The 45,633-nt window shown below is 49.4% G+C and carries 37 protein-coding genes and 2 tRNA genes; 29 read left to right on the top strand and 10 right to left on the bottom strand.

Annotation, left to right across the window (positions count from 1 at the left end; genetic code table 11):
* The first annotated feature begins 858 nt into the window (after positions 1 to 858).
* Positions 859 to 2,265, top strand: coding sequence for a prepilin-type N-terminal cleavage/methylation domain-containing protein (locus BUB22_RS14410; RefSeq protein WP_073116237.1), 1,407 nt, complete (start codon positions 859 to 861; stop codon positions 2,263 to 2,265).
* Positions 2,266 to 2,275: 10 nt separating this feature from the next.
* Entirely contained in the window at positions 2,276 to 10,105 is a 7,830-nt protein-coding gene (locus tag BUB22_RS14405; protein ID WP_073116232.1) for a pilus assembly PilX family protein, read from the top strand.
* Positions 10,106 to 10,332: 227 nt separating this feature from the next.
* On the opposite strand, the gene BUB22_RS14400 is transcribed toward BUB22_RS14405, so the two are convergent.
* From BUB22_RS14400 to BUB22_RS14385, 4 genes are all read right to left on the bottom strand, one after another.
* Positions 10,333 to 11,289, bottom strand: coding sequence for an Rpn family recombination-promoting nuclease/putative transposase (locus BUB22_RS14400; protein ID WP_073116230.1), 957 nt, complete (start codon positions 11,287 to 11,289; stop codon positions 10,333 to 10,335).
* 282 nt (positions 11,290 to 11,571) lie between these two features.
* Positions 11,572 to 12,465, bottom strand: coding sequence for an Abi family protein (locus tag BUB22_RS14395; RefSeq protein ID WP_073116228.1), 894 nt, complete (start codon positions 12,463 to 12,465; stop codon positions 11,572 to 11,574).
* Between the two features lie 237 nt (positions 12,466 to 12,702).
* Positions 12,703 to 13,692, bottom strand: a complete 990-nt coding sequence (locus tag BUB22_RS14390; RefSeq protein ID WP_073116226.1) for a hypothetical protein — start codon at positions 13,690 to 13,692, stop codon at positions 12,703 to 12,705.
* A gap of 278 nt (positions 13,693 to 13,970) precedes the next feature.
* Positions 13,971 to 17,363, bottom strand: coding sequence for an MFS transporter (locus BUB22_RS14385; protein ID WP_073116224.1), 3,393 nt, complete (start codon positions 17,361 to 17,363; stop codon positions 13,971 to 13,973).
* Positions 17,364 to 17,543: 180 nt separating this feature from the next.
* Here BUB22_RS14385 and BUB22_RS14380 point away from each other — a divergent pair, with 180 nt between their 5' ends.
* From BUB22_RS14380 to BUB22_RS14330, 11 genes are all read left to right on the top strand, one after another.
* Complete coding sequence (locus BUB22_RS14380; protein WP_073116222.1) at positions 17,544 to 19,118, top strand: bifunctional indole-3-glycerol phosphate synthase/phosphoribosylanthranilate isomerase; 1,575 nt, start codon at positions 17,544 to 17,546, stop codon at positions 19,116 to 19,118.
* A gap of 483 nt (positions 19,119 to 19,601) precedes the next feature.
* Complete coding sequence (gene trpB, locus BUB22_RS14375) at positions 19,602 to 20,870, top strand: tryptophan synthase subunit beta (RefSeq protein ID WP_073116220.1); 1,269 nt, start codon at positions 19,602 to 19,604, stop codon at positions 20,868 to 20,870.
* Positions 20,871 to 20,916: 46 nt separating this feature from the next.
* Positions 20,917 to 21,669, top strand: coding sequence for a tryptophan synthase subunit alpha (gene trpA, locus BUB22_RS14370; RefSeq protein WP_073116218.1), 753 nt, complete (start codon positions 20,917 to 20,919; stop codon positions 21,667 to 21,669).
* Positions 21,670 to 21,701: 32 nt separating this feature from the next.
* Complete coding sequence (locus BUB22_RS14365; protein ID WP_073116216.1) at positions 21,702 to 23,150, top strand: anthranilate synthase component I family protein; 1,449 nt, start codon at positions 21,702 to 21,704, stop codon at positions 23,148 to 23,150.
* Between the two features lie 127 nt (positions 23,151 to 23,277).
* Complete coding sequence (locus tag BUB22_RS14360; RefSeq protein WP_073116215.1) at positions 23,278 to 24,873, top strand: bifunctional anthranilate synthase component II/anthranilate phosphoribosyltransferase; 1,596 nt, start codon at positions 23,278 to 23,280, stop codon at positions 24,871 to 24,873.
* Positions 24,874 to 24,983: 110 nt separating this feature from the next.
* Complete coding sequence (locus tag BUB22_RS14355; RefSeq protein WP_073116213.1) at positions 24,984 to 26,249, top strand: cytosine permease; 1,266 nt, start codon at positions 24,984 to 24,986, stop codon at positions 26,247 to 26,249.
* A 66-nt stretch (positions 26,250 to 26,315) separates the two neighbouring features.
* Positions 26,316 to 27,146, top strand: a complete 831-nt coding sequence (locus BUB22_RS14350; RefSeq protein ID WP_073116211.1) for a pyridoxamine kinase — start codon at positions 26,316 to 26,318, stop codon at positions 27,144 to 27,146.
* On the top strand, positions 27,146 to 27,805 hold the full coding sequence (locus tag BUB22_RS14345; protein ID WP_073116210.1) for a TatD family nuclease-associated radical SAM protein: 660 nt from the start codon (positions 27,146 to 27,148) through the stop codon (positions 27,803 to 27,805). Before BUB22_RS14350 ends, BUB22_RS14345 begins: the two co-directional genes overlap by 1 nt.
* 3 nt (positions 27,806 to 27,808) lie before the next feature.
* Positions 27,809 to 28,003, top strand: coding sequence for a sulfur carrier protein ThiS (gene thiS / locus BUB22_RS14340; RefSeq protein WP_073116208.1), 195 nt, complete (start codon positions 27,809 to 27,811; stop codon positions 28,001 to 28,003).
* Position 28,004: 1 nt separating this feature from the next.
* Entirely contained in the window at positions 28,005 to 28,652 is a 648-nt protein-coding gene (gene thiF, locus BUB22_RS14335) for a thiamine biosynthesis protein ThiF (RefSeq protein WP_073116235.1), read from the top strand.
* 109 nt (positions 28,653 to 28,761) lie between these two features.
* A complete protein-coding gene (locus tag BUB22_RS14330; RefSeq protein WP_072812788.1) occupies positions 28,762 to 29,688 on the top strand; it encodes a LysR family transcriptional regulator in 927 nt (308 codons plus the stop codon).
* A gap of 92 nt (positions 29,689 to 29,780) precedes the next feature.
* On the opposite strand, the gene BUB22_RS14325 is transcribed toward BUB22_RS14330, so the two are convergent.
* Positions 29,781 to 29,853, bottom strand: a tRNA-Cys gene (locus BUB22_RS14325).
* Positions 29,854 to 29,926: 73 nt separating this feature from the next.
* Here BUB22_RS14325 and BUB22_RS14320 point away from each other — a divergent pair.
* On the top strand, positions 29,927 to 30,472 hold the full coding sequence (locus BUB22_RS14320; RefSeq protein ID WP_254794758.1) for a lysophospholipid acyltransferase family protein: 546 nt from the start codon (positions 29,927 to 29,929) through the stop codon (positions 30,470 to 30,472).
* Entirely contained in the window at positions 30,469 to 31,116 is a 648-nt protein-coding gene (locus BUB22_RS14315) for a 3'-5' exonuclease (protein WP_072812790.1), read from the top strand. Before BUB22_RS14320 ends, BUB22_RS14315 begins: the two co-directional genes overlap by 4 nt.
* A gap of 114 nt (positions 31,117 to 31,230) precedes the next feature.
* On the opposite strand, the gene rpmB is transcribed toward BUB22_RS14315, so the two are convergent.
* The 5 genes from rpmB to BUB22_RS14290 form a co-directional block, all read right to left on the bottom strand.
* Positions 31,231 to 31,452: a 50S ribosomal protein L28 gene (gene rpmB / locus BUB22_RS14310; RefSeq protein WP_072812793.1), complete on the bottom strand. Its 222-nt coding sequence runs from the start codon at positions 31,450 to 31,452 to the stop codon at positions 31,231 to 31,233.
* Positions 31,453 to 31,517: 65 nt separating this feature from the next.
* Complete coding sequence (ispH, locus tag BUB22_RS14305; RefSeq protein WP_073116206.1) at positions 31,518 to 32,450, bottom strand: 4-hydroxy-3-methylbut-2-enyl diphosphate reductase; 933 nt, start codon at positions 32,448 to 32,450, stop codon at positions 31,518 to 31,520.
* Positions 32,451 to 33,641 carry a glycosyltransferase N-terminal domain-containing protein gene (locus tag BUB22_RS14300; protein ID WP_073116204.1) on the bottom strand — a complete coding sequence of 397 codons (1,191 nt, stop codon included), beginning with the start codon at positions 33,639 to 33,641 and terminating at the stop codon, positions 32,451 to 32,453.
* A 7-nt stretch (positions 33,642 to 33,648) separates the two neighbouring features.
* Entirely contained in the window at positions 33,649 to 34,281 is a 633-nt protein-coding gene (locus BUB22_RS14295; protein ID WP_073116203.1) for a methyltransferase family protein, read from the bottom strand.
* Positions 34,268 to 35,980, bottom strand: a complete 1,713-nt coding sequence (locus BUB22_RS14290) for an ATP-binding cassette domain-containing protein (RefSeq protein WP_073116201.1) — start codon at positions 35,978 to 35,980, stop codon at positions 34,268 to 34,270. Before BUB22_RS14290 ends, BUB22_RS14295 begins: the two co-directional genes overlap by 14 nt.
* Positions 35,981 to 36,112: 132 nt before the next feature.
* Between BUB22_RS14290 and BUB22_RS14285 the strand changes: the two genes are divergently transcribed.
* The 14 genes from BUB22_RS14285 to BUB22_RS14215 all read left to right on the top strand — a co-directional run bounded on the left by BUB22_RS14285 (position 36,113) and on the right by BUB22_RS14215 (position 45,548).
* A tRNA-Glu gene (locus BUB22_RS14285) sits at positions 36,113 to 36,185 on the top strand.
* Positions 36,186 to 36,625: 440 nt separating this feature from the next.
* Positions 36,626 to 37,291, top strand: a complete 666-nt coding sequence (locus BUB22_RS14275; protein WP_139259024.1) for a hypothetical protein — start codon at positions 36,626 to 36,628, stop codon at positions 37,289 to 37,291.
* 70 nt (positions 37,292 to 37,361) lie between these two features.
* Entirely contained in the window at positions 37,362 to 37,832 is a 471-nt protein-coding gene (locus tag BUB22_RS14270) for a DUF4304 domain-containing protein (RefSeq protein WP_083535561.1), read from the top strand.
* Between the two features lie 29 nt (positions 37,833 to 37,861).
* Positions 37,862 to 38,371, top strand: a complete 510-nt coding sequence (locus tag BUB22_RS14265) for a hypothetical protein (protein ID WP_073116196.1) — start codon at positions 37,862 to 37,864, stop codon at positions 38,369 to 38,371.
* A gap of 14 nt (positions 38,372 to 38,385) precedes the next feature.
* Positions 38,386 to 39,087: a hypothetical protein gene (locus BUB22_RS14260; protein ID WP_073116194.1), complete on the top strand. Its 702-nt coding sequence runs from the start codon at positions 38,386 to 38,388 to the stop codon at positions 39,085 to 39,087.
* Positions 39,071 to 39,532, top strand: a complete 462-nt coding sequence (locus tag BUB22_RS14255) for a hypothetical protein (RefSeq protein WP_073116192.1) — start codon at positions 39,071 to 39,073, stop codon at positions 39,530 to 39,532. The genes BUB22_RS14260 and BUB22_RS14255 overlap by 17 nt, the downstream gene beginning before the upstream one ends.
* A 46-nt stretch (positions 39,533 to 39,578) precedes the next feature.
* A complete protein-coding gene (locus BUB22_RS14250) occupies positions 39,579 to 40,580 on the top strand; it encodes a hypothetical protein (RefSeq protein ID WP_073116190.1) in 1,002 nt (333 codons plus the stop codon).
* A gap of 103 nt (positions 40,581 to 40,683) precedes the next feature.
* Complete coding sequence (locus BUB22_RS14245; protein ID WP_073116189.1) at positions 40,684 to 40,899, top strand: hypothetical protein; 216 nt, start codon at positions 40,684 to 40,686, stop codon at positions 40,897 to 40,899.
* Positions 40,900 to 41,313 (top strand): type II toxin-antitoxin system VapC family toxin, encoded by a 414-nt coding sequence (locus BUB22_RS14240; protein ID WP_073116187.1) that lies wholly within the window; start codon positions 40,900 to 40,902, stop codon positions 41,311 to 41,313.
* A 3-nt stretch (positions 41,314 to 41,316) separates the two neighbouring features.
* Complete coding sequence (locus BUB22_RS14235) at positions 41,317 to 41,520, top strand: hypothetical protein (RefSeq protein ID WP_139259023.1); 204 nt, start codon at positions 41,317 to 41,319, stop codon at positions 41,518 to 41,520.
* 118 nt (positions 41,521 to 41,638) lie between these two features.
* Positions 41,639 to 42,307, top strand: a complete 669-nt coding sequence (locus BUB22_RS14230) for a hypothetical protein (protein WP_073116183.1) — start codon at positions 41,639 to 41,641, stop codon at positions 42,305 to 42,307.
* 227 nt (positions 42,308 to 42,534) lie between these two features.
* The gene (locus BUB22_RS14225) at positions 42,535 to 43,812 is read left to right on the top strand and encodes a hypothetical protein (protein WP_073116181.1); all 1,278 of its coding nucleotides are present in this window, start codon (positions 42,535 to 42,537) and stop codon (positions 43,810 to 43,812) included.
* 156 nt (positions 43,813 to 43,968) lie between these two features.
* Positions 43,969 to 44,868 (top strand): hypothetical protein, encoded by a 900-nt coding sequence (locus BUB22_RS14220; RefSeq protein ID WP_073116178.1) that lies wholly within the window; start codon positions 43,969 to 43,971, stop codon positions 44,866 to 44,868.
* An 11-nt stretch (positions 44,869 to 44,879) separates the two neighbouring features.
* Positions 44,880 to 45,548, top strand: a complete 669-nt coding sequence (locus tag BUB22_RS14215) for a hypothetical protein (RefSeq protein ID WP_073116175.1) — start codon at positions 44,880 to 44,882, stop codon at positions 45,546 to 45,548.
* Positions 45,549 to 45,633: the final 85 nt, after the last annotated feature.

The raw sequence follows: 45,633 nt of genomic DNA, 5'->3' as shown, positions 1-45,633 counted from the left end.
TGTAGTTGACTTTTGCCATTGTTTTACCTTTTTGGGGTTGCGCAATGAATATAGTAGCTTATGCTACCCTCTTATTAAACTCCTGCATGGTCCAGGGCACAAGATGGGGGAATGCTAATGCGGGGCACAAGATGCCCGCGGGGTCGCTGACGCGCCCCCGCGAAATATTTTTCAAAAAATGCAGCGGGGGTATTGACAACCGTCCTGCGTTTGTGTATATTTGATAGTGAACAAATGTGTAGTAGTTGAGCGAAATGCCAGAAACTCGCCTTGGCTGTTGAAAATTGGCTTGCGCTTTTGTTCGGATTAATGTATTGAAGGCCCCTGTTTCTGTCAGCCGAGTCAAGGCCGATGTTCTAAGCGGAGTTTACAGTTTGAGAAAACTCGCTCTCCTTAGAAAGAAACATGGCTTCTAAATCTTATTTTGTCGTAAACATCATGGAGTATCTTTGTGATGCTCCCATGGAAGCTTGAGACCAACGAGTTGGAAGAAATTTCAGTATGTGCAAAATTTGCACATGCTGCCGCCGACGGCAAGACCTACGATATCTAGGCACATCAAGGGGGCTGGAAAGTGGCGAGTTGGACGCGGATTCAGTTGTTGCATTTTTTGCAACAGTTCGGGGTTTCAAAATTCTCTATTCTACGCATAATTTGCGTTAAATGAGTCCGCCAGGCGGATAGCCCCCGCAAAAACCCCTTTTTTTAGTGAAAAATCCCACTTTTGGCCGTTTTGTAAAGATTTTTTGAGCCTTCGCTCCCGAAAAAAGTTATTTTAAGCAGGACGGGACTCGTGTGGGCCCCGCGTCGCGGCGTGTGCCGCGGGTTTTTGTGTACACTGAACGGACTGTGGACGGTATGGGAAAGATTACTACAGACAAGCGCGCAGGCTTTACCCTCATGGAACTGATGGTCTATATCGCCATCGTGGGTATCGTCGTTATTGTCGCGGGCCAGGCGTTCAGCAATTCGACCAAGATGCGCGTCCGCACGCAGAGCATGCTCAAGGCCTCCGAGGTCGCCGAGAACGTGGCTGCGGTGTTCAAGCAGGACGTCGCGCAGACCGGCGCGAAGAGCTCGATGGAGGCGGGGACTACGGATGATGGCAATAACTTTGGTTCCGTTCACACGAGTGTCTATATGGATCCGGTGCCGGGTTCTTGTAGCAGCGCAGATTATTCTTCTTTCAGGGTTTCGGCAAGTAGCAACCAGAGTGATTTAACTATACGTCGCCTGCGTTACGATGCTAACGGATACTACGAGGCTACTGAGGAAGTTCGTTGGTATGTGGAAGACGCAAAGCTGAAACGCTCGTGCAAACTTGTTGAAAAGAGAACGGGTTTGACTCTTGCCGATGATGAACCTTGCGCGGATGTCGGTGGAACTCCTGAAGGTGTTGAAATGGCCGATGGTGTTGCGACTTTCGCTGTTGAAGCCGCTGAACCTGGTGTGTTGGAAGCGAATGAACAAGTGTTCCCGGCAGCGGATGCTGGTGGAGCGTTCAATTTCTTTCCGCGGACTGGCGATATGAAATATGTGGCTGTTACGACAGTCAATTCTCTGGGGGAGTTGGGAAAAGGCGGTACAAGTGTTACGATATCTGATTTTTTCACAAATTTCAAATCAGACGATGACTCTCCGGGTATTCTTGATGAGGGCAGTCGGAGGTTAAATCAGATTTTTGCAATGAAAAATAATACATTGGAAGGAACTCAAACATGGGCGACGGCATGTGAAAAGATAACTCTTGAAGCTAATCAGGAGTATGAGATTTCGTTCAATGTCGATTCTCCAAACGCTTATTCGGGAGATGCGAAAAATAGAAGCCTTTCATTCGTTCCGGGGGTGGATCATTTGTCGGTTGGGTTTAGAAGTGTGAGTACTGGGGATATCCCGAGGAAAGATGGCGTAAAATTGCTAGAGGATTTTCTTTTCTTTCCTCCTCTTGATGCTGATAAAGGCGGGGGAAAGCGCACAATGCGATTCTCTGTTCCGCAAAAAATTGAGAATGCCTGCATGGCGTTCACGTTTGCTTGTTATTCACCCTTGATTCATCAGGGAAAAATCACAATAAGTAACTTGAATTTGAAGAAAGTTGTCGGCACAAACTATGTGTTTAACGATGGCGGTTACGCTACCGAAACGCACAAAGCGGAAAAGAAGAACATAAAAGCTCTTCGGTTGAAACTGAAAATTTCACGGAACGGTGAAGGCGGCAGCGTAGATGTTGTTGTTCCTATGCCGAGCAACGGCCCCAGTGATTAGGAGGCGGAATATGAAGTTTGGAATTAGTAGCAAGAAAGCTGGTGTATCTCTTGTCACCGTGCTTCTCTTTATGCTTGTTGCGACTATTGCGGCGACTGCGACCTACAAGTGGCTTACCTCGGAAGGCCGTTCGTCGGGCTCGCGTATGCAAAAACAGATGGCGTATCAGAGTGCGGTGGCTGGTATTGAAAATGCCCGTGCTTGGATGACGTTCCATGCAAATGATGTAGGAGCACTTGTCAAACAGTACATGGATGGCAATTACGTTCCAATTAATCTTGATGCGAATCTCCGCTCGCTGCAGCGCCCGGGCCAGAACCATCATGTTTGGTTGGTTGGCGTGAATACTTCTGGGTCTACATACAAATTGAAGGTCCTTTCGTCGGGTGAAGCTAATGGTGGGGCAAAACATAGCGAAATAGCCATTTTTAACGTGAGCGGCTTGTACCAGGTTTCGCTTCCTGTACCTCAAACCACAAAGAAAAAAATCCCATTTGACTATGCGTATTTTGGTGGCAGTTATGATGGTGCTGGTTCCTTGACGATGACTTCTGCCATCGTGAATGGTAACTGGTATGGTAACCCGCAGGGGATTGAAAAGAAATTCGTTGTGACGGGAAATGCAGAACTAACCGGTAATAATGTTTCGATAGGCGAACTCGCTTGTGTTGGCGGAAATATGAGCCCCGAAAACAACGGTTTGATGGGCAAGGACCTTTATGTGGGGAAGAATTTTACGGGTAACATAAATGCGTCTGGGAATGCTTATTTTGAAGGAAATGTTAGCCCCAGTTCGGCGGGCCCGTTTGAAATTGGGGGACATGTCACGTTGAACGGTGACCTCCAGACTGTCCAGAGCGCAAAGCCTATGACCATTAAAGGAGATCTTTGCCTCGCCGAGGATGCCCATATTATATCGAGGGGGACGAATTATGTATTTAAAAGTGAAGGCAATGTGTGGATGCCGGGAACGCAAAATCTTTGGTATGGCTCTGTAAAGTACAGCGGCTGCTCCTGCGAAAGAGTGTGGTGTAACTGGATGGGCTGTCAGCCGAAGACTGTTGTTTCGTGTACGGGAAGTTCAAAAAAACAAGAGCCTAACGGCTGGTATGGATGGGGCGAGGCTACGTATACTTTGCTGAATTGTGCTGATACAAACTTGGTTTCTGATGGTGACCATTATGATAAGTATGAAACGATTATTTTAGGTGGGGCCGGTAAGACGGTCTACATGAAATCGGGATATCCCTGGAGTTCGTACAATTCCTTGGTTGAAAACAAGTTTACGGAAACTACAGATGAGATAATCAAGTGCAACGTCAAGCCCGGCGTTATGGCTCCGGATATGAATCATGCGTACTGTGACAATAACCATGAAGGTAAGGTTGGCCCGGCGGAACGTTGGAATGGTGCGCAATATTCTCCGTATCCGGAGAAAGCATCTAAGGAAAAACTGTATTATTCGTATTATCTTGAACCTGGCCATGATGATGTGACTCTTACATCCATTACTGACCCTTATTGGATATGGTGTAATAAATGGGAACACAATGCTTTTGGGTGGCAGTACTGTTCGGATGCCACAGAAGGTGTCGAAATGCTTGCGTATCATGTGGATGGTCAGCGCTTCTGGGATGGCTTTGAAAACCACGATCGCAAACGCCTTAATTACAAGGATGGGAAACCAACGGGGTCTCCCTACTGCACAAACCAGAATGGTGGCCCGGGACATGAACGAGACAAGTTCCGCCCGATTTGTGGCGTGACCCCCTGGTTTATGTCTAATGGAACCGTTACTAGGGATGAACCTTCTACCAAATTGGAATGTGCTAAGGCGGTAAAGGATAGTTGTAATGAAATCTGGGAAAAGAAACCTGGTTGCGATGGTTCTTCCTACAAAGTTGATGATGTACTGGTTACTGCCAAGACCATGTTTGAACCCTACGCGAACAAGGGTTGCGCAGCAAACATTACAAGATACAGCAATGATCTTGTAACAAAACTGAACGCGTGCTATCAGGAAAATACCACCGATGCAACCAAGAGAGAAAAGAATCTTTATAATGGCTACCTTGTGGTCAAAGTTTCTGGAGGAACAAACAGTACGAACCCCTCGGGAACTTTGGAAGGCAAGTTCATTATTATTGCGAAAGACGCTCTCTATACAAAGCTCCCTCAAACATCTGGCGATACAAGAGTCCTTCTTTACCTGGAGAAGGGCGCAAATACACTCAACGACGTGACTGTATCGAACTACTTTATTTATACCGAAGGGGATATTGGTTCGGGAAACCAGTTTAACCTGACTGGAACCATTTATGCGACTGCGGAATCCTGCGCGGGGCTTGGCAAGTTGCAGTCTTCTTCCATTACGTATAACCAGGAATTGGTTAACGCCTTGTCCGAGGCAGGCGTTATTTGCCCGAATGATGGTTCTGTTTGCGGTGGTACGGGCGGAACCGGCAGTGGCGGAGGCGATCCCTCGGGTTCCGGTTCTGGCGAAAGCACTGAAGAATCGACTGCAACAAATGGTACGGATGCTTACTATATCTCAATGGCACCTCAATTAGGCGTGACACTAGAATCGCAGTACGAAAATAACGAGACTCTTCCGTCTGGTAACAATCAGGCAAATCTCAATCCGTCGTTTATCGTGTTGCCTCGTGTCATTTATTTGCCGGGCGACCCGTTTGGTGAGCTGAATGATTACTACAATGTTGTTCCCCTGAATGGATCGACGTTGAAAAAGGCTGATGTTAGCGTGGGTTCTTGCGTTGGAGGTTCCGGAAGTCTTTCAACAACAGGGAAACTGTATTCGGGTGTGGCGCTTGCCAAGGGTATCTATACCTGTAATGCAAAGGCTAATGGCTATAGCGATGTGCCGTTCTGGGTAGTTGTTGGTGATAATCATCGTGGGTCGCTGCCGATAACTTTTGTCGATCCTGATCAGAAAATTTCTGCGGGTATGACAAAGGATGTCAATGTCGTGATTCCTCCGAATACTCCCGCGACAACATTGTACACAACCTGCCCGAGTGCTGACGAACATTGGAGCTATACGCTTGGTGCTTCTGGTACTAGGTCGGATGAATCATCAACCTGTTCGTTCCCGATACAGGGCGATCCTTCGACAAGTAAGATTGTAACCTTGTTCTCGGTAACGACCGACGCCTCTGCAACTCACGGTTCTATTACGTTCCAGTTGCTTTCTGGAGACGGATACCATATTGGCAGCCCTTACACCGCCACTGTTTATATGGCGAGTAGCGCGACCTTGAAGCGTGTTGATGTGACGGATAATGATATTGCTAAATATTGTGAATCGCATTCTAGCGTCTGTCCGCCCGAAGGTCAACGAGGTGATGCATCTTGGCCTTCTTGCAGTGTAGATGAAACCTGGGTGGAACCTTCCGGTATTACCTTCGGTACCGAAGAAAGAAATAATCGTTGGAATATTGTCGTTGGCGGTTCAGGGACGTTGCAGCTTGCTGGCAGGAACGTTGAAAACTGCGTCGTGATTATTCCCACGGAAGGCAATTCCTACGATATATCGGAAATCGCTGTGGATTCTGAAAAGGAATTGCGGGCGAGTATTAAGGCTCTCAAGAAGACTATTCGCTTGACGTTTGTTGGAGAAATATCCGGATATGATCCTGTGATATCAATTAATGTTGGTAACACAAGTTCCGAATGTAAGTATAGTACATCCGGTGATGATAAATCTTGTTATGTATCAGCCTTCAGTGGACAAACTGTATCGTTAACGGTTAGTCGTACATCGTATCCTAAATTCAATTATTGGAGTTGCTCGGGCGTTAGCTGCCCGGTAACCGAGGCTATTTCTAGTGAGACTTATCGCGAATTTACTATCAAAGATGACAATTCGGTTATCTACGCGCATTTTAATGAAAGCGATAAGCATTGCTTCTTTGAAGAATTTAAGTCTGGCGATGTGCGCTGCACCTCTGTTGATATGGAGTATTGCATAGATAAGTGTGGTGATGCAGATGATGCAACATGCGTTGGGGCAATTGATGCTACGGGCAAATATACCAAATCTAAATGGCACTTGATTTCGGGCGAGATGAGCAACATTGATGAGGTTGCTGGTAGCGTTTCCTTGCGCCGCCAGGGACGTGCTACGGTTCAACCTGTTACGGTGATGAGTACGGTGAATGCTGGTACGTATGGAACAATGAAGGCTTTGTTCCAGTTGCCAAAGGAAACTGCAAGCCATAACCGCAATACGCAAGAAATTTCAAAGTCTGGCTTCTTGCTGCATTCTAATGTATCGGGCGGAGAATACTTGATGTTGAACGTTTTTGCCGGACAAACAGGATACCTGACAGCGCAGTTGTGCTCCAATAGCGGTAAATGCTTGAATGGAGTCCTGGTTGATGACAACGACAATCCGGCGCTAGTTTATGCATCGAGCATGGTAATGATGTCTGCGACAATCAGTGTGGACGGGAAACTCTCATTGGCCGCGTTTACGGGGAATTATTATGGAACTCCGACGGAATATGGTTTTGTATTTGATTTGAACGACATTGGAACAAGCTATATGGATGTCGCCCACGAGTTTGTTGGATTCAGCTTGGCGGACCCGAACTTTAAACTGTATGGCATTGGCTGGAAGAGTGATACCTATTCGGCGGAATGTCATGATACGCCCCCGATAGTCAAGTGCTCGTTTGCTGCAGTCGCGACGAACGGAGCGATTCCTATTGAAAAGAAAGTGAAGCCATGGGTTGGTCATTCGGGTTGGTTTGATAGCCAAAGCTGCACTGATGCATATTACTATTATAATGGAAATGACCTTCGCAATTGTTCCAGTAATACCGATGCAGGGACTGAATGTGGCAGTGATAGCCTCATTTTTGATGAACCTGGTCTCGGTAACCATAATCATGGTTATACTGATAATGATAGTAAGAAGGAAATGAGAACGGTCAAAGCATCACTTACGTGTACTCCTAGTTCAACGGAGAAAGCGGCTTGGGCTTCTACTGTGGAACGTGCACATTGTGGCCCCTTTTGGACAGGAAAAATCAATAAGTGTGCAGATCATGTCGCTATTGACGATGCCAAGGACAAACCGCTGTCCGCTGGACAAGAAACGACTGTGACTTTGACAAGTCCAGCGAACCTTCGTGAAACAAGCCTTTCTATTGAGCTGGCTGAAGCGAATGGTGATCCTGCATCTGGTGTAGATGTTGAAATTTGGCTAATGAGCGAAAATGCCCTATGGGGTGCCCAGGGTTATGCGAGTAAATCGGTTGTCATGACTACCGGAAAAGCAAGTTTCAGTGTTGACGATGCAATGACGGTCGGTGCGGAGGGCTTTGACCCCGAACATGTAAAGCAGATTATCTTTAAAAATCGTGGAAGCTCTGCTCTCTTAGTCAAGAGTGTTGTCGCATCTTGTAAAAATGCCGTTGACATTTCGGAATGTACTGCTAACTATGCTGATGGAAAATGGACTGTACTGGTAGGTGTTCAGAATAAAGATAATATTGCATCGTATGGCGTGGAAGCGAAAGTTGATAACGCGACTGTATTTGATATTTCCAGGTTGCCTGCGGATGTGACGTGGAATGATCAGAAGGCTCAAATAGAGCAGGCTGACAATCCTTATGCAGAGTATCAGGGCAAGTCTTACAAGTTCTTTGCTTCTATTGTGAACAATACTGGTTCTACAGCTTCGAAGGAATGTTCTGTAACACCTTCGACGATAGGCTCAATTAACCGCTCTTGTGGTGTTACGGGCTCGCCGAAAAAACAGGGCGAAGGCATGCCGCAGTTTAATATAAACCTTGATGGCTGTCCCACGGGAGGTTGCCAGTACGAAGTGTATATTGGTGATGCCATGTTAGATGGATACCCGAAGAATGGCAGCGGGTCTATCAATGTGACTCCAAATGGCAACGGCAAGAATGGTGATGGAAGTGCTCCGACAAGTGCATCGTCTGCTGCCGCGGATTATGTTGTGGGGACTTACAAATATAAGGTAAAGAGCCCGGAGGGTGCATCGTATCCGTTTAATGAGTGTGAAGCAAGTTTTGAGATTACGGAAAAGAGCAGCGGCAATGAAAACGATGTCAGAACGGAATGTCGATTTGCCAATGCTTCTGTCAGTCAGCCTGGTGCAAATGCAAACTTCCGCGCATATATAAATAGTCACGGGTATAGTTTGTGTGATCGCCGATATAGGTTGATGAAGGGGGCGGATAGCATTGCTGTTGGCTCAACGGGATGTCAGGATGAATTATCCTTTGATATCTCAGGAGTGAATACAGCCAAGTCGGGTTCCTATACGTTGATGATAAAGGGCAAGGATGGCGACTATAAAACATCTTGTACGGTGGATTTGACGGTTGCATCGCCAAATATTACTTGCTCTTCAATAACGGAAGGAGGAGATGAAAAATTCAAGATTTCCGTTGGGCAGGCGTGTGCCAATAATGCTTGTCCTTGGAAACTTGTGAAAGACGATGATATGGAAAATCCAATTAGTAGTTCAAGCAATCTCAGTAATTCTGAATACAAGATTACGTATCCAAAGACAGGTTCTCACCCCACTCCAGGTGTGTACAAGTTATATCTTAATGGCGAAGCGGTATCCGATCAGTGTACAATAACCAAGGAAGCGCCTCGTCCAGATGTTACGTGCCCAAGTACAAAGAGAACATATTCGGTTAATAAGACGGAGACATTTTATGCTTCGTCCCTTGCCAATTGCGATAATGGCTGTGATTACGTGTTGCGACCTACTTCAGGAACGGCGTATGCTTCAACCCAGAATGGAACAGGAACCTACTCTTCCGCGACAACAGGTATTAGTTTCCCTACTCCCGCTTCTCCAGATGATGATGTGGAATACATATTCACTGTTTATGACAAGAGTAATCATGACATTTGGGACTCTTGCCATGGGTTGATGCAGTTTGTTGAAGGATCCACATGTAAGGCTGTTACATGGACTATAAACGGAGACAATTCGAACGATGCTAATTATCCTCCAACTCCGAATCTTCCATGGAAAAATACCAGTTGTGCGACTATTACAACCAATCGTATTTGTACGGGGCAAGTACAAATAAAGGCTCCACTTGCATGCGAAAATCATACGGGAAAATGGAATGGAGTGCCTTTCCAGTTACAAGGGAACGGTCCTCCTACTAAAGATTTCTCTACCAATCCTGCGCCAGCGTTTGTTAATAACTTAGAAATAGATGATTGTAATGAAATATCATTTGTTTATATGACGGGCTGTAAAACTGTAAGTGCCGCAACATCAGTGCCTTCGATTACTGGGTGCCCCTCTTCGTCTATTGTCTCAAAGCCAGGGAGGGATGTGTCCTTGCCGATGACAATATCGAATTGCGAGGTAGTTGGTGGATGTTCTTATACAATATCTGCTAGTGGCTATTCAGGAGCAAGTGGAACTATCTATGGAAGTAGTTTGCCGATTTTAAGTGGAGCATCGGTTGATAAAACAACTGTTACATATACTTTGTCGGTAAGCAATTCACAAGGTGATGCAACTACATGCACTTCCTTTAACGTGTACTATGATAGTGATGCTAGAGAAGTTGCTGATGCATCAGGTAATCAAGTGTTTGGTCCTGGAAAATACAAATTGTATTGTGCTGGACAATCGGGAACCAAGAATATGCAACCGCAGGACTGTAATGGAGGAACTGCTGGGAAGGCTTGGTTTAATCCAGCAATTACCTTCTACCATGATTATGGAGGATGCAATGGCCAAGCAACCGTTACATTCCCCATAGATTTGGATGTTCCGTCAGGAGGCTCTGTAAAATTGCATTGTTGGTAATTCTAAGGTATTAAACAATTAAGGCCCCCCGGACTCTCCGTCCGGGGCTTTTTGTTGATAAGGGGAGGGTAGGATATGCTAGGAGATCCTCGCCTGCGCGAGGATGACGATGGAGGGGACTTGGATGACGATGGTAAGGCGGGGAAGGCGAATGCAAAGATGCCCGCCTGCGCGGGCATGACAGCGGGAGGGGTGAGGATGACGAGGAAGGAGGATGGCGATGGTGGTTACTTATTCGCGAGTTCAGCCAGCATCGCCTTCGCCTCGGCAATCTTCTCCGGAGAAACGCCCAGTTTCTCGAAGACACTGATGGCGTTGGACTCTCCTTTTGCCTCGCCTGCATTGAAGAAATGCTCACCGAAGGTTTCGTAACCCTTGTTTGCAATGGCTTCCGGACTATCCATCTTGATTACCTCGCTCTTGTAGGGCCACTTCCAAAAGAAATACGAAAGCGACTGCTTGATAAAATCCTTCCCCTCATCGGTATTCTGCATCTTGAGCAGGTACTTCGCCGCCTCACGAAAGGACACGGAGAACTTCTCCATGTCCCAAATATACTTCATTGCGGTGAGCGCGACAAGGGTAATGGGCGAAAGAGCCTTCAATTCAGCATCGTCGATGGCGTGTCCCACATCCAAGAATTCCACCTTGAAAGGAAATCCGATGTCGTGATAATATTTGGGATAGTTCGGAAACCGAGTTTCGCTGAGTGGATCCCAGCCGTCCTCTCCGTTATAGACGATGAACGCCACCACAGGCACGTCCTTTCCGCGCTCCAGGAACAGGTGGTGATAATACTCCGAAATCTGGAGAAACACATTGTCCCTGTTGGTGGACTTGTGCTCGGCGATGATTCCCACGTAGAGTCCGGTGACGCCGCCATCCTTGAGATTCGCCTCGAAAACGAGGTCCGCGGAGCCTGCATGCTTGTCACTGGAAAGGTTTTCGCTCGATCCTCGCAAGCTTGCAAGGTCGATGGTGTCTAGGAATGCCTTGAGCGAGGGATTGTGACGCGAAAACAGCGTCAGGAGTTCCACCATGCGGGAGGGCTTCGCAAAGGCGAACCTAAAGTATCTGTCGTGAACGAAATTGCTCTTGTCATCTTTCACGGAGTCCACAATCACGTTGAATTCGTGAGCGATATCGCGAATATCCGACTTTACAAAGTTTTCATTTTTTGTCATTTTATTCTGTTTTATAGCGGGAACGCCCCCGCAAAGGCGGATAGAGTGACCCTATCTATACTATAAAACGATTTTGCGGCCAAAATGAGCCAAATAAATTTTGTTTACGTGCATTTTTTACATTGCGGAAACAAAAAGATCCCCGACCGAGTCGGGGATGACAATGGTGGTGGGGGGAGGATGACGATGGTAAGGCGGGGATGACGAGTGAAAGGATCCTCGCCTTGCTTCGGCAAAGCTCAGCACAAGTCGCGAGGATGACAATGGGTGGGGGCGGGGATGTTATCGCCACAAATCCTGTTTTTGCCAATCCTCTGGGAAACCCTTCGCCTTCAGCCGCCCCCTCGGCAAAATAGCAAGCAATGCTAGCAAACGTTCCTTAACAGAGGAATTTACAGATATACTTTGTTCAAGGTAAAGAATTGTCGAAAGTAGTGCATATAGTTTTATAGGCAAAGTTTTTGAAGAATCAATCCAATCAAGCGGTAGTTCTCTAGGTAACTGCGGTTTCCACGGAAAGCGTCTGTTCCAGATACGCGCATGGTGTGCGCAACAGTTTCGCAAAACGGTAATGCTGCGAATCCAACTTTCGAGATATTTGTATTGCGGCAGCCCGAAGCTTTTGGAGACAGACTTTTTTACAGACGTGTCAGCCATGTTGCAATACAATTTGGAGAGTGTCCCAAAGGAAGCTACTTCTAGAGTTTTCCATACTGGGGGCATTGGTGGCGAATCATATTTCTTGAAGTGCTCCAAAAGAAAATCCTCCTTAGAACGTTCCACTTCGTTCTGTAAGCTAGATAAGCACCTCTGAAATATTTTGATGTCGCTAAAGAGCGCGTCATTCATAAACCAAAAAGCACCATGAGCCATTGAAAAATGGTGGATTATCCGCGTCCTTAGGGCTATTTCTATATCTTGTATTGCTGCGAAAATCACGCCTCGCAGTTCTCGATCAAACGCATACAAAGATAGGACATCGTGCAGAGAGGTTCCTGTAACCAGTTCATGCGAAGTGGAATCTATTTCAAATGTTTTCCAATAACTGGCTAGGCGAAAATAACTGATGCTTGAAAAATGCAGCAAGGCCGTGGTGGCATCCCCAATAACAAGGCCACGATTTTTCAAGATGGATATCTGTTCGGGGATGTCTATAGGCATTTTCGTGTATTCCATACACTCCCTCCATGCCTAAAAAACGAAGTCCCACCGTGGTACGCATTGTTAGGAGGCGCGGTGGGAATTGTTATTGTATAATATAGTAACATTTGTATCCTTTTGTCAATAGTCCATAGAAACATCCGAAAACGGGATGCCTCTACCTATAAAACGATTTCGCGGACAAAATGAGCCAAATGGGGTGTGAAATTTTTCTTTACACAGAAAATTCCCGATTAAGTCGGGGATGACGGGCTACGCGCCCGTCGGTTCATCATCTTTTGCTCTGTCGGTTTCTAAAATTTTTTGCAATTTTTCCACTTCATTTTGGGGCAGATCGGTGTAAATTGCAGTATAAAAGGGATCAACTCCCTCGTCTAGCATAAAAAGTGCGATGACTTGGCGTTTTTGGGAAGGTAAATCTTCTTTTGACGTAGATTCGGGTAAGCCAAGTGCAACAAGAGCGGTTTTGTAACATGAATCGGCTCTGCCTCTGTCTCTTGCATTTTTCATTTGGCACAAAAATTCCATTTGTATGTCGCTCTCGGCGTCTTGCTGCATGGCTAGTTTCAGCGAGACCTCGGAAGACATGATTCGTTTTAGGGCGCTGTCGAATACGGGAATTCCCAGGAAAAATGCTTTGTCTGCCTGTGGAGTGGTTCTCAATAGGAAAATCCAGCGGTCTTCGTCCGTTTCCAAATATTCAAGTTCCTTTGTAAAAAGAGGTATCTCGTAGCAAATGTAGCACGTTGAAGTCGTTTTCCGGTAGGTTTGACCCCAGCTTTTGCTTATTTGTTCGAATTCCTTGTCGGTTCGGTCGGTCCGATATTTTTCTGTTGTAAAGGCTAGCCAAATGACATAATCATAATGCTCCGAGTGTGCAGAAAACAACTCTCCTGGCTCACATGTTATTTTGTATGGTGAAAAATGGCGGAAGCTTTTGTTGCCTAAAATTTGATGGTCAATGGACGAATAGATGGATTTCTTGTGTACAGCGATGCGCAATTTACTTTGGTCGCTTAGCATGGCATTTATTGAGAAGAAAAATTCAATCGGGGTGCCTTGTAGCATTTTATCTCGGCCGCATTTTTCGTAAGTTAGCGAGACAATTTTTAGTTCATTCGGCAAGGAAATCGCCGCGTTGCAAAAATTGACTAGCGCATCTTCGCTGTCAAAGAAGGCTCCGAAAGCTGGATTAATTTCAACAGACTGGTAAGTTGGATACGCAAGGTGCATAAATGGCATATTTTTACTCCTTATGTTGCATGTCTGCTTAATATATTCTCCCTGGTTTGATGATGCAATAGACCGGAGTTTCCCAGCGCATCTTCGGTGCGAAACGGACAAATTGCCCAAAATGAGCCAAATAAATTTTTTTTTACGTGCATTTTTTACACTGCGGAAACAAAAAAGATCCTCGCCTACGCGAGGATGACAATGGGTGGGGCGAGGATGACGAAGGTAAGGCGGGGAAGGCGAATGAAAGGATCCTCGCCTCCGCGAGGATGACGATGGGGTTGAGCCTACTTGCCTTCGACGAGCTCAGTGGCGAGTTTCTTCATGCCCGGGAAATCCCACTTGCCGCTACCCAGCTTCGGGATGTTCTCGACGCTGAATACGCTCCCGGGCTGCATCAGGGGCGGCATGCCGGACTTGCGCAACTTGCGGGCGATATCTTCCGGGTCTTCCGCTTCCTTCACGAGCAGCACGATGCGTTCGCCCTTCGAGGAATCGGGAACAGCCGTGACGGCGAATTCCTTGCCGTCAAGAATCTTTGTTTCGCCAATGCGGAGTTCGACTGCGGTAAGCGAGATCATTTCTCCTCCGAGTTTCGCGAAGCGGCTGTATCGCCCAAGAATCTTCACGAATCCTTCTTCGGTAATGATGCACTTATCGCCGGTCTTGTACCAGCGCCTGCCTTCGGTAATAAAGACAACGTTGTTTGTCTTTTCCTCGTCCTTCAGGTAGCCCTTCATCACCTGCGGGCCGGTAACGGCGAGCATGCCTTCGGCGCCTTGCGGCAGGAACTCGTTTGTCTCGGGGTCAATGATGGCGGCTACGGTACCGGGAGGTGGCATGCCGATGGTATCGGGGTCGCTGCACTTTTCCATGGTGAGGAAGTCATCGAGCAGCACGTTGGGCGCGTTTATCGTCGCGAGCGGGGTAAGTTCCGTGCAGCCGTAGCCTTCGTAGATATCCTTGCCGAACTTGAGCTTGAACGCCTCGCGCATTTCGGGGCGCAGTTTTTCGGCACCCGCGATAATATAGCGGAGCGTATCGAGACACATCGGGTGTACCCAGCGGTTTATCGCAATCGCGCGCAGGAACGTGGGGGTGCCCATGAGGATGGTCGTCTTGTACTGGGCGCACACGCGGGCGAGCGTCTTGATGTCGGTCGGGTCGGGGCAGAGCACCATGGGCACGCCGTCAAGGAGGGGCAGGATAAACGTGAGCGTGAACCCGAACGAATGGAAAAGCGGGAGCAGTGCCGTCATCACGTCGGTACGGCAGAGCTTGATGACGTTGTCGCCCTGGAGTGCGTTCGAGATTACGTTCTTGTGCGTGAGTTCTACGCCCTTGGGCGTGCCTTCGGAACCGGAACTGAAGAGGATTACCGCATCGTCAGAGAGCTTTGCGGAAGTGAACCAGAGCGGCCTCAAAATACTCTTGGGGCAGGTGCGGATGATGAATGCCGAGACGAGTTTCCCGAGCGTCGTGAGTTTCTTTTCTTCGTCGTCCAGATAAATTATCTTGCACTTTTCTGCAATGTGGACAAATTCACCATTCTTGTTGCAGAGCTTGTCGAGGAAGGCGTGCGTCGTGACGACGGTAGAAACTTCTGCCTTTTCGATACAGCCGAGGATGGTGTCGACGGGGGAGGAGTAGTTCAGGTTGACGCTCGTCTTGCCGGTGCCGAAAATCGAGATAATCCCGAGTGCGGCGTCGCGGCTTGTCGGGAGCATGAACCCGATGTTCTTCTCGTTTCTCGCAATTGACCTGATTGCCTTGCCGAAGTGATGGCAAAGGCGAATCATGTCGTAGCCGTTCACGTGGTTGCCCGCGGGGTCTATGAGTATCGGGCGGCTACGGCGCTTGCGCATCGCCTTGAACCAGAGCGGAACGATGGATTCGGAGCGTTCCATCGCGAGGTTCCATATGTCGCTTCCGAGGTACTGCAGGTCTTTACGAATTTCCTTTTCGGATGCGCTTGTGGGGAGCGGCTTGGAGAACCCGACGCTTATCACGCGGTTGAACGCCTGCGGGCGCATCACGCATTCGGATGCCTGGCTGTAGCGGCTGCCCCAGAGCCCCTGGATGTAGAACGGGATTATCTGCGCGCCCGTGTTCTCGATTGCCTTGCTGTAGTCGAGCGAGAACTTGGATACGAACGGGGTCTTGGAAACTTCACCTTCGGGGAAGATTACCACCGCCTCGCCGTTCAGGAGCGCCTTGCGGATTTGTTCCATGGCGGGGGCGGGGTCGCGGCGGTTAATGTCTATCACGTATTTCCCGTGCATGAACCAGCGCTGGTACCAGTCGGCAAACGTGTTGCGGTTGCTTGCGAGGCGTAGCGGGCGCGGCGATGCCATCTGGAGTACGGCCCAGTCGATAAAGCTGAAGTGCGGGCCTACGAGGAGCACGGGGCCTGTTTCGGGAATGTTCTCGACTCCCTTCACGATAAAGCGGTAGCGGAACACGAAGGCGAACGCGAAGCGGAGCGATGCGCGCAGGAGCGTCATGGGGGTCTGCTTCAGGTTCATGATAAAGCACAGCGCGAGGATTACCGCAAGAATCATGAAGCAGTAATCGAGCGTAATTGGCGTGAATATCAGGAGCAGCGTCTGCCCGCCCATGATGAGCACGAGGAACGCCATCTGAATCATGTTCGCGACGGCGTGTATGCGGCCTGCGGTATCGGGGCGCGTGAAACTCTGGAGAACCGTCCGCAGTATCACGAAGCCTGCGCCGGTGCTGAACCCGATGATGCCGTAGAGAACTGCCTGCAGCCAGTCGTTGTGCACGAACGGGATGGCGAACATCGTGATGGCGGAAGCGGCCGCGGCAAACGGGATGAGCCCGGTTTCGACGAAGCCCTTGGAAGCCCAGCTGGCGGAAAGTGCACCGACAAAGTAACCCGCGGCAACGATGAACATCGATATGGGAATGACCGCCGTGTTGAGCATGTCGTTCATGCTCTGGATGAGTATGAGGAATATCTGCGTTACGCCCCAGAAGGCGGTGAGCCCGAGGATGGCGAGCCGCACGATTGGGTGGCTCCAGGTGGCGGAAAAATTGCGCATGGGGGAGCGCATCTTGAGCTCGTTGTGCGATACGCCCGCGCGAATGAAGAAGGCGGCAAGGGTCGAAAGTGCGCTGAGCCCGAGATAAATCCAGAGCGTAAGGTCGATGCTTACCGGGGAATCGGGGCGGCCCGAAAGCCCCATCGCGAAAAACGCCGCACCCGCGGTGCCGAGCACGGAGAGCGCCATGTACCACGAGTTTATTTTCACGAGGTCTTCGTTCTTGACGATTTCCTTCATTATCCCGAGTTTTGCCGGGGTGAGGACCGCGAGGAACACGCCGTATAGGCCCAGCAGGCCATAGGCCACCCATTCCGCACCCGCGACGTAGCACACGACAATCGCGATGACGGAGGCGAGCATGCCCACGGACGACCACGCCATCACGCGGCCCTTGTGGTAGTGGCCCGCGAAGTAGCTTGCCGCTGGCATCATGAAGATGCTCGGGGCAAAGATGGCGACCTGCAAAAGCATGCTGCGCCACCAGAAGGCGGAACCTTCGAACGAGAAGGAGAGCCAACGTTGGAAATGGACGAACAGGCCCATCTGAACGAAAATGCTGCAAAAGACAAACAGCAAAAACAACGGGGCACTCGGATACTTGCTCAGTTTCATAAATCCTCTAGAGTTACCCAAAGTTAGTATTATGGGTATGTTTATCCACGAGTCTGTAGTTTACATTAAACTTACTTTTTAGTGACGGGACGCCCGATTCGTTTATTGTTGGCAAGTGTTTCCATATAAACGCAAAATTTTTTAAATTTTCTTACCCGAAACCCGGATTGAAGGTAACCGATGAGCGAAGATATTTTGTCAAAAATCGTACGCATGCGCCGCGAGGATATCGAGCGGCTGGGCCTGAATTTCGGAATAGAGATTCCGGAGAAGCGACGCCGCGGGCACATCGAGTTCCTCGGAACGCCGGGTGCCATTCTCGAAGTCAAGCGTGCATCGCCATCGAAGGGCGACATCGCTCCGGACCTTGACCCGGTTGGGCTTGCCGGCACGTATGCAGATGCACATGCGCAGGCGGTTTCGGTGCTGACCGAAGGCAATTTTTTCAAGGGAACGCTCCGCGATCTGATTGCGGTCGCCGATTCGATGGAAGAACGTGCGAAGAAGGGACTGCACGCCTGCGCCGTCCTCCGCAAGGATTTTCTTTTGTTCGAAGACGAAATCGATATCGCGTACCGTTGCGGTGCTGATGCGGTGCTTCTGATTGCAAGAATCCTGGATGACGGACAACTTATTAAAATGGCGAAGCGTGCCCAGGGCCTCGGGATACAGGCGTTTGTCGAGGTCCGCGAGAAGGACGACTTCCGGAAGTTGGATGTTGTTCTGGAGGCGCTCGGGGCAGATGCCGCGAAGACGATTGTCGCAGGCGTGAATTCGCGCGATCTCGCTACATTCCACACCGACCCGCTGGTTCCTGCTGCGGTGCGCGGTAAGTTGCCGGCGAAGGCGGTTTTTGAATCGGGCATACTGACCCCGGGCGATGCCGCGTATGCACGCAACCTCGGGTTCACGGGAATCTTGGTGGGGGAGGCCGTTGCCAAAAATCCGCCGCTCGCGAAAGAAGTTGTGGCTGCGTTCGAAAGCGGGTGCGAAAATGCCCGCGGCAAGTTCTGGAAAAAGTTCGCGGAACGCAGGGATGCCAAAAGGTTTTCCGCAAAGTTCCCTGAGCTTGCCGAAGGGAGCGTGCGGCCTCATCCGCTTGTTAAAATCTGCGGCATTACCCGCGAAGAAGACGGCATGCTCGCTGCCGAACTCGGTGCCGACATGCTCGGGTTTGTTTTCAGCACCACCAAGCGCTTGACAACTGAAGAATTCGTGCGCGGTTTCGCTGCGAAAATTCGCTTGTGTCATCCTGAGCGTAGTGTTAACGGAGTCGAAGAATCTCCGCTCCTCGTCGGCGTCATCACTGACCCGGATTCTCCCGAAGGGCAAACCGCCATCAGGCTCGCCCGCGAGGGTGTTCTCGACGCAGTCCAGTTCCACGGAGTTAATCCGCCGAAGGTCGGTGAGCTTGCCGAACCGTTCGCGCATTACTGCGCTGCCCGCGTTGGTGCTCCCGAGGATTTCGAGTACGTTGCCACCCTCCGCAGCCACGGTGAACCCCGCGTCTTGCTTGATGCGAAGGTGGAGGGGATCCCCGGCGGTACCGGAAAGACCATCCCCGAATCGCTGCTCCTGGAGAAGGCGGGCGACCTGCCGCTCTGGCTTGCGGGCGGTATAAATCTCGAAAACGTGGGCGAAATCGTGGCCAAATTCCGCCCCGAACTGATCGATGTCTCCAGCGGCGTCGAAGACGCACCGGGAATCAAAAATGCGGAAAAAATGCGCAAACTGTTCGAAATTTTGCAAAAATAGGCGTTTTTGACTAAATTTTAATTTACAAAAATTTGCTTGTAACCTATTGACAGACAAGGAATTAGTATATATATTGAATTCCATAAGGATGAAACGGGCAATCCGCTCTGGCCGCTAGCGGCAGGGTTCTCGGGAAAAGGGATTCAGGACTTGCCTTTTCATCTAGTGTTTCAGAAGGCTCCTCCGGGGGCCTTCAATTTTTTTTCAAAAATTTTGGGGCGACCCCTTGCCACCAAAAAGATACATTCCTAATTTTGGCAACATGAAGATGAATTCTGCAATCCGTTTCAACCGTTGGTGGTGGGGCTCTAGAACATAGAGTCCGGTTTTGCTGATTTCATCAAGTGCTTAAAATCAAGAATTGAAAAAGGCTTTCGGACTCCCGAAGGCCTTTAATTTTTTACCCCGAGAACCTTTAACCCTTAATCAATAAGACAAAACTTTAAACAAGATCGCTCCACTCAGGATGACACAACAATGACTATGATTAATTCGAATAACGGTTTCTTTGACAAGTTCGGTGGCAAGTACGTTGCCGAAATCATCCGTCGCCCGCTCGACGATCTCGAAGCGGCGTTCAACAAGTACATCCACGATCCGGAATTCCTCGAGGAGTTGCGCGTTATCCAGCGCGACTACATTGGCCGCGAGACTCCGCTGTACTTTGCCCCGACGGCGACCGAACTCTTGGGCGGTGCGCAGATTTACATCAAGCTCGAAGGCCTTGCCAACACGGGCGCACACAAGATCAACAACGCCATCGGTCAGTGCTTGCTCGCAAAGAAGATGGGCAAGACCCGCATCATCGCGGAGACGGGTGCCGGCCAGCACGGGCTCGCCACTGCCGCCGCTTGCGCCAAACTCGGGCTCGAATGTGTGGTGTACATGGGCGAGGTTGACGTGCGCCGTCAGCAGCCGAACGTGGCGACCATGGAAATGTACGGCGCGAAGGTCGTGCCGGTCACGAGCGGTAGCCGCACTTTGAAGGATGCCGTGAACGAGGCCATGCGCGACTGGGCCACGAATTTCAAGAACACTCACTACGTGCTGGGTTCCGCCCTCGGCCCTGCGCCGTTCCCGGATATTGTCCGTACGTTCCAGTCCATCATCGGCGAAGAAGTCAAGCGCCAGGCCGCAGAACGCAACATCGATATCGCTGCGGTTGTCGCATGCGTGGGTGGCGGAAGCAATTCCATCGGCGTGTTCACCCCGTTTATCGAAGACGAGAACGTGCGCCTGATTGGTGCGGAAGCGGGTGGCATCGGCCCGAACGTGGGCGAGAACGCATCCCGCATGACAGGTAACGCGAGCCGCGAAGGTATTGTGCAGGGCTACAAGAGCCGCTTCCTCATCGATGAAGACGGCCAGTCTATGCCGACCCGCTCCATTTCGGCAGGCCTCGACTATATGGGAATCGGCCCGCAGCTCGCTGCTCTCGGCGAATCTGGCCGCGTGGAATTCACGGCAATCCTCGACAAGGAAGCTCTTGAAGCGGTGAAGTTCTTTGCAAGGAATGAAGGCATTCTCTTTGCTCTCGAAAGCGCTCACGCAGGTGCCGCCGCCATGAAGATTGCGAAGGAACTTCCGAAGGACAAGGCGCTCGTCATCAATATGAGTGGCCGCGGCGACAAGGACATCTTTATCACGAGCCCGGTGTTCCGCCCCGAAAAGTGGAAGGAATTCCTGAAGGCCGAACTCAAGCGCCTCGACAACAACGAAGACATCCACGACGCGGAGATAATGAACAAATAAAAGGAGATGCCCGCCTTCGCGGGCATGACAAAACGGGATTATAACTATGAACTTAATGTCTCATCTTATTGCGGGTTTTCCTGACGCTGAAACTTCTATCGCTATCGCCGACGCACTTGTGAAGGGTGGCGCAAAAATCCTTGAAATCCAGCTTGCCTTTAGCGATCCGAGCGCTGACGGTCCCGCCATTCAGACCGCATCGACCATCGCTCTCGACAAGGGCTATTCTACCAAGCAGGGTCTTGAAATCGTGAAAAAAATTCACGAACGTCACCCAGAAACGCCGATCTACATCATGATTTATGGTTCGCTCGCCTTTACGCCGGGCATCGAAAACTTTGTCAAGATGTGCAAGGACGCTGGTGTTTCTGCTTGCATCATTCCGGACTTGCCGTTCGACGGAGACGAAGGTCTGACTGAAGCTTGCAAGAAGCATGGTCTTGAAAATATCCCGGTGGCTGCTCCGAGCATGACCAAGGAACGCCTCGAAGCGATGGCCTCCAAGGGCTTCAAGTACATCTATGCCGCTCTCCGCGCAGGTACCACCGGCAGCGAAACCACCATTGACCAGGCGACGCTCGACTTTATCGACACCGTCGGTAAGGGTGGCGCCAAGGTTCTGGGCGGCTTCGGCATCCGTAACGGCGAACAGTCCAGGGTGCTCAGCAAGCACGTGTATGCCGTAGTCGCGGGCTCCGTGTTCGTGAATATTGTGCTCGGTAACGAAGATTCTGCCGAAGGCCGCAAGAAGGCGATTGCCGAAATCGAGGCGAAGGCCAAGGAACTCACCCAATTCTAGGGAATCAGGAATTTTAAAACAAGAGGATCATCATGACCAACAAGATCAAGCATATCACAGAACAACCGGGTTACGAACCGCGTACCGATAGCATCTACGTGGCGCTCCCGGGCGAACGTTACACCCCGTTTTCGCTCGGCAAGAAGCTCGGTGCGAAGGCCATCTTTGAATCCGCGAGTTTCTCGCACGGCCGTAGCCGTTACTCCACCTTGATGGTGGATGAGGGCTTCCGTCTGCGCCAGAACGAGAAGGACGTGAGCATCGTTATCGACGGCAAGGAAAGTACCTTCCTCAAGGAAGGCGAAGGTGACATTCTCGACGCCCTCACGCTGATCTCTGCCGAAAACACGGTGCCGCCCAACCAGATTCCCATTCCCTCCTCGGGCGTGGGCTACCTGGGCTACGAATTCTGCGCCCGCTGCGATACCATCCGCCTTGCCCCGCAGGTGGACGAGCTCAACATTCCCGAAGCGGAATTCCTGGTGGGCCACATCTACATCGTGTTTGACCACTTTACCGAAAAGCTTCACTTGTTCGCCCTGAACTATGAAGAGCACCAGATTGACCTGAAGGCGGCCATCGAGAACGTGAAGGCCCGCCTCGCTGACCTGGACTTCAGCTACCTCGCTCCCGAACCGCAGTACGGCAAGGGCATTACGATGACCGACCTGGAACAGTCCCGCAAGGAATACGTGGAAAAGGTCGAAGCCCTGCAGAAACATATTGTCGCTGGCAACATCGTGCAGGCCGTGCCTTCCCGCCGCATCCAGTTTGCAAGCGACATCGCGGCGCTGGATATTTACCGCAGGCTCCGCACGGTGAACCCGTCTCCGTACATGTTCTTCCTGGATTACGGCACGCACCAGTTTATCGGTGCCTCGCCTGAGAGCCTCGTGCGTGTGCGTGAAGGCATTGCGACGATTCACCCGATTGCAGGTACCCGCCGCCGCGGCAAGGATGATGCCGAAGATGAAGCATTGATGAAGAACCTGAAGGGTGACCCGAAGGAACGAGCCGAACACCTGATGCTCGTGGATTTGGCCCGTAACGACCTCGGCCGCGTCTGCGAAGCCGGTACGGTGGAAACCACCAAGTACATGGAATGCGAAAAGTTCAGCCACGTAATTCACCTGGTCTCTGACGTGCAGGGCAAGGTTTCCAAGACCAAGAAGGCGATTGAAGTGCTGCGCTCCAGTTTCCCGGCAGGTACGGTGAGCGGCGCTCCGAAAATCAGCGCTATCGAAATCCTTTCTGGCCTCGAAAAGGTCAAGCGTCGCTTCTATGCGGGTGCGGTTGGCTACATGGAATCCGACGGCGACTTGGATTTCTGTATCGCCATCCGTTGCTGCCTCAAGCAGGGCAAGACTATCAGCTTGCAGGCCGGTGGTGGCATTGTCGCGGCCAGCAACGCCGACCGCGAATTTGAAGAAACGAACGAAAAGCTCGGAGCGATCAGAGCTGTACTGGAGGGGGAGAACTAAAAGGAAGACTAGCATCTGTCACTCTGGAGCCGAAGGCGATAGAGTCCATGGATCCTATCGAGTCCTACGGACTCTCCAGGATGACACATCCCCGAACCATAAACCTTTTAAAATTCGGATTAGAAAAATGATTATTATCATCGATAACTACGACTCTTTTACTTACAACGTCTACCAGGCGCTGGCAAAAATCACTAACGAAGAAATCCGCGTGCTCCGTAGCCGCGAATGCACCGTCGCCGACATCGAAAAGCTGAACCCGAGCCGCCTCATCGTGAGCCCGGGTCCGGGCCGCCCCGAAGACGCGGGCGTCTCCGTGGAAGCCATCAAGCACTTTGCGGGCAAGCTCCCGATTCTCGGTGTGTGCCTCGGCCACCAGGCTATCGGTTATGCCTTCGGCGCAAAGATTGTGCAGGCCAAGTTTATCAAGCACGGCATCGCCGAAGAAATCGACCTGGACGGCAAGGGACTCTTCCGCACCATCGGCAAGAAGAACATCTTCACGCGTTACCACAGCCTGGTCGTTGACGAAGCGACGCTCTCTCCGGATTTCGAAGTGACCGCGCGTGCTACCGACGGCGACATCATGGGCATTCGCCACAAGACGCTCCCCATTGAAGGCGTGCAGTTCCACCCGGAATCTATCGCCAGCGGCCGCGCCGATGAATTCTTCAAGGCGTTCCTCAATTACCGTCGCGAACCTCTCGATGTGCGCGGCATCTTGAACACGCTTACCGAAGGCAAGGACTTGAGCCGCGAAACCGCCGAAATGTTCATGGAAGACTTGACCGACGGCATCATGGACGAACGCCAGATGGCTGCAATCCTTACCGCACTTTCCAGCAAGGGCCCTGTTGCCGACGAAATCGCCGGCTGCGCGAAGGTTTTGAGCAGCAAGAAGCGCAAGTTCCCCTACAGCGGTGACGAACTCACCGACATCGTGGGTACCGGTGGCGACGGCAAGGGAAGCTTCAACGTGAGCTCGCTCTCCGGCCTGATTGCTGCCAGCTGTGGCGCAAAGATTGCTAAGCACGGCAACCGCGCGGTTTCCAGTAAGTCCGGCGCCGCCGACTTCTATACGGCCGCAGGCTTCAAGCTGGACATGGTTCCCGAAAAGGCAGCCTCCGTCATCGACAAGACGAACTTCGTGTTCCTCATGGCGCCTGTTTACCACAGTGCCATGCGCTTTGCGGGCCCGGTTCGCGGCGTTCTCGGCGTGAAGACCATCATGAACCTGCTCGGCCCCCTCACGAACCCGGCCGAAGCCAAGTACCTGATGCTCGGTGTCTATAGCACGACCGTGCTGGAACCGTTCACCAAGGCGGCGAAGGCCCTCGGCGCGAAGCGCGTGATGGTCGCCATCAGTGACGACGGCTACGACGAAATTTCGCCCTGCGTGCCGACGACCATCGCCGAAATCCTGGAAGATGGCGAGTACAAGACTTACCGCATCGACCCCAAGGACTTCGGCATCCCCTCCGTGGATCCCGAAGACCTCGCCGGCGGTACGGGAGTCGACAACTTCAACCTCGCTCTCGACGTGCTGAACGGCAAGGGCCGCCCGGGCATCAAGTACGCCTGCGCCCTGAACGCCGGTGCCGCCCTCTACATCAGCAAGAAGGCAGCCAGCATCAAGGAAGGCTTCGACAAGGCCATGAAGGCGATGGAAGACGGCTCCGTGCTGAAGAAGATCGAGGAAGTCAAGGCTGCAACGAATTCGTAAAGGAGATGGGTTATAGGAAAAACCTATAACCTACGCCATATAAAAAGTATTGGACGCTCGGAAACGGGCGTTCTATATTTGCGTTCGAAAAAAAACAAGGCAGGTGTAGAATGGAAAAACGTACAGGCTTGTTTACGAATGCCGTCATTTGGTTCGGCGTCGCAGTTTCCGTTTCCGAAATTGAGGCGGGTATAGAAATCGGTGCCGAGGCTGCTCCGGGTTCCCTGTGGTTGCCTCTGGTTCTCGGGCACATCGTCGGCGGAATTTTCCTGTTCTTCGTGGGGCTTATCGGCGCCCGCATCCGGGTGAACGCGATGGAAACAACAGCCTCTGTCTACGGAACATACGGCTCCAAGTTCTTTGCGTCGCTGAACCTTTTCCAGCTGGTGGCGTGGATTGCGGTTTTGAACGCGCAGGGCGCCTCCGTGCTCGCGGGCCTGGACCTTCCGATTTCGTTCCCGTTGACCTGCGTGCTGCTTGCGGTGCTTATCGCACTCTGGGTTTTCGTGGGTCTGCGTCGCTTCGCGAAGGTCACTACCGTCGTGATGGCGGTGCTCGCCGTCTTGCTTGCTGCCTTGACGGTTAAGTTGTTCGGAACGGGCTCGATTTCTGCCGGGGCATCCTCTTCGGGTGCGGATTCCGCGGGCCACGCCCTCGGTTTCTGGAACATCTTTGAAATATCTATGGCCCTGCCTCTCTCGTGGTTGCCCGTGATTTCGGACTACACGAAGGATGTGGAAAAGCCGGTGCGCGCTACGGCGGTTTCTGCCATCGCTTACTCCATCGCCAGTTTCTGGATGTATTTCATCGGGCTTGAAATCGCAAACGCCGGTGTGGGCAACGACATTGCGAAGGCGATTCTCCTTGCGGGTCTCGGAATCCCGGGCATCGTTATCGTAGTGCTCTCTACCGTCACGACGAACTTCCTTGCGGCAAATTCCGCGGGCGAATCGGCGAAGGCGATTGTGCACAGGCTGAACCCGAAAATCACGGGCGTCGTGGTGAGCGCCATCAGTGCACTCCTCGCGATTTCGGGAATCATGGATCACTACATCAGCTTCCTCTACCTCATCGCTTCGGTCTTTGCACCGATGGCCGCCGTTCTTCTGGTGTCGTTCTACTTCGGGAAGGCCGGCGCAGTTCATACCGGCGCAGTTCATATCGGCGAAGAAACTTCTCGCGAAGATGCTGCTCGCGAAGAAACTGCCCGCGTATCCGGCAAGGCGTTCTGGATTTGGAACCTTTTCGCGTGGCTTGCCGGCTTTGCCGTGTACCAGGTCGCCGTGCGCTTGGATTCCGTGCCGCTCGGTCCCACGCTTCTCGCTGTCATCGTATCGGCGGCTCTTGCCTACGCTCGCGTGCTTGTGAAGCGGTAGATTCTATCATTCCACTGCGTTCCGCTCCAGAATGACTTCGCTTTAATTTCTAAATTATAGCCCGCTATGCCACAGAAAAAGATTGCGTTGATCAATGACATCACTGGTTTCGGTCGCTGTTCTGTTGCCGTCATGGCGCCAGTCGTTTCGGCCATGAAAGTTCAGGCCGTTGCCGTGCCGACTGCAATCCTTTCGACGCATACGCAGTTCCCCAAGTATTTTTTCGACGATTACACTTCCAAGATGCGCGACTATATCCAGACCTATAAGGATTTGGACATGTCGTTCGATGCAATCGCTACGGGATTCCTGGGTTCTGAAGAACAGGTCGATATTGTTGTCGATTTTATAAAGACCTTCAAGAAGCAGGGCGTGTTTACGCTGGTCGACCCGGTGATGGGCGACTACGGCAGGCTTTACACCACCTACACTCCGGAACTTTGCGAAAAGATGCGCGCGCTGGTGCATTTCGCCGACATCCTCACGCCGAACCTCACGGAACTTTGCTCCCTGATGGGCGTTGATTATCGCGATGGAAAATTCAGCGCCGATGAACTGGAAGGCTTGTGCCGGAAGTTGAGCGAACGTGGCCCCGAACATATCGTGGTGACGGGAATCCATTACAGCGATAAGCAGATCATGAACTACGTGTACAGCCGCGGCAGTGCGCCCCGCACTATCATGGTGGACCGCATCGGCCGTGACCGGAGCGGGACCGGCGACGTGATAAGCGCCGTGATTGCGGGTATGTACCTGAATGGGCATGGATTCTATGAATCGGTACTGCGCGCTACGGAATTTGCGTCCAAGTGCATCGAGTATTGCGAACAAAATAACGTTCCCGATCACTGGGGCCTGAGCGTCGAGATGTATCTCCGTGACTTGATGGAGGACTGATGGTTATTTATACGGTTACAGGAAAAGTCGGCCAGGCCGGCTATTTGGATATCGCGAACAGCGGCGATATTGCGGGCAAGAACATCTACGTGAACATGACGAACCGCTGCCCGTGCAGTTGCGTGTTTTGCCTGCGCCAGACCAAGAAGATGATGGAAGGCAATTCGCTCTGGCTCAAGGAAGGTGAACCGAGTGTAGATAAAGTAATGGACCTGTTCGCGCCCTACGACCTTTCCGTTATCAACGACCTGGTTTTTTGCGGGTTCGGCGAACCGCTTGAACGCCTGCACGACGTGTGCGAGGTGATTGACCGGCTCAAGGCGAAGTGCCCGAAGCTCAAGGTGCGCGTGAATACGAACGGCCTTGCAAATTTGATTCACGGCAAGGATATCACGCCCGAACTCGAAGGTCGCTTCGACACGGTATCCATTTCGCTGAACGCCCCCAATGCCGAGGAATTCTTGGCACTCACGCGTTCCAAGTTCGGAATCCAGTCGTTTGATGCCATCAAGGAATTTGCGGTGCTCGCGAAGGCTCACGTGAAGAACGTGGTCATGACGGTGGTCGAGAAGGTAATGCCCGAAGAAAAGATTGAAGCCTGCCGCAAGATTTGCGAAGAGCTGGGCGTCACGCTTCGCGTGCGTCCGTTCGAGGAATAGTCTATGCTTAAAATCAACGGTGAAAATGTAGATGCAACCGGAAAGACGCTTGCCCAGTACCTTGCCGAGGCGGGTTACAACCAGGTGCGCATCGCTGTCGAGCGGAACGGGGAAATCGTTCCCAAGGCCAAGTACGGCGAGACGGTGCTTGCGGAAGGCGACTGCGTCGAGGTCGTGAACTTTGTAGGTGGCGGGTAACATGGACTGCCGTCCGGTTCCATCGCGCGAAGAAATCCTTGCCGCCCTCGAGAAGAAGCAGGGGAGCGTTGCTACTGCAAAACTGCAGGCGGCGACGGTCGCTATTTGCGGGCTCGGCGGGCTCGGCTCGAATATCGCTATCTCGCTCGCGCGTTCCGGAATCGGGAAACTCATCCTGATCGATTTCGATACGGTCGATATCACGAACCTGCACCGCCAGCAGTACAAGGCCTCCCAGGTGGGGCTCCCGAAGGCGGAGGCGCTTCTTGCGAACCTGAAGGAAGTTGCGCCCTATGTCCGGTACGAGGTTCACAACGAGAAGGTGACTGCCGAAAATGCGGTGCGCCTGCTTGAAGATGCCGACATCGTGTGTGAGGCGTTCGACAGGGCTGACGCGAAGGCGATGCTTGTGGATGTTGTCCTGGAACGGTTCCCGCAGAAGACGCTTGTCGCTGCGAGTGGCATGGCGGGTTTTGGCAGCGGGAACACGATTCGCACCCGCAAGGTGACGGGGCGCCTCTACCTCTGCGGCGACGGCAAGAGCGACGTGGACCAGGATATCGGACTCACCGCCCCCCGCGTGATGCTCTGCGCCGCACACCAGGCCCTGACTGTCATCCGGCTCATTCTTGGCAAAAAAGACGTTTAAATAACAAAATTAAAAGTTATAGCCCCTTGTCAAAGTGATAGGTTTATTCTATGTTTATTCCTATCGTTTTAATAGGAAATGAAAACATAAGCAAGCGAGGTCCATTTTTATGACGCTGCAACAACTCCGTTACGCCATCGGCATCGCAGAAACCGGCTCCTTCAACAAGGCTGCCGAGAAACTCTACATTTCGCAACCTTCGCTCACGGCCGCCATCCGCGACCTGGAAGACGAACTGAATATCCTCATATTCAACCGCACGAGCCGCGGCGTCAAGCTCACGAGTGAGGGCGAGGATTTCATCTCGTATGCGCGGGAACTCTACCACCATTATGAAACCGTGCTCGAGAAGTACGGCAAGATTGGCAAGCGCAAGAAGAAGTTCGGCGTGTCTACGCAGCATTACTCCTTCGCTGTCAAGAGCTTCGTTGAGACTGTTAAGTTGTTTGATACCGAGAAATACGAGTTCGCCATCCGCGAGACCCGCACCAAGGAAGTCATCGAGGACGTGGCCTCGTTCAAGAGCGATATCGGAATCCTGTACCTGAGCGACTTCAACCGCAAGATTATCACGAACCTGCTGAACGCCCGCGACCTCGCGTTCCACAAGCTTATCGACTGCAAGGCGTATGTTTATCTGTGGAAGGGGCACCCGCTTGCGAAAAACAAGTTCATTACGCTCGACGAACTTGCGGAATACCCGTGCCTCTCCTTTGAACAGGGCGACAACAGTTCGTTCTACTTTGCCGAAGAGATTTTAAGTACAAACGAATACAAGCGCACCATCAAGGCGAACGACCGCGCCACCATGCTGAACCTGATGATCGGTCTCAACGGGTACACGCTCTGCTCCGGCATCATCTGCGAGGAACTGAACGGTTCCGACTACCTGGCGGTACCCTTCAAGGACAAGAGCGAGGAATCGCGCCGAGTCATGGAAATCGGCTACATTGCGAAGCGCAACATGTTGCTTGGCCTGGTGGGCGAGCGCTACGTCGAGGAACTGCAGCGCTACCTCGCGACTTGCTCGTCGTAAGTGTTCTGTTCTTCGTAGCAACTAAAATCTTGAAAAGGAAAGCTCGTTTTAAAAAAAAAGAAAGCCCCGCTCGTGTGAGCGGGGTTTTCAAGAGGCAACGATCAGACTCGAACTGATGAATAAGGCTTTTGCAGAGCCGCCCCTTACCAACTTGGGTACGTCGCCGATGTGAGCGCTAATATAGATAATGATTGCACTTTTGCCAAGAGCAAATGGGCAAAAAAACTAATTTTTGGGCATGTTCGGTGCGTTTGGCGTTGATTTTGCAGCATTTGTGTGCAGGCTCTGGATAAAAAGCCTGCGGGTCCGCGTCCATGCGCCGGAAGGCTACGGGCCGGGTATTCTCGGGGTCTGGCACCGCGACCTGCTCGCCTGCGGGGCGGCTTTTCGCGGAATGGGGGTGCACGCGCTTGTCTCGGAATCGCATGACGGGGAATTCCTTGCCCGCACGCTCACGCGCCTCGGGTACACCGTCACCCGCGGGTCCGATACGCGCGGTTCGCTGAACGTGCGCCACCTGCTAAAAACGCTCCGTTCGGGCGGATTTGTGGGCATGGCGCTCGATGGCCCCCGCGGTCCGGCACTCGAAGTCAAACCCGGTTCCCCATGGCTCTCGAAGGCTTCGGGCAGGCCTCTCTGGCAGGTCGACGCCCGCTACGGGGCGCATTTTACGCTCCATACCTGGGATAATTTTGTAGTTCCGCTCCCGATGTCATCTATTGACATCGAAATTAAGTATTTTTGCATTGAAAATTCAGAAAATAGAAAGGAGGTTCAGCCGTGATTACATTGCCGCCAAAATTTGTCGCATTTGACCTGGAAACGACTGGATTGGTAAATACAAAGGACGAAATCATCGAAATCGGTGCGGTCAAGTTCACCGTCGCCGTCGAGGGAAACAAGGTGGTGCCGAAGTTGCTCTCGGAATTCAACATGCTCGTGAATCCCAACATGCTGATTCCCGAGGAGGCCTCCAAGGTGAACCACATTACCGACGACATGGTGAGGGATGCCCCTCCCGTGGGCGAGTGCCTCAAGAAGTTTACAGCCTTCTGCGGCCAGGGCACTATCCTGCTGGCCCACAACGCGAACTTCGACGCGAGCTTTTTGCGCGTGGCGTATGCCAAGAACCCGCAGCTCGTGCCCGTGAACCCCGTGGTCGACAGCCTCGTGATGGCGCGTACCATCTTGCCCGAACTCAGCAACCACAAGCTGGGCTTTATGGCGGGCCTGTTCATGAAGCGCGGGGAGTTCACCATGAAGATCGACCCCGCCAAGATGCACCGTGCCGTCTACGACTGCGAGATGCTCATGGAAGTGTTCGTCGCCCTGCTCCGCCGCCGCTTCAAGGAGAAGGACTGGGAAATGGCGAACATCATGGCTAGCCTCGCCAAGTACAAGGGCGTGCCGCAGTTTATCAATAAGTAGTCATTGGTCAATAGTCATTGGTCAATAAAAAAGGCGCCAAAGGCGCCTTGCTAAACACACAAAACACCGCCAAAGGGTCACCTTGGCGGTTAAATTCTGTAGCCGGAGCGGGAATTAGATTCCGAGTTCCTGGGCGACGGCCTGAATGCCGACCTTGTTGATGGTGCGGAGACCGGCGGCGCTCACGCGGAGGGTCACCCAGCGGTCTTCTTCAGGAATGTAGAAGCGCTTCTTCTGGAGGTTGGGAAGCTGCTTCATCAACTTCTTGCGGTTGGAGTGGGAAACCATGTTGCCCACGAGGCCGGCCTTACCGGTAACTTCACAAATGCGGCTCATAATAAACTCCGTTGTTTTTCGGACACCAATTTTAGATAAAAATCACTGAATTGTCAAGGCTAAAGTTAATCCTGCAGCTCTTTGGGCAGGTTAAACTTGGTCGATTCCAGCAATTTTATGAAATTTTCGGTATTTAGGGGGCTAAAACGGGCTTTTAGCCAGTCCACCACCTCCTGGACCAGGATCTCGGGTGCGCTCGCCCCGCTCGAAATGCCCACGGACTCGATGCCTTCGAACCAGGAGGGGTCGAGGTCGTTCACGCCGGCGATTAGGTGGCTCTTGATGCCCTGCTCCAGGCCCAGTTCCATGAGTCGGGTGGAATTCGAGGAGTTTTTCGCCCCCACCACGAGGAGCATGTCGACCTGCTTGCAGAGGTCGAGAACCGCCGCCTGCCGGTTGCCTGTCGCATAGCACAGGTCGCCCGCATTCGGGCCGACGATGTTCGGGAATTTCGCCTTGAGGGCGTCGATAATCTTGCGGGTTTCGGCCACGGAGAGCGTCGTCTGGGTAATGTAGGCGAGTTCCTTGCCCTCGGGTACGGCGACCTTCGCGACGTCAGCCTCGTTCTGGATGAGCGTGATGGCGCCTTCGGGGAGTTGCCCCAGCGTGCCTTCCACTTCGGCGTGCCCCGCATGCCCGATAAGGATGATGTGGCGGCCCGCGGCGTAGTGCCTCTTGGCGCTGTAGTGCACCTTGAGCACCAGCGGGCAGCTTGCGTCGAGCACCTTGAGCCCGCGCTTTTCGGCATCGGCATAGATGTGTTCTGCGACCCCGTGTGCGGAGAATATCACGACCGAGCCTTCCGGAACCTCGTCGACCTCGTCGACGAACACGACGCCCTTCTCCTTGAGGGTGTCCACCACGAACTTGTTGTGCACTATCTCGTGGCGCACGTAAATGGGGGTGCCGAACTTTTCGATGGCTTTTTCGACCACGTGGATGGCACGGTCGACGCCGGCACAGAACCCACGCGGGGTGGCAAGTACGAGTTTTTTCATTTAGACCGCTCCCTGCGGAATTATACTGCGGATGTATTCGACAAACTGGCGGTAGGAATCCTGGATTTTCGCCTTCTCGTGGGTGAGGAACGTGCTCACGAGTTTCGGGTCGGGAAGGTTCCGCCTCGCGTACCCGGCGGTGGACATGAGCTGTGTCAGCACGCCTTCGCGTACGAGTGCCGCGACGTTTTCCTTTTGCCCGGTAGCGAACGGCCCGATGCAGGTGGCGACGCCCATCTGCAGGGGTTCCCAGAAGTCGTGCACGCCTATCCCGCGGCTGAACGAGCCGCCCACGATTGCGGTGCGGGCCTTGCTGAACACGTCCTTGGTGAGCCCGAATTGAGTCACTATCGAGACCGTTCCCTTCTGCACGAGCGGCCAGTCCACGACCAGGAGTTCCTGCTCGATGAGCGCCTTGCGGAATGCCTCGACCTCGGTGAGCCTGCGCGGGATGAGCACTACGGATTCCTGCCGCTTGATGGAAGAGACTATCATGCGGCTCAGGCTTGCCCATTCGGCCATGTGCATCGAGACGAACACGGTATCGATGGTCGGGTTCTCGTTGCGCGCGATATCCTTGCCCGCCCTAACCCAGGGGAGAATCTTCCAGTCGCCGCCTATCATGGTGTTCGCGATGTTGGCCTTGGAGGCGACGTTCATGAACCGCGAGAGGTCGCCGCCGGTCTGCATGCTGGCAAACCCGACGGGCGAAAAGTCTATGCCCGGGAACGAACTGCGGTAGCGGCCCGAGACTATGGCGACGGAGGGCTTGATGCCGAGCGTGCGCATTGTCGAGATGTAGCCCGGCCAGAGCTCGTTTTCGGCGAGCACGAGCGCGACGGGCTTGACCTTCTTCACGAAGGCCTTCATGGCGGTCTGCGTGTCGGCGGGGGCGATGGCCGCCTCGATTTGCCCGCCCGATTCCTGTAGGAACTCGACCACCTCCACCTTCTGCGTGGTGATGAGGATCCTGGGCAGGTTCGCGATGTCCTCTTGCAGGAACTTCGCGAGGTTCAGGAGCATCTTGCATTCCCCGAGGCTTGCCCCGTGCATCCACAGGAATGGGCCTTCGGGCCAGGGACCGTTCAGGCGGTCGCCGATATGGAACCGTGTATTTACGGCAGGGACCTTAGCGACAGCCTTGGCGGCAGTGCCAATGGCGAATCGTGCAAAATCAATCGCGTTAAACATGTTTATCTCAGGCCGTGTAGATTTTGAGTAGAACCATTATCAAATTAAAAAATACGAACCAGAACCACGTGGAGGCGTCGGCGCGGAATGCCTGTAAAACGGTGCGCGCGGGGCTGCTGCCGGAGTTGCGGCAGAAAAGCGCCTCGATATTCGCGGTGGTCATCGGTGTTCTTTGGGCCCAGGCGCGCCAGATGTCGCCGAACTTTTCTTCAAGGAAGCGGTCTTCGGCGCGGGCGAGTGCGAATTCGAAGAGGACAATCGCTATAATGAAGATGTGGAAGAGCCCGCTCACGCCGAGATGGAAAAAGATTGCGCCCAGCGCGATGTAGGTGTTCGACGTGTACAGCGGGTGGCGCATGTGGGCGTAGGGCCCTGTGGTAACTAGAGTGGCGGCCTCGTGCGTGGAGCCGCGCGTGTGCTGGCCTATAAACTGGCGGGCCCTGATGCGGAGTGCGATACCTAAGGCGTAAAAGAGAAGCGTGCCGATGTAGGGTATGCATGTCGTGCCTCCGCCCTTTAGGGCAAGGGCATCCAAAGATACTTGCGGGAAGGGCGCTGCGGGGCAGGCGAGGAGTGCTATGGCGAACAGCGCGAGGATATAGCCGCGGAATCGGTAGAGGATATCGCTAGCCTTTCGCACGTTCCATCTCCACTACGTTGAAACGGGACTGCGCCGTAGCGCTGAACGGGTCGTGACTCGCCATGATGACCCACTTGCCGAGGGCGGCTGCGGTATCGAGGAATGCGAGCAAAATGCGCTCGCGGTCGTCGAGCGCGATGGCTGCCATCGGTTCGTCGAGGAGGACGGTGGGCGAGTCGCTTGCGAGTGCCCACAGGAGGGCGATGCGGGAGCGTTCCCCGCCCGAAAGACCCTGCTTTTCGAGCAGGCGGTCGGTACCGGCGGTTCGCGCGAAGTTTGCGAGAAGGTCTGCTTTCGGGATGCTTGCGGGCTTGTCGTTTATCGCGGGGCTGTTGTTTATCGCGGGGTTGAACGTGCCCGCGGATTTCGGGCTTTTTTCGGGTGCCGAGTTGCCCGCGGATTTCACGCTGTTAAGTTGTTCTATAAGCAGGCGGCGGGGCGGGAGTTCCAGGTCTTGCGGGATAAAGAACACGTTTGCGGGCTGGGCTGTTCCTTCGGGCAGTGACTGCGCAGGTGTATCGCGGGTCGCGGCGTCCCACTCCTCGAGGCCTGCGAGCAGGCGCAGCAGGGTCGATTTCCCGATGCCGTTCTGCCCGCGTAAAAGAACGGGCTTTTCTCTGGACAAAGTAATCCCGAAGTCGCGATAGACCGGCGTATCGCTCCCCTCGTAGGTGAAGTTCCCGTGCGCGATTACAATGCTGTCGTCATTGCGAGCCTCGGAGAGGCGTGGCAATCTCGAACCCGCCTCCAGACCGCATGCGTCGCCGGCATCCTTAGCGGCGCCGTTTAAATCCTGATTAGAACGGTCCGCCGCCCGCATCGGCAACCCCTCGAATTCCTCCAGCACGTCGCAGGCGCTCGCCGCGGCCCGGAACTGCGGCACGGCGCGGGCGCATTCCTTCACCGGCTTGTAGCAGAGCAACAGCGCCGAGCAGAACAGCACGAGCCCCGTGCCGTCCATCCACCCGCGGGCGATAAGCATCGCGCAGAATGCGAGAACCGCGACCATCGCCACCACCGAGAGCGTCTCCATCGCGATGGAAAGCGCGTTCTTGCGGATGCTCGCGTCTAGCCCCTTGCGGTTGAGCGTGCCAGCCTCTTCCGAAACCTCGCGGGCGAGGTGCTCGATTTCGGCATTGCCGCTCCAGTTGCGGTATAGCCTGCGGGCGGTATTCAGTGAAAGCCTAAAGTTCGACCGCGCGTACAGGAGCGATTCTTCTTGCGGGCCGAGCGCGTGGAGCCTGCGCTGCATCCAGGCGACAAACGGCACCACCGCTGCAAACAGGAACAGCGTGAGCGGCCATGAGATGTATAGGAGCACCGGCAAGAAGATGGCGAGTTGCAAAAGCGCCTGCACCAGCTGAAAATACGCCCCGGCGTTGCTCTGGAGCGAAAGTGTCGCCTCGTAGGCGGCCTCGACCTTCGCATCGCCCGAGCCGTCGTGGAAAAGCCGGGGCGAAAGCGTGCGGATGCGCCCGAGGAACCACTCGGTGACGCTTTTCCCGGTATTGAACAGGAATGTCTCGGAATTGCGGGCCTTCGCGAACATGAACACCAGACGGAGCGCGGCGAGAAGGGCCATCAGGCCTGCCCATTCCCAGAGGGTAAACGGCGAACTGCCCTCGAGCAGCCCCATGAACGAGCGGATGCCCCACAGGAGCCCCGCGTCGGCGAGGCTTGCCATGAGAGCGAGCGGCAAATACCACAAAATCCCGCGCAAAAGGGATTTTTTTAGCCTTTTTTTGATGTTCACCGAAAAAAAATACAAAAAATGTCGCTCGGCCCCCTTTACAAAATCGCCCGATTAACTATATTTGGCCCTACATAAGACGCCCCTATCGTCTAGTGGCCCAGGACTCGGGATTTTCATTCCCGCAACAGCGGTTCGAAACCGCTTGGGGGTATAAGAAGTTCAACCATTTGGTTGAACTTCTTTTTTTTGGTTGATCCTAGCGCCCAAAAATGTCTTTTTTGTCAAAAGTGGGGATTAAAACACCTCGAAATACATAATTCAATCCCCAAAATCTTAGTTTGTTTGTGCTTCGGGCTTCATAAAAAGCCAAAAAAGGGGATGGAACTGCGCAAAAAAAGCATTTTAATCCCCACTGGAGGCTCTTTTTGAGGGGCCAACTCCCTAATTCATACCAAATATTGTTACTTTGTTCTGAAAATTGGGGATTGAAAAGCCTCGAAACATCCCGTTTAATCCCCAATTCCCGCAAAAATGCTTTTTTTTACACGCCTTTTCCCCTGAGAAAAGCCCAATTCGCGGCCCCGCCTGTCCCTCATCTCGCGGAATAGGTTATATTTATAAACTAGGTTTATTGAGCAAGGACAAGCCCAAATGAAAAAAGCCGATTGTAAAGCGTTTTCCAGAAAAACTGTAATAGCTTTCGCCATAGTTTTTATGGTTGCCTTGATGCTTGGCTTTCTTTTGGGCCAACAGACAAACCTTGATTCTTCAAAAAATAAAATACAGACGCCTTCAATAAATTTATCGAGTGTGGCGGAAAATAAGATCGATTCTCTTCAAGTTCAAAAAACGGATGTCCAGTGTTTCGTCGAAGCCTTGATTATTTCGATTTATCCGAATACCGCCCTTCGCTTGAATAATTGCAAAGCAGCCCACGTTGATGTCTTGGAAAACGGTTTCAAGAAATTGGCGGCCAAAGATAATGGCAAGGATGTTTTAGCAGCACTAAAGAATTATTTGCATTCAGATGTAGATTTGGGCGATTTTGTCTTTTTTATCAATTTGCTGGGATACCAATTGTCACTTGATAATGGAACAATAGGAGGAGGTTCCAAGAATTGGATTCTATATCCTTATAATCTATTGAATCCCTATGCATCTTTATATCCAGAAGCATATTATTATTCCGCTCTTGGCAATCTTTACGGATATAAACCATCAAAAGATGATTGCGAAACTGCATTAGAATTTTACAATGAATATCGCAAGTTGGGTGGGAATATTGAAATTAAACTTGAGGATTTTTGCAAGGATTAGAATTTTGTGGAGTAATCCATCACGAATATGGCGGTTTTTATTGAAACTGGTCTAAACAGGAAATGAACAGATGAATTTGAAAGTCCTTAAACGAACGTTCGCAGAAATAACAAAAAGCATCGGGCTCGAAACGAAATTTGGGGGCTTTGTAAAAGAGACTGAAGAAGTCATTATCGTTCTTTCATTCCAAAAATCAAATTATTCTTCTCAGGTATATTTAAACATCAAGCTATATATTCAAGGCGTCTTTGGAAAGAATTACCAACTTTCTCGAGAAATGGTTGTCAACGATGTGGGGGATGTCTTTCGACGGGCGCCCAAAGATTACGATCAAATTTTTGATTTGGGCTTCGATTTGTCCGATAATGAACGAATTGAACAATTAAAAGCGTTTGTTGATGAATTTTTAAGCGGATTTATTCAACAGGCATCAACTGTAAAAGGTATTATGTTATTGGCGGAACAGGGAGAACTGTTTTTGTTTCCTGCGGTAAAAAGTGAACTTGAAAAAATTTCCGAGCGGAATAGGTTATATTTATAAATGTGAATTTTTTTTGAAGGTCTGAATTTATGGATTATGTGATTATGAAACCTCGCCTTGTGTGGGTTGTACTTTTTCGTGCGCTTGGTGCTTATGTTATATATCTGACTATATATGCGATTTTCTTTGAAGGTTTGGAACTGCAATTAGAATTCCTGGGGTCTCTCGTTTTTGCAAGTTTTTCTTTTGGGGTCTCATGTTGTTGTATTGAAATCTCGAAAGATGGTGCTTTATATTGCTTGAAGTTTGGTTCGAGAAGTTTTTTGGGGGGGAAGAAAATTGCTCCTTGGGACTACGCAATGATAGATATAGGATGGATATTTCCATTTTACCTTATGGATGGTTTTGAAAGACAGTATAGATCATATCCCTTTTTTTTATTTGCAAATTTTCTGGACCTTATAATTTTTATCCAAAAAGAAATACCGCACGATAAAATGAATCCTAAATCCAGAGAGAGAATTAGACTACTTGCCCAAAGGTATCGAAGGCTGAAAAAGAAACACAGAATATTATATTGGATTTTGAATAATGTTTAATTCTTAAGGTCTACATGCTAAAATCTGCTCCCATAAGAATAATTCTCGGACTTCTCTCGGCGGTAGCTTTTTTCGGCCTGTTTTATCCGTTTTTCGTTTATCTTGTGTTCGGAATATCTAGCGGCAATTTTTATTACCATTGGGATCGGTCAAAACATGTAAAATTCGATCGCGAAAATCGAGATGATATTTTCGAGGGTGGGCCGGCTAAATTAAAGGTCTGCTTTATTGAAGGAAAGCAATGTTCTTTTTCATATGAAACGGATGAGGGACGTGAAGTGTTGGCCTTTTGCCCGGAAAATGATAAATGCTATATATCTTTATTCAAGGGTGCTTTTTCTTTTTTCCCTGAGAAAAACTATGAAGTCGGAAATAGGAATGTTACAGAAATAGATTCGTTTCGTGTAAAACTTCACGGACTTGCGATGCCTTTTTTAGAGAATCCAGGATTTTACTTTTTTGCCATGGCTTTTTTTGCTATCGCCATGGGCCTTTGTTTTCTTGGAATTAAGAACGGAATAAAAAAAGTGGACTACAGGGCGTCTCTATTTTTCTTCGTGGGGTTGGGGTTATTGATTTGGTGGGTTGTTTGTTATGCTGAATCGAAAATTCTTTTCTTGCACTTTTTTGCTCTAACAGGAATAGCTGCTGCAGTAGGGTTTGTTTTTTATAGGCTGTTTAGAAAGAGGGTGTTGACAAATGACAAGCCTGTTTAAATCAGCCAATTTATCAAATGTCATTTTTTCAATCGTTTCAATAGCGATGTGCGTTATGCTGTTTTTATTCTTGAAATCGAATGGCTTTGTTGCGGCGGATGTTTTTGATATGCAAGGCAACCCAGATATTGTTTATAGTAGGGATTTAATGAGTGCTGGGTCTGATGACGATGGCGTGGTTTGGCCAATGATGTTTTTCAGAGTGCTTTTTATCTTGATTACCTTGCTGAACTTGAAAAAGAGAAGATTAATCTTTTTCATTCTGCCGTTTGTCTTCGATATAATCTGCTTGTGCCTGATTTCTGATACGTCAAGCGTGGGCAGGACCATCGCCCATAATGGAATGTTTCTCGCTTGGTTCTTGACGTGGATTGCTAGTTTCGTGGCGTGTGTTATTGTTCTTTTGAAATCCGCGGCCCCGCCTGTCCCTCATCTCGCGGAATAGGTTTATTTATAAGGAACTGCAATCTTTGTAATTAAGAGGTCTGCATATGATGCTCTCTAAAATTAGACAGACGAAACTAGGCAAATTCATCTTTGCTGTTGGTTGCCTATTTCCCGTAAGCATAGTGTTTCTTATTATGTTGCTCTTCGTGTACGTTGATATTCACGAAAAGTGGATTAAGGATTGGACTTCGTCTTCTTTTGAAATGGAAAAAAATGCGGTCGAGACGGATTTTTATTTTGAAAGCGCCGTAATTGAGGATGAAAAAAAAGTCACTATATTTGGAACAAAGAATAGACTTAGAAGCGATAATAACAAACCCGTCGTTTTGCAAACAACGGATGGTGGTAAAAATTGGAAGAAGACTGAAATCGACTTGGATTTTCAGGCAGCCTCTTTTGATCGTATTGATGATTGCGTTTATATGGTCGGTTCCATTGATAGCGGAGATTCTGCAATCAGTCCGGTTTATGTTCCTAATGGGAATTTTGAAAAATGGGAATACGTCGGAATGGCGGAATCTCCTAAATTAGGATTATACTATCTAAACAAAGACGAGTCATCGGAAAAGATGGCTTTGCTAGAAAGAAACGCCCACCAAGAATATTTTGATGAACGCCTTTGCAGTAGTGATGGGCGAACGTATGCCCATAATGACAGGAATTGGATTATTTGCGGTGACAACAAAACGAAGGAGGTCCGTATTTTACATAAATTAGGAAATGAGTATAGAGTGCATAGCCGTTTTTCGTATAAATGGCATTGGGGAATTGGGGCCGTTTATGATTTGGAACCGTCTGACTTCTATGCTAAGGCTGACGTGATGGTGGGAATTCTTCAATTTCAGGTGAGCGTATTTCAGATGATTCACTACCTGTATTATAGCGTTGATGGTGGAAAAACATGGCAGAACGAGAAAATGCCTGTTTTCGCATTTGAACGTTTGGCTGTAACGGAAGATAAAATTGTTGTTCTTGGCTTTGACCAGTTTTACAAGCAAAAACGTGGAGAAATCACAATCCTCACGATGCCGATACCGAAAAACTAACGGATTGCCTACAGCAGGTAAATTTTTACTCCATATTGCAAAGCCATTCGCTTGCTTTTCGGCAAAGAAAAGAGTATATTTAAGATAGACAAGAGGTTCAATTATGTCGGATACCGCTTTTGCAGAACTCGAATCCCAGGTGGAAGAACTCCCCCTGTTTCAGATCGTTGTCCTTCGGCAAAAGTTGGACCGCATTCTGGAACGCAAAAAGTCAGCGACTAACGTGGCCGCTGGTCTTGCCCTGCTTGATGAATTCGCTGGTTCAGTAGAACGCGAAATTGACTACAAGAAAGAACGCGAAGAAAGCAGGGATTTCTAAATGAATCTGCTGATTGATTCAAATGTCATTCTTGACATGGTTCAACATCGTGAACCGTTTTTTCGCGAGTCAAAAGAAATCATCGCAGAATGTATCAGGCAGAGCCATTTCGGTTTTGTAACGGCGCATTCCCTTTGTGACATCTACTACATTCTCCGCAAGGATATGTCTGCCGAGCAAAGGTTGAAACTGGTAAATATGTTCTGCCAGTTCTTTACAGTTATTCCTGAAACGGCTTCGGATTTCACGGCTGTCACAGAAAATCCGGATACCGAAGATTTGGAAGATGGTTTGCAACAACAGTGCGCTGCCCGTTTAAATCTCGATTATATCGTTACGCGAAATATTGACGATTTCGGGACATCCACCGTTCCTGCCATTGAACCCGGGCAATTCCTGTCTAAATTTTTCTAGTATATGAACAAGATGGAAAACTCCGCCAAATGGCCAAAGGAACGTTTCGATGCGGAACTCGAGAAGGGCTACAATGATATGCTGAACGGTCGTGTTACGCCTTGGAACGACGTGTATGCCAAACTCTCCAAAGCCATCTCCGAAATCAATAACGGAGCATCGGTCGTCGATGCAGAAAAATTCATCAAGGGCTTGATGAATTCATAACCCCTGATAAGCAAAAAAATCCTCTGCGGGGAAAGTGTTGTCGCGGCCTCGCCGATTCCCTTTTTCGCAAAATAGGTTATATTTATAAACAAGGTTTATTGAACAAGGACAACTCCAAATGAAAAAAGCCGATTGTAAAGCGTTTTCCAGAAAAACTGTATTAGCTTTCGCCATAGTTTTTATGGTTGCCTTGATGCTTGGCTTTCTTTTGGGCCAACAGACAAACCTCGATTCTTCAAAAAATAAAATACAGACGCCTTCGATAAATTTATCGAGTGTGGCGGAAAATAAGATTGATTCTGTTAAAGTTCAAAAAACGGATATCCAGTGTTTCGTCGAAGCCTTGATTATTTCGATTTATCCGAATACCGCCCTTCGCTTGAATAATTGCAAAACAGCCCACGTTGATGTCTTGGAAAACGGTTTCAAGAAATTGGCGGCCAAAGATAATGGCAAGGATGTTTTAAAAGCCTTGAAAGATTATTTGCATTCAGATGTGGAGTTGGGAGATTTTAAATTTTTTATCAGTATGTTGATATATCAATTGTCTCTTGAAAATGGAACAATAGAAGGTGATTCAAAAAATTGGATTCTATTTCCGTATAATTTATTGCTTCCTTACGCATCTATATATCCCGAAGCGTATTATTATTCTGCGTTAGGTAATCTTAGACGTAGACGCGAACCGTCAAAAGATGATTGTGAAACGGCATTAGATTTATACAGTGAATATCGTAGGTTGGGTGGAAATATTGAAATTAAATTTGAGGACATCTGCAAGGACTAAATCTTTGCAAAGCCTCTCCCTGCTTTTGGCGGCACGGCAGAACGTGCGGTGAGTTGAATAACGGATTTTTTGTATTTTTATCGAAAAGCTAGCCTTGATGTAATCAAAAAAATATTCTGTATTTAAAGCGAATCAAAAAGAATTGAGAAATTATGGAATTTGGTTGTATGAGCGCATTTATAAATCGCAAAATACAATTTATGGAAAAAACATAGAGAAGTATAGTAATGATTATGTTAAATAAATTGATTGTTTCATTCTGTGTGCTTGTGAAAATATCGTTTGCTTTTCAATCAGACGATTTGTTCACAAATAACAACAATCCTGGTCCGCCTCCAAATATATCGGTCCCGCTTGTTTACTCTATTTGTTTTGCTTTGGATTCAAGCGAAAAGGTATATTGGGGAAAAGTAATTCTTTTTGAACAGAAACGGATTGAGTTGAAACCAAATTATGACGAAGTAAAAAACAATATGTTTTTTTCAAAAGAAAACACAAACCTTATGCTGAAGGAAGTTCAAAACAATCAATTTTTCGAAAGAAAGTTGATTGTTGAAGTAGACAAGGAATTTGATAAAGAGAAAAAATTATGGTTTTCTTCATTAGAATCTATTTATACTTTTAAAGATACCGTTGAATGTGGAATTTTATGGACAAACTATGATTTTGCAAGAACATATCAACCTTGTAGAGAAATTTCTTTTTCACAAAATGAAAAAAATTCTTTGAGTCACTTATTTTTTTTATCGAAAGGAAAAATTTTTGCATTTTCAAAAAAAACATTTGAATATATTGACTCAAATGTTTTTGAATGCACATACATAAAGGAACTATCAAAAAAAAGAATTTTTCCATTTTATGATGCAAATGGAACGTCGCAAGAATTTGACAAACGAATGAAGCAAGGTCTATATTTCAATCCCAAACAACTTAGTGATTATAATTTTTATCATCCTACAAATGTAGGATGCTTTGCATCGGCTGATGCTATTTGGCTCGGGACAATATATGACGAAGGAGTCGTAATAGACACCATAAAGAAAACGAATGAATGCATTTGGAGCGAAAATTTATACAGCGATTCGCTTGAGTCTTCCCGAAAAAAAAACAAGAAATATACAGAATATAAAATAGAATATAAAGTGAATGTGCAGTTTCAATTAGAAAGACCATTTAAGAAATTAAAATGGAAAAAAATGAGTATGCAGAATCAAAAAAAAATGATAGGCAGGATGGTTGTTGGAAATGCTTCGTGTAATTTCATGTATTTCCCATTTTTTAGCGATGAGAAACATTTAAACGATGGAAAAGAGCGCTTATTTTATGTGAATAAAATTGACGGCGATTCTTATCTTGCCTATTATTCAGAACCTGTTATTGCAAATGAGTTTGTTAAAGACAAGGATCCTGGAGGATGTATTTTGCAAGAACATGTGTATAATCATGCTATAATTCCATTTGCAAACAACATAAATGCAATTGATTATTTGTTAAAACAACCATAAAGAGTTTGCTACTGTATATTGTTTCAGGATAGATTTTTGATGAGCAGGATGCGATTTCTCAAAAATTAAGAAGATGAATTTTTATCCGTTATTTTATGATTGTTTGTTTATGAATAATTTATACAATGGATAATCTAGAAATTTAAAGTAGTCTACATGAATAAATTAAGAAAAAAAATACTTGTGATAGCCACAATTCCTATAGGAGTAGTTCTTCTTTGTCCTTTATTTCTTTTGGGTTTAACAAAGTTGTTTGAATTAGACGATAGATGGCGAAAGGAAGAATTTTCAAGCCTTTTTCAAAAAGAAACTCGTACATTTGACGAATTACAGGAGTTTATTCTAGATACAATAAGATACAATGAAAAAACAATTACAATATATGGGTTTAAAGAAAAAAAGCCAATCTTGTTGCTGTCTTTAGATGACGGTAAAACTTGGAAAATGACAAATACAAGTTTGAATGAAAATATTCTCTTCAGCGATGATTCTGATAAATGGAACTATTGGGGAATGGGAATGATAGAAGGAAAAATTGGAGAAATTTATGTAAACAAACTTGATTCTTTTTTGAAGAGTCCGAATTTTTTGCTGGAAAAGAGAAAAAAATACTATCTGAACAACCTTTGCAGTACCGACGCGGTATATGCGCAAAAAGAAAAAAATTGGATTGTTTGTGGATACGACGAATACGCCTCATCTACATATGAAGTTCGTATTTTGCATAGAAACAGAGACGGATTTCATATTTTTAGTACTATTCCTTACAAGAGACATATATGGCTTTCTGATGCTTTAAATCCATCTGATTTTTATGTTAAAGATTCTCTAATGGCCGGAATATTTAAATTTAGGGTGGGAGCCGGTCGTTGGTTTCATTATTTGTACTATAGTATTGATGCAGGAAAAACATGGCGGAATGAAAAAATTCCATCTTTTGATAAAGAACGTTTGGCCGTTATAAAAAATAATATTATTGTTCTTGGGGTAAACTATTCTTATAATGAAAAAAAAGGAAAGGTCACCATTCTCACGATGCCGATACCGAAAAAATAATCTTATAGAAGATGAAAAAGCCTGTAGCCATAATAATTTCCCTTGGCGCCCTTGCGGTGCTATTGTTCGTTCTTCTGATTATTCAATCTAATTGTGTGGGCAACTACTATATGACAAAGATTGAACCGGTATATATAATTCCGAACGAATCCAGCTTGTGCAGGTTTGAAGTTAACCAAATGAACAACGGCTCTGGTGACTGGTGGATATATGGTCAAGACAATAAAAACTACTATTACTATATCGGCCACGACTCATTGCCGTATATTACTTTTTCGAATGGTGCCGCTCAAATATGTAGTGGCTTCGATAAATTGAACGTTAATACATGGTGTGGTAAAATTACCGAAGCATTCAAAAGCAGGGATACGACCGTCACCTACGCAGAACTTTTCGACGATGGGTATCACGCTCTCCTGTATCGTTACAACTATCCTGATGTGCTTTTTTTTGTCAAATTATCAGATTCGTCTTTATATGAAGTGGATAGCATTGTAGATTTCTATTATGACTTTACTGTATATCAATCAGAAGCGGATTTGATAAAAAACAGACGTGATGTATTGGAAAAAATGGACGGCGGAGACCGGCTTAGAAAAATGATTGATTATGGAATGATTTTACATCCTATAATGAATCGCTTTGCAGGGGAATTATTTATTGTTGATGAGAAGATGTAAATTTCTTTCTGTAAAATCAAAAGAGCCTGAAATTTTGCGCTTTTGGGCCCTATAAACAAAAAGTGGAGTTTCCACATCCTATTTT

The sequence above is a fragment of the Fibrobacter sp. UWCM genome (genome assembly GCF_900129735.1).
In the GTDB taxonomy this organism is placed as follows: Bacteria; Fibrobacterota; Fibrobacteria; order Fibrobacterales; family Fibrobacteraceae; genus Fibrobacter.
Note: the sequence above shows the minus strand (reverse complement) of the source record. Positions and strands in the feature narration are given on the sequence as shown.

Coding starts and splice junctions, on each gene's coding strand:
- BUB22_RS14410 (WP_073116237.1), top strand. CDS start 859: ATGGGAAAGATTACTACAGACAAGCGCGCAGGCTTTACCCTCATGGAA.
- ispH (WP_073116206.1), bottom strand. CDS start 32,450: ATGAAAAAACTCGTACTTGCCACCCCGCGTGGGTTCTGTGCCGGCGTC.
- thiF (WP_073116235.1), top strand. CDS start 28,005: ATGGACTGCCGTCCGGTTCCATCGCGCGAAGAAATCCTTGCCGCCCTC.
- BUB22_RS14240 (WP_073116187.1), top strand. CDS start 40,900: ATGAATCTGCTGATTGATTCAAATGTCATTCTTGACATGGTTCAACAT.
- BUB22_RS14400 (WP_073116230.1), bottom strand. CDS start 11,289: ATGACAAAAAATGAAAACTTTGTAAAGTCGGATATTCGCGATATCGCT.
- BUB22_RS14235 (WP_139259023.1), top strand. CDS start 41,317: ATGAACAAGATGGAAAACTCCGCCAAATGGCCAAAGGAACGTTTCGAT.
- BUB22_RS14405 (WP_073116232.1), top strand. CDS start 2,276: ATGAAGTTTGGAATTAGTAGCAAGAAAGCTGGTGTATCTCTTGTCACC.
- BUB22_RS14260 (WP_073116194.1), top strand. CDS start 38,386: ATGCTAAAATCTGCTCCCATAAGAATAATTCTCGGACTTCTCTCGGCG.
- BUB22_RS14220 (WP_073116178.1), top strand. CDS start 43,969: ATGAATAAATTAAGAAAAAAAATACTTGTGATAGCCACAATTCCTATA.
- BUB22_RS14225 (WP_073116181.1), top strand. CDS start 42,535: ATGATTATGTTAAATAAATTGATTGTTTCATTCTGTGTGCTTGTGAAA.
- BUB22_RS14385 (WP_073116224.1), bottom strand. CDS start 17,363: ATGAAACTGAGCAAGTATCCGAGTGCCCCGTTGTTTTTGCTGTTTGTC.
- BUB22_RS14380 (WP_073116222.1), top strand. CDS start 17,544: ATGAGCGAAGATATTTTGTCAAAAATCGTACGCATGCGCCGCGAGGAT.
- BUB22_RS14250 (WP_073116190.1), top strand. CDS start 39,579: ATGATGCTCTCTAAAATTAGACAGACGAAACTAGGCAAATTCATCTTT.
- BUB22_RS14345 (WP_073116210.1), top strand. CDS start 27,146: ATGGTTATTTATACGGTTACAGGAAAAGTCGGCCAGGCCGGCTATTTG.
- trpB (WP_073116220.1), top strand. CDS start 19,602: ATGATTAATTCGAATAACGGTTTCTTTGACAAGTTCGGTGGCAAGTAC.
- BUB22_RS14350 (WP_073116211.1), top strand. CDS start 26,316: ATGCCACAGAAAAAGATTGCGTTGATCAATGACATCACTGGTTTCGGT.
- BUB22_RS14245 (WP_073116189.1), top strand. CDS start 40,684: ATGTCGGATACCGCTTTTGCAGAACTCGAATCCCAGGTGGAAGAACTC.
- BUB22_RS14230 (WP_073116183.1), top strand. CDS start 41,639: ATGAAAAAAGCCGATTGTAAAGCGTTTTCCAGAAAAACTGTATTAGCT.
- BUB22_RS14365 (WP_073116216.1), top strand. CDS start 21,702: ATGACCAACAAGATCAAGCATATCACAGAACAACCGGGTTACGAACCG.
- BUB22_RS14215 (WP_073116175.1), top strand. CDS start 44,880: ATGAAAAAGCCTGTAGCCATAATAATTTCCCTTGGCGCCCTTGCGGTG.
- BUB22_RS14255 (WP_073116192.1), top strand. CDS start 39,071: ATGACAAGCCTGTTTAAATCAGCCAATTTATCAAATGTCATTTTTTCA.
- BUB22_RS14330 (WP_072812788.1), top strand. CDS start 28,762: ATGACGCTGCAACAACTCCGTTACGCCATCGGCATCGCAGAAACCGGC.
- BUB22_RS14355 (WP_073116213.1), top strand. CDS start 24,984: ATGGAAAAACGTACAGGCTTGTTTACGAATGCCGTCATTTGGTTCGGC.
- BUB22_RS14265 (WP_073116196.1), top strand. CDS start 37,862: ATGGATTATGTGATTATGAAACCTCGCCTTGTGTGGGTTGTACTTTTT.
- BUB22_RS14320 (WP_254794758.1), top strand. CDS start 29,927: ATGTTCGGTGCGTTTGGCGTTGATTTTGCAGCATTTGTGTGCAGGCTC.
- BUB22_RS14395 (WP_073116228.1), bottom strand. CDS start 12,465: ATGGAATACACGAAAATGCCTATAGACATCCCCGAACAGATATCCATC.
- BUB22_RS14300 (WP_073116204.1), bottom strand. CDS start 33,641: ATGTTTAACGCGATTGATTTTGCACGATTCGCCATTGGCACTGCCGCC.
- trpA (WP_073116218.1), top strand. CDS start 20,917: ATGAACTTAATGTCTCATCTTATTGCGGGTTTTCCTGACGCTGAAACT.
- rpmB (WP_072812793.1), bottom strand. CDS start 31,452: ATGAGCCGCATTTGTGAAGTTACCGGTAAGGCCGGCCTCGTGGGCAAC.
- BUB22_RS14275 (WP_139259024.1), top strand. CDS start 36,626: ATGAAAAAAGCCGATTGTAAAGCGTTTTCCAGAAAAACTGTAATAGCT.
- BUB22_RS14390 (WP_073116226.1), bottom strand. CDS start 13,692: ATGCCATTTATGCACCTTGCGTATCCAACTTACCAGTCTGTTGAAATT.
- thiS (WP_073116208.1), top strand. CDS start 27,809: ATGCTTAAAATCAACGGTGAAAATGTAGATGCAACCGGAAAGACGCTT.
- BUB22_RS14360 (WP_073116215.1), top strand. CDS start 23,278: ATGATTATTATCATCGATAACTACGACTCTTTTACTTACAACGTCTAC.
- BUB22_RS14270 (WP_083535561.1), top strand. CDS start 37,362: ATGAATTTGAAAGTCCTTAAACGAACGTTCGCAGAAATAACAAAAAGC.